The organism is Citrobacter sp. Cb080, from assembly GCF_030334745.1.
In the GTDB taxonomy this organism is placed as follows: Bacteria; Pseudomonadota; Gammaproteobacteria; order Enterobacterales; family Enterobacteriaceae; genus Citrobacter; species Citrobacter braakii.
This window is the reverse complement of the sequence record NZ_JAOWDG010000030.1, coordinates 1-57,671: the sequence shown is the minus strand read 5'-3', so window position 1 is coordinate 57,671 and position 57,671 is coordinate 1. Positions and strand designations below refer to the sequence as shown.

Annotated in this window: 46 protein-coding genes, 2 tRNA genes and 1 pseudogene (1 of these 49 running past the window's edge); 21 read left to right on the top strand and 28 right to left on the bottom strand. The window is 51.1% G+C overall.

Translation table 11 applies throughout. The features are described 5' to 3' along the window. The 3 genes from OGV38_RS05340 to OGV38_RS05330 all read left to right on the top strand — a co-directional run. Positions 1–306: the final stretch of a hypothetical protein gene (locus tag OGV38_RS05340; protein ID WP_003028196.1), read on the top strand. 573 nt of this gene lie to the left of the window's left edge; only the last 306 of its 879 coding nucleotides appear in the window; its start codon lies off the left edge, out of view; its stop codon occupies positions 304–306. A gap of 108 nt (positions 307–414) precedes the next feature. Further along, a complete protein-coding gene (locus OGV38_RS05335; RefSeq protein ID WP_003028198.1) occupies positions 415–615 on the top strand; it encodes a helix-turn-helix transcriptional regulator in 201 nt (66 codons plus the stop codon). A 116-nt stretch (positions 616–731) separates the two neighbouring features. Beyond that, positions 732–3,491: a TOPRIM and DUF927 domain-containing protein gene (locus tag OGV38_RS05330; RefSeq protein ID WP_003028200.1), complete on the top strand. Its 2,760-nt coding sequence runs from the start codon at positions 732–734 to the stop codon at positions 3,489–3,491. Between the two features lie 405 nt (positions 3,492–3,896). On the opposite strand, the gene OGV38_RS05325 is transcribed toward OGV38_RS05330, so the two are convergent. From OGV38_RS05325 to OGV38_RS05290, 8 genes are all read right to left on the bottom strand, one after another. Then, positions 3,897–4,352, bottom strand: a complete 456-nt coding sequence (locus OGV38_RS05325) for a hypothetical protein (protein WP_003028202.1) — start codon at positions 4,350–4,352, stop codon at positions 3,897–3,899. Positions 4,353–4,462: 110 nt separating this feature from the next. Further along, complete coding sequence (locus tag OGV38_RS05320; protein WP_003028204.1) at positions 4,463–5,425, bottom strand: ankyrin repeat domain-containing protein; 963 nt, start codon at positions 5,423–5,425, stop codon at positions 4,463–4,465. 11 nt (positions 5,426–5,436) lie between these two features. After that, positions 5,437–6,540 (bottom strand): DUF8606 domain-containing protein, encoded by a 1,104-nt coding sequence (locus OGV38_RS05315; protein ID WP_003028207.1) that lies wholly within the window; start codon positions 6,538–6,540, stop codon positions 5,437–5,439. A gap of 156 nt (positions 6,541–6,696) precedes the next feature. Further along, complete coding sequence (locus OGV38_RS05310) at positions 6,697–8,487, bottom strand: restriction endonuclease subunit S (RefSeq protein WP_003028209.1); 1,791 nt, start codon at positions 8,485–8,487, stop codon at positions 6,697–6,699. Then, on the bottom strand, positions 8,487–9,959 hold the full coding sequence (locus OGV38_RS05305; RefSeq protein ID WP_286473019.1) for an N-6 DNA methylase: 1,473 nt from the start codon (positions 9,957–9,959) through the stop codon (positions 8,487–8,489). The genes OGV38_RS05310 and OGV38_RS05305 overlap by 1 nt, the downstream gene beginning before the upstream one ends. Positions 9,960–10,032: 73 nt before the next feature. Beyond that, complete coding sequence (gene hsdR, locus OGV38_RS05300) at positions 10,033–12,468, bottom strand: EcoAI/FtnUII family type I restriction enzme subunit R (protein ID WP_104651195.1); 2,436 nt, start codon at positions 12,466–12,468, stop codon at positions 10,033–10,035. Positions 12,469–12,569: 101 nt separating this feature from the next. Continuing rightward, the gene (locus tag OGV38_RS05295) at positions 12,570–13,739 is read right to left on the bottom strand and encodes a PDDEXK-like family protein (protein ID WP_286473018.1); all 1,170 of its coding nucleotides are present in this window, start codon (positions 13,737–13,739) and stop codon (positions 12,570–12,572) included. 342 nt (positions 13,740–14,081) lie between these two features. Further along, on the bottom strand, positions 14,082–14,714 hold the full coding sequence (locus tag OGV38_RS05290; protein ID WP_019077318.1) for an ECs1377 family protein: 633 nt from the start codon (positions 14,712–14,714) through the stop codon (positions 14,082–14,084). A gap of 316 nt (positions 14,715–15,030) precedes the next feature. Here OGV38_RS05290 and OGV38_RS05285 point away from each other — a divergent pair, with 316 nt between their 5' ends. Beyond that, on the top strand, positions 15,031–16,062 hold the full coding sequence (locus OGV38_RS05285) for an isoaspartyl peptidase/L-asparaginase family protein (protein ID WP_019077319.1): 1,032 nt from the start codon (positions 15,031–15,033) through the stop codon (positions 16,060–16,062). 66 nt (positions 16,063–16,128) lie between these two features. Here OGV38_RS05285 and OGV38_RS05280 read toward each other — a convergent pair. Beyond that, positions 16,129–18,027 (bottom strand): annotated as a pseudogene (locus OGV38_RS05280) (methyl-accepting chemotaxis protein). A 374-nt stretch (positions 18,028–18,401) separates the two neighbouring features. Here OGV38_RS05280 and OGV38_RS05275 point away from each other — a divergent pair. After that, a complete protein-coding gene (locus OGV38_RS05275; RefSeq protein ID WP_181635302.1) occupies positions 18,402–18,941 on the top strand; it encodes a DUF2058 domain-containing protein in 540 nt (179 codons plus the stop codon). 104 nt (positions 18,942–19,045) lie between these two features. Here the strand turns inward: OGV38_RS05275 and pgtA are convergent, their stop codons facing one another. The 3 genes from pgtA to pgtC are packed head-to-tail and all read right to left on the bottom strand — an operon-like array spanning position 19,046 to position 23,482. Further along, positions 19,046–20,293: a two-component system response regulator PgtA gene (gene pgtA / locus OGV38_RS05270; RefSeq protein WP_269517379.1), complete on the bottom strand. Its 1,248-nt coding sequence runs from the start codon at positions 20,291–20,293 to the stop codon at positions 19,046–19,048. Next, on the bottom strand, positions 20,283–22,277 hold the full coding sequence (gene pgtB, locus OGV38_RS05265) for a two-component system sensor histidine kinase PgtB (RefSeq protein ID WP_170973721.1): 1,995 nt from the start codon (positions 22,275–22,277) through the stop codon (positions 20,283–20,285). Before pgtB ends, pgtA begins: the two co-directional genes overlap by 11 nt. A gap of 11 nt (positions 22,278–22,288) precedes the next feature. After that, on the bottom strand, positions 22,289–23,482 hold the full coding sequence (gene pgtC, locus OGV38_RS05260) for a phosphoglycerate transport regulator PgtC (protein ID WP_369707203.1): 1,194 nt from the start codon (positions 23,480–23,482) through the stop codon (positions 22,289–22,291). A 421-nt stretch (positions 23,483–23,903) separates the two neighbouring features. Between pgtC and pgtP the strand changes: the two genes are divergently transcribed. After that, positions 23,904–25,295 (top strand): phosphoglycerate transporter PgtP, encoded by a 1,392-nt coding sequence (pgtP, locus tag OGV38_RS05255; RefSeq protein ID WP_286473017.1) that lies wholly within the window; start codon positions 23,904–23,906, stop codon positions 25,293–25,295. An 83-nt stretch (positions 25,296–25,378) separates the two neighbouring features. On the opposite strand, the gene OGV38_RS05250 is transcribed toward pgtP, so the two are convergent. Further along, positions 25,379–25,621, bottom strand: coding sequence for a DUF2545 family protein (locus OGV38_RS05250; protein ID WP_016153891.1), 243 nt, complete (start codon positions 25,619–25,621; stop codon positions 25,379–25,381). A 442-nt stretch (positions 25,622–26,063) separates the two neighbouring features. On the opposite strand from OGV38_RS05250, the gene lpxP reads away from it, so the two are divergent. Continuing rightward, positions 26,064–26,984: a kdo(2)-lipid IV(A) palmitoleoyltransferase gene (gene lpxP, locus OGV38_RS05245; protein WP_286473015.1), complete on the top strand. Its 921-nt coding sequence runs from the start codon at positions 26,064–26,066 to the stop codon at positions 26,982–26,984. A 41-nt stretch (positions 26,985–27,025) separates the two neighbouring features. Here lpxP and OGV38_RS05240 read toward each other — a convergent pair whose 3' ends face one another. Continuing rightward, positions 27,026–27,640 carry a lysozyme inhibitor LprI family protein gene (locus OGV38_RS05240; RefSeq protein ID WP_046275544.1) on the bottom strand — a complete coding sequence of 205 codons (615 nt, stop codon included), beginning with the start codon at positions 27,638–27,640 and terminating at the stop codon, positions 27,026–27,028. A 343-nt stretch (positions 27,641–27,983) separates the two neighbouring features. Between OGV38_RS05240 and ypdK the strand changes: the two genes are divergently transcribed. Continuing rightward, on the top strand, positions 27,984–28,055 hold the full coding sequence (gene ypdK / locus OGV38_RS05235; protein ID WP_010723117.1) for a membrane protein YpdK: 72 nt from the start codon (positions 27,984–27,986) through the stop codon (positions 28,053–28,055). Between the two features lie 66 nt (positions 28,056–28,121). Here ypdK and alaC read toward each other — a convergent pair whose 3' ends face one another. Continuing rightward, positions 28,122–29,360 carry an alanine transaminase gene (gene alaC, locus OGV38_RS05230; protein ID WP_016153894.1) on the bottom strand — a complete coding sequence of 413 codons (1,239 nt, stop codon included), beginning with the start codon at positions 29,358–29,360 and terminating at the stop codon, positions 28,122–28,124. Between the two features lie 387 nt (positions 29,361–29,747). Here alaC and OGV38_RS05225 point away from each other — a divergent pair, with 387 nt between their 5' ends. The 4 genes from OGV38_RS05225 to OGV38_RS05210 all read left to right on the top strand — a co-directional run bounded on the left by OGV38_RS05225 (position 29,748) and on the right by OGV38_RS05210 (position 33,361). Then, entirely contained in the window at positions 29,748–31,445 is a 1,698-nt protein-coding gene (locus OGV38_RS05225) for a sensor histidine kinase (RefSeq protein WP_029139619.1), read from the top strand. A gap of 14 nt (positions 31,446–31,459) precedes the next feature. Beyond that, positions 31,460–32,194 (top strand): two-component system response regulator YpdB, encoded by a 735-nt coding sequence (gene ypdB, locus OGV38_RS05220; protein ID WP_016153896.1) that lies wholly within the window; start codon positions 31,460–31,462, stop codon positions 32,192–32,194. Positions 32,195–32,209: 15 nt separating this feature from the next. After that, on the top strand, positions 32,210–33,073 hold the full coding sequence (locus tag OGV38_RS05215) for an AraC family transcriptional regulator (protein WP_016157073.1): 864 nt from the start codon (positions 32,210–32,212) through the stop codon (positions 33,071–33,073). 99 nt (positions 33,074–33,172) lie between these two features. Continuing rightward, on the top strand, positions 33,173–33,361 hold the full coding sequence (locus OGV38_RS05210) for a hypothetical protein (protein WP_032931709.1): 189 nt from the start codon (positions 33,173–33,175) through the stop codon (positions 33,359–33,361). Between the two features lie 77 nt (positions 33,362–33,438). On the opposite strand, the gene ptsP is transcribed toward OGV38_RS05210, so the two are convergent. The 6 genes from ptsP to glk form a co-directional block, all read right to left on the bottom strand. Further along, positions 33,439–35,934, bottom strand: a complete 2,496-nt coding sequence (gene ptsP / locus OGV38_RS05205) for a phosphoenolpyruvate--protein phosphotransferase (protein ID WP_080859863.1) — start codon at positions 35,932–35,934, stop codon at positions 33,439–33,441. 23 nt (positions 35,935–35,957) lie between these two features. Then, positions 35,958–36,998 carry an aminopeptidase gene (gene ypdE, locus OGV38_RS05200; RefSeq protein WP_047499807.1) on the bottom strand — a complete coding sequence of 347 codons (1,041 nt, stop codon included), beginning with the start codon at positions 36,996–36,998 and terminating at the stop codon, positions 35,958–35,960. Continuing rightward, positions 36,998–38,083 carry an aminopeptidase gene (gene ypdF / locus OGV38_RS05195; RefSeq protein ID WP_286473014.1) on the bottom strand — a complete coding sequence of 362 codons (1,086 nt, stop codon included), beginning with the start codon at positions 38,081–38,083 and terminating at the stop codon, positions 36,998–37,000. Before ypdF ends, ypdE begins: the two co-directional genes overlap by 1 nt. Positions 38,084–38,100: 17 nt before the next feature. Further along, positions 38,101–39,348 carry a PTS fructose transporter subunit IIC gene (locus OGV38_RS05190; RefSeq protein ID WP_016157076.1) on the bottom strand — a complete coding sequence of 416 codons (1,248 nt, stop codon included), beginning with the start codon at positions 39,346–39,348 and terminating at the stop codon, positions 38,101–38,103. Positions 39,349–39,368: 20 nt separating this feature from the next. Then, positions 39,369–39,695, bottom strand: a complete 327-nt coding sequence (locus tag OGV38_RS05185; RefSeq protein WP_003028254.1) for a PTS fructose transporter subunit IIB — start codon at positions 39,693–39,695, stop codon at positions 39,369–39,371. A 221-nt stretch (positions 39,696–39,916) separates the two neighbouring features. Next, positions 39,917–40,882, bottom strand: a complete 966-nt coding sequence (glk, locus tag OGV38_RS05180) for a glucokinase (RefSeq protein WP_016153902.1) — start codon at positions 40,880–40,882, stop codon at positions 39,917–39,919. A 204-nt stretch (positions 40,883–41,086) separates the two neighbouring features. Between glk and OGV38_RS05175 the strand changes: the two genes are divergently transcribed. After that, complete coding sequence (locus OGV38_RS05175) at positions 41,087–42,322, top strand: ion channel protein (protein WP_259687135.1); 1,236 nt, start codon at positions 41,087–41,089, stop codon at positions 42,320–42,322. On the opposite strand, the gene OGV38_RS05170 is transcribed toward OGV38_RS05175, so the two are convergent. Continuing rightward, a complete protein-coding gene (locus OGV38_RS05170; protein WP_286473012.1) occupies positions 42,323–43,975 on the bottom strand; it encodes an alpha-keto acid decarboxylase family protein in 1,653 nt (550 codons plus the stop codon). Between the two features lie 182 nt (positions 43,976–44,157). Here OGV38_RS05170 and mgrA point away from each other — a divergent pair, with 182 nt between their 5' ends. From mgrA to OGV38_RS05145, 5 genes are all read left to right on the top strand, one after another. Further along, complete coding sequence (mgrA, locus tag OGV38_RS05165; RefSeq protein ID WP_286473011.1) at positions 44,158–45,156, top strand: L-glyceraldehyde 3-phosphate reductase; 999 nt, start codon at positions 44,158–44,160, stop codon at positions 45,154–45,156. Between the two features lie 128 nt (positions 45,157–45,284). Next, the gene (ypeC, locus tag OGV38_RS05160) at positions 45,285–45,614 is read left to right on the top strand and encodes a DUF2502 domain-containing protein YpeC (protein ID WP_016153906.1); all 330 of its coding nucleotides are present in this window, start codon (positions 45,285–45,287) and stop codon (positions 45,612–45,614) included. 402 nt (positions 45,615–46,016) lie between these two features. Then, on the top strand, positions 46,017–47,576 hold the full coding sequence (locus tag OGV38_RS05155; protein ID WP_016153907.1) for a PTS transporter subunit EIIC: 1,560 nt from the start codon (positions 46,017–46,019) through the stop codon (positions 47,574–47,576). A gap of 16 nt (positions 47,577–47,592) precedes the next feature. Continuing rightward, on the top strand, positions 47,593–48,945 hold the full coding sequence (locus OGV38_RS05150; RefSeq protein ID WP_269517381.1) for a class-II fumarase/aspartase family protein: 1,353 nt from the start codon (positions 47,593–47,595) through the stop codon (positions 48,943–48,945). After that, the gene (locus OGV38_RS05145; RefSeq protein ID WP_103284091.1) at positions 48,938–50,149 is read left to right on the top strand and encodes an N-acetylglucosamine-6-phosphate deacetylase; all 1,212 of its coding nucleotides are present in this window, start codon (positions 48,938–48,940) and stop codon (positions 50,147–50,149) included. Before OGV38_RS05150 ends, OGV38_RS05145 begins: the two co-directional genes overlap by 8 nt. Here OGV38_RS05145 and OGV38_RS05140 read toward each other — a convergent pair. The 3 genes from OGV38_RS05140 to OGV38_RS25060 form a co-directional block, all read right to left on the bottom strand. After that, the gene (locus OGV38_RS05140) at positions 50,142–51,689 is read right to left on the bottom strand and encodes a BglG family transcription antiterminator (RefSeq protein ID WP_286473009.1); all 1,548 of its coding nucleotides are present in this window, start codon (positions 51,687–51,689) and stop codon (positions 50,142–50,144) included. The genes OGV38_RS05145 and OGV38_RS05140 overlap by 8 nt on opposite strands. A gap of 83 nt (positions 51,690–51,772) precedes the next feature. Then, entirely contained in the window at positions 51,773–53,011 is a 1,239-nt protein-coding gene (locus OGV38_RS05135; protein WP_016153911.1) for an Nramp family divalent metal transporter, read from the bottom strand. Then, positions 53,008–53,082 carry a hypothetical protein gene (locus OGV38_RS25060; protein WP_418135078.1) on the bottom strand — a complete coding sequence of 25 codons (75 nt, stop codon included), beginning with the start codon at positions 53,080–53,082 and terminating at the stop codon, positions 53,008–53,010. The genes OGV38_RS05135 and OGV38_RS25060 overlap by 4 nt, the downstream gene beginning before the upstream one ends. A 273-nt stretch (positions 53,083–53,355) precedes the next feature. Between OGV38_RS25060 and nupC the strand changes: the two genes are divergently transcribed. Further along, the gene (nupC, locus tag OGV38_RS05130) at positions 53,356–54,558 is read left to right on the top strand and encodes a nucleoside permease NupC (protein WP_016153912.1); all 1,203 of its coding nucleotides are present in this window, start codon (positions 53,356–53,358) and stop codon (positions 54,556–54,558) included. A gap of 153 nt (positions 54,559–54,711) precedes the next feature. Here nupC and OGV38_RS05125 read toward each other — a convergent pair. Together OGV38_RS05125 and OGV38_RS05120 are read right to left on the bottom strand one after the other, a co-directional pair. Beyond that, a tRNA-Ala gene (locus OGV38_RS05125) sits at positions 54,712–54,787 on the bottom strand. Positions 54,788–54,829: 42 nt separating this feature from the next. After that, positions 54,830–54,905 (bottom strand) — tRNA-Ala (locus OGV38_RS05120). A 221-nt stretch (positions 54,906–55,126) separates the two neighbouring features. On the opposite strand from OGV38_RS05120, the gene OGV38_RS05115 reads away from it, so the two are divergent. Next, the gene (locus tag OGV38_RS05115; RefSeq protein ID WP_286473008.1) at positions 55,127–55,489 is read left to right on the top strand and encodes a YfeC-like transcriptional regulator; all 363 of its coding nucleotides are present in this window, start codon (positions 55,127–55,129) and stop codon (positions 55,487–55,489) included. Position 55,490: 1 nt separating this feature from the next. After that, positions 55,491–55,883, top strand: coding sequence for a MerR family transcriptional regulator (locus tag OGV38_RS05110; RefSeq protein ID WP_200102569.1), 393 nt, complete (start codon positions 55,491–55,493; stop codon positions 55,881–55,883). A gap of 56 nt (positions 55,884–55,939) precedes the next feature. Here OGV38_RS05110 and gltX read toward each other — a convergent pair whose 3' ends face one another. Further along, positions 55,940–57,355, bottom strand: coding sequence for a glutamate--tRNA ligase (gltX, locus tag OGV38_RS05105; protein WP_137380939.1), 1,416 nt, complete (start codon positions 57,353–57,355; stop codon positions 55,940–55,942). Between the last annotated feature and the right edge of the window lie 316 nt (positions 57,356–57,671).

The window sequence follows — 57,671 nt, the reverse complement described above, 5'->3', positions numbered from 1 at the left end:
GATAGCTATTTCACGGGTAAACCTCGAGAAGATAAACCTATTATTCCAAATGCTGTATCGCTAACACAAAGTGCAAGGCATGATAAAAATAGGCAGAGACTCGAATCTGCGGCTAAAAAGGTACTTGCCAATCACCGGAGTGAATGTGTCGACAAAGGTGGTAAATTGGTTTTTACAAAATGGGCTTCAGCCACATTGAAATATAGAAATGATTATGGAGGCTTTATTCATTCGAGCCAAAGAGGAATAAGTAAAATACTCAAGGAAATGCAGGAAGAGGAAATTGCTCAACATAATGCAGAGTAAACTTACCCTGCTACTGCGTAAGCTTACCCTGTATTTAAATCGTTCTACGCACCTCCTAACATTTGTCGTGATGATTACACTAACGACATAACATGGCAGGTGAAACCTATGATTACACAACCCTACCCTCACACCGGGCATGCCCGACCACGAGCTACTGCTGATTTTCTCAAAGTCAGCACTGTCACTCTTTGGCGCTGGGAAACAAGCAAACCCGATTTCCCGAAGTCCATTCGTCTTTCTGAACGCGTCACTGTCTACGACGCTGCAGAGATCCGATCCTGGCTGGATTCGAAGAAGCACAGCTAACCCTGGAGTAAAAACTATGAAATTAGAAAAATCTGGCTTAACTGCCAGTGGCCAAACTCACGCTGAAAAAAGTGAACCGCTAATTATCATTAGCAAACATTTGAGCGGTGAATCCGATGCGTAATATCGACTTTATACGCGAAGTGACTCATACCGCTGCCGGGCAATGGCATTCCGTTTTGTCTGACCTCAGTATCGCAGTTTCTGATTCACCGCTCAGGCATACCCCCTGCCCGGCGTGCGGAGGAACAGATCGCTTTCGGTTCGACGACAACGAGCGCGGGGCTCATATCTGCAATCAGTGTGGCGCTGGCGACGGCCTCGATCTGATTAAGAAGGTGAATGGCTGCGACACGACAGAGGCCGCGCAGCTGGTAGCGGAAGTGCTGGGTATTGATTTTCGGGTATCGCAAACGAATCTAAGCGCTGTCATTGAGCGCCGGAAATTACTTAAGACAGAGCGCCTGCAGCGTGAGCAAATGCGACAGGAGCAGGCCGCACAGGACACAGAGCACCGTCGCCTAGCCTTTTCTCGCCGCTATGCAGCGATGTGCCAGAATGTCACACAGGGCGAATCTGACTATCTGAAATCAAAGGGGCTGAACGGCCTCACCTATCCCCTTCTCACTAATGGCGCGATCCTGCTGCCGCTGGTGGACAACACTGGTGCGGTCACTGCCGCACAAACCATTACCTCGAGCGGGGAAAAACGTCTTGTAGTGGATTCAGCCAAACGCGGAGCATTCCACGCTATCAACGCTACAGAGCAACCGCAGGAGGTGATCCTTGCCGAAGGACTGGCAACGGCCTTATCAGTTCACTTAATGCGACCGGATGCACTGACCATCTGTGCAGTCGATGCCGGTAACCTGTTACACGTCGCCATCCAGATGCGTCAGCAGTACCCACAAGCAAAAATAATTATTGCCGCTGATAACGACCACCACAACAACCAGCCAAACACCGGGAAAGCGGTCGCAGATAAAGCGGCGCTTTTGGTAGCTGGATGGGTGGCTCTTCCACCGGGTGAGAATAAAGCCGACTGGAACGACATCCACCAGCAATACGGGGTAGCTGAGAGCATCTGCATGTTTACCGATTCGATGTACCAAGCACAGGGAGAAAGCATGAAACCAGAGTTGCAGGCCATTGAGGGAGGTAAATCTAGCCCTCCAGAAATAGACCCGTTAAAACCGCGTATCGAGAGCCGGGAGGATGGTGTGTACTGGATTGTGCCAAAGGTGGACAAAGAAAGCGGCAATATTATCAATAACGAAAACTGGCTGGCGTCAGCAATGGACGTGATCGGCTCCGGACGCGACGATAAAGACCAGTATCTGATATTACGCTGGCTGGCCTTTGGCTCAGACGTACCGACGACCGCTGCCATTCCCCTAGCGGATATTGGAGAGCGAGAAGGCTGGCGCGCTTTGAAAGCAGGCGGGGTTAAAGTCACTGCTAAAAGCAATATGAGGGCAATTTTGGCCGACTGGTTACAGCGCAACAGCTCACGTGAGCTATGGCGTGTTACCTATGCCACTGGCTGGCAGTGCGGGGCATATATCATGCCCGACGGAGAAATCATCGGCACACCTGCCAGGCCTGTTTTATTCAGCGGTCGCAGCTCCGCAAGTGCAGGTTATGCCGTACAGGGCACAACTGAGAGTTGGCGTGGCAGTGTGGCGCGTCTGGCATACGGCAACTATGCAATGATGACCGGCGTCGCTGCCGCCCTGGCAGCGCCATTAATCGGCCTGACGGGCGCGGATGGGTTCGGCATTCACTTTTATGAGCAGTCGAGTGCAGGCAAAACCACCACCGCGAATGTGGCGAGCAGCTTATACGGCAATCCGGATTTATTACGCCTGACGTGGTACGGAACGGCATTGGGGCTGGCAAACGAAGCCGCCGCTCACAATGACGGATTAATGCCACTGGATGAAGTCGGACAGGGAGCTGACCCGGTGAGCGTGTCGCAGTCTGCCTATGCGCTATTTAACGGTGTAGGAAAATTGCAGGGCGCGAAGGAAGGCGGCAACCGCGATTTAAAACGCTGGCGAACCGTGGCTATCAGTACAGGTGAAATGGATTTAGAAACATTCATAGCCAGTGCGGGGCGCAAAACCAAAGCGGGACAACTCGTGCGCCTACTGAATATACCGCTCAGTAAAGCTGTGCGCTTTCATGAATACGCGAACGGCAAGCAACATGCCGACGCACTCAAAGAAGCATACCAGCACCATCACGGTTCCGCTGGAAGGTCGTGGATAAAATGGCTGGCAGACCACTCGCAACAGGCGATTGATACCGTGCGTAAGTGTGAAGCACACTGGCGCAATCTTATTCCTGCCGACTATGGCGAGCAGGTACATCGTGTGGCCGCACGATTTGCCATTCTGGAGGCTGCGTTACAGTTGAGTGAAGCGGTCACGGGATGGGATGCACAGACCTGCCGTGATGCAATACAGCACAGTTACAACGCGTGGCTACGCGAGTTCGGCACCGGCAACAAAGAACACCAGCAAATAATTGAACAGTGCGAGGCGTTTTTGAATTCCTATGGATTCAGCCGGTTTGCACCGTTCCCCTATAGCTCAGCCGATATGCCGATTAAGGATCTGGCGGGGTATCGTCAGAAAGGGAAGCACGAAAACGATCCGACAATCTACTACACCTTTCGAAGCACATTTGAAAAAGAGATCGCCCAGAACTTTAACCCGAAGCAATTCGCTGAAGTTCTGAAAAATTCAGGGATGTTGACCCCTCCTACGAGCGGGCGAGGTTACCAGCGCAAATCACCTCGCATCGACGGAAGGCAGATTAACGTTTACGTCCTGACCTTCCAGACAGAGGACTACGCCGCATCTGAGGAATAGCATTTTTCACATACGTAAAAAGGGTGTTGGTTCAGTTAGCTCAGTCGGTTCAATATAAAATGCTCATTGTTTTATAAGGATTTTAATTCGCATATTGAACCAGCGCTGAACCAACAAATATCCGTTTTGAATCAATAATTAGTAATACTGACATTCCCTCTGGCAGGCAGTAAACCAACAGAAAGTCCCGCTGAACCAGCTCAGCATCACCAATGTTGGTTCAGCAAAACCCGGTGTTGGCAAGGCCTGCCGGGCATTGAACCGACTAAACCAACAGAACCAACACTACTGTGCTTACTATCAGTAAAAATCAGGTGAGGTATGACGGCTTTGAAAAATGGCCACACAGATTTCAGCGTACGAGTGGCTGATAGCTGCTTAACGTAACCTTTCAGGTGATGCCAGTTATGCAGAATTATTTGCAGACTCACTCAAGCCCATTTCTCCCCAAGCATTTTTCCAGCCAGCAATGCGTTTTACCGAAATAGAATGATGCGTCGACTCATCATTCTGCGCACGGTGCCCACCATGCTTATCCAGATACGCCAAATGAGCCTCATAAATATCATTCCTGATCCACGACAGCGGCGTAATATAGAAAGTATTCGGCTCTCGTCCGAGATCAACAAACACCCAAAACGCATTATCTTTTTTATCAAGAGTACACTGGGCAGCATAGTTGGTTGTGGTTTGCCATGTTCCTGCTTTTTTCGATCGGGTCGTCACTTTGCACGTTTTACCGTTGGGTGCCTCAAATAAGATGAATGACTTGTTGCCTTCCTTTTGAACGACAATATTTCTGGCCCCAAGGCTGGTTAATTTGTGCAATACCGCTAACTGCCCTAATTCTGCTGTGTTCATAATTTCCTCTCGAACGATTCAAAAAAACCAGCAAGTGCCGCAAATTTGCAGCGATGAGGTAAAAGCCTAAAACAACAAAAGCAACTTTCAGCACCTAATAAAAAAAAGCACTACGCCTCATGTGGTGATATCAACCACACCACCTGCATCCAGGACAGTCTTTTTTGCAACTGTGGGATAACGTTATTCAGCCAGTACAGGGAGGAAACATAGCCTGAAGATCCGCCGCCACGGCTAAACCGTTTTACAAAAAACTCATCTTCCCCTACCCGATGAATTAATGATCTTCCAGTCAATGCCTGGAATGCCGCCGCGATGATATTTGCCAACTCGTCTTCATCTTCCGGGATACTCACCTGACACAAAGCCTTGCGCATTTCCAACCATAAGAAGAGACTCCCGCGCGATCCCCACTGGGTTGGCGCAGGATCAAACAAGTCAGATACAACAGCCCATTCACGTTCCGGAAAGCTAATCTTTTTTGCCGCAACCTTATGTACCAATGGGAAAAATATCTGCCTGAAAAAATCAGCCTCTACCATGAATGTAAAACCTTCAGCCACATCAAAGTGAATGGCTTCAGTCGTTGATATCGCTTTACCCGTCAACGCAAAAAAGAGGTGATTTAGCCTGGTATCCAGTTCGCTAAGGTCATCAGGACATGGCTCAACACCTGAAGCCGAAATCATTTTATCGACCAAAATTTGGTTGCCATCATAATCAGTGAACAATTGCCGTTCAGTGGCAACGACTTTTCTGATGATTTGCGCGAGAGTCTCTTTTTGTGGGAAAAGAAGATACTCCAGTTCGGGTCTGTTGTGCTTTTCGACCACGATGTCATAAGCCGTCTGCCGCTTAGTGTTCGTTGTCGCACTTCGCTCGGCCCCAAGAGATAACAATTCCCCTATCACCGACAAATTAGCCCCATGCCATGCCGCCTGATGCAACGGGGTGTAGCCTTTAGGTTCACTGGGAAGATTGACCAGATGAGGATAATCACCAAGAATGGGCAAAAGCATTTCCCATTCTCCCTGGAAAGCGAGTTTTAATACTTTATCGTTAACAGACCTCATTCCAGCCTCTCTTACTCTGCCCGTTCAGCATCCCAACGTAAAAAAATACGTTTTAGCTTATCCACCGTATGACGCCATTTCGGCGTGGTAGGCTTGCAGACCGTGTTCTGATTGCCGAAGAATCCGACCTCGTTCACCGCGTCACTTTCTGCACGGGTTTCCAGCCATTTCACGGGAACAAAATATTCTGATTTGTCAGGGTCGTCGGCGTTTTCACGATATCCGTCACCAAATTTGAGGACATCCATCGCCAACTTCTCGCCGTGTTCCGTGTTAATGGTGAAGCTGCTGGCGGGTTCAACGGCGCTCTGCACGATGCCGACACCAACGTAGCCCGTTGCCGGGATTTTTACCCACACACGATTGCCAGGCTGCAGCTGCTTTAACGTTTGGCTGTACCAGCTTCCACCACCTGCGCTGATAAATCCGTAACGACGCGCTTCTTCCCAGACGCGGCTTTTCGGGTCACCAAACGATACGTAAAACTCGCCGTTCCAGGGTTCTTTTGCACTGGCGCTGGTGGCAGTGGCCTGCGCGGCATTGGTTTGCGTTTCGCTTGGGTCAATAAGCCAGGCGCGGCTTAAAAACTGTTCGTCACCGTGCTGGAACACCTTGAAGAACAGGACGTTAATTGAGATTCCGTATTTACTCAGATAATCGACGATGCGTTCAGTTGAAGGGTCCAACTCTGCTGCGACAATAATTATCTGGTGTGACTTGTTGATGGCGTCGTCTTCGAGTTCAACGTTAAAACGTTGTCTGAATGCGTCGCCAAGATTGCCGCCGGAAAAATTTTCGTAGATCTGCGAAAGACGCTCCGGGGATAAGTCATCCACCCAGGAGGCGTAATCCAGCGCCTGCGCGACCACTTCTCGCGGAGTGCGATCGCGCTTCAGTTCAATCAGGATGAGCGAGGCATCCGGCGCAATCGCCAGCAGATCGATACGCCCTTTATCGAGCGTATTTTCCTGATGGCCGATGATCATCCACTGATCGGAGAGGATGGTGGGATCAGTTAAAATCATCCTCTCCAGCAGTTGCTCACTGGCGAGTTTGCTGATGATCAGCGGCTGAGGATTCTCCCCTACCCGCCAGATAGCATGATGAACCGGCATCGTCTCTTCCTTAACGCCTGATCCAGCTGGCGTTATTGTTGAAGCCAGTTTGGACTAGGACAGCGTGGAAGAACCGGAGCGTACACGTAGTACGTGAGGATTCTGAGCACTGCCCAGGGCCAAAATGGCGAATAAAATAGCCTGGTGGACAGGCGCTTAGTTTAATGCTGCCTCTGTGAGCGCATCCGCCAGGTGAAGCTGGGTTTGTTGGGCGGCTTGCAGACGGGACTTAAGTTGGTCACATACTTTGAAAAAGTCTTCAATAGTGGATATCACCTTCAATTGGATTGCTGTAGGAGGAAGAGCTACCGGTGCTGACCTCAAATTTTCTTGAGATATATTCATTTGGCTCTCAGCCATACCAGACTTCGATGCTTCCAAATAATCAGCTGTCACCCCACAGTTAAGGCATAATGAAATATATTTCGCTGATATCTCATCAGAAATTAAATGAAACCTGATGATTTTGTCCGATATCATTAACTTGGATCGTGTTTTTTCAACTAAACACGAAACACCAACTCTGTTCTTTGGTCCTGCTCTTGTAACTAAGATATCACCATCATGAACCTCATATTGAGGTCGGGGCAGTTTACTACTTGGCAAAGTTTTATTTTCCTGTTCTCTATATTCCAAACTTTGCACTGCAGTAGTTTTTAATACTCCCCAAATATTTTCATTTGGCGATGGTTCAGGAGAACACGAGGGACTCCAACCAGCATCCATATTTACAATGATTTCACCAATACGACACCATTCCCATCCCTGCGGTAATTCAAACGGTTTCTCATCATCACTAATTGACGGAAAAGGTTTTTGTTTTTTTATTTTCCCTTCTTTTACCAGTTGTGCTTTTTCCTGTTCAATACGTTTAAGCAGTTCAGAAGCTGGTTCGTCGTTAGGATCTTGCGGCACCAGCTTACCCATTACCGCCAGTTGCAGAATAGTTTGCTTAAGCGCATCGATACTCGCTTCAGTGGTAAACAGCGTGTCGAAATGCTGGCTAATTCGCGCCCAGTTTTCGGCAAGTTCTTCGGCATTCTGGCTGTCGGTCAGCGTTGCCAGCAGGGTTTCCACCAGTTGCTGATGCGCGTCCAGACTGGTCAGAGATTGCTGCTCCAGTTGGTCGCAAAGGGACAGAAGTTCATAGACTCTTGCAACAAGTCGATTTTGCTCATTGAACGGGGATACTGGAATAAGTAAAGATTTGAGATGACCAGTTGCAATTCTAAAACGAGTAGCACCTTTACCGAATGACTCTACCTGCTCTCTAAAAACATTGCTATTTATAGCGTTAACTAAATATTCAGTTTTATAATTTATTGAAGGGCGCAATATAGCAACATCAACAACGGTAATTGCAGGCTGATTTAGTCCGGGATAAATACAAGCCCGACCAATTGGGCTAGGAAGACGTGCAATAAGAATGTCCCCCATAGATAACTGATTACAATTGAGCCTAGAGAAAGTTTCGGCGTTAATATATCTCTCCGACTTATCTTTAAACTCACCAACTCCAATGTCGGCTAATTGAATTAAGCGATAGTTACCTTGAGGGTCTTGGTCTTTGCTCTCAATCCAATCGCCATCAAATAGCGACATTGGAGCAAGATCATTCAGCCTCACCCATTCCCACCCCTCCGGCAATTCAAAAGGCTTCTCATCCTCGCTAATTTCCGGCAGGGGCTTCTGCTTTTTAATTTTACCCTGCTTCACTAGCTCTGCTTTCTCTGCGGCGATACGCTTTAACAGCTCTGACGCTGGTTCATCATTCGGGTCCTGCGGCACCAGTTTGCCGCGTACCGCCAGTTCCAGAATCAGCTCACGCAGTTTCTTGATGCCATAGAGGTCAATTTTTCCATTACTGCCGCGCCCGGCAGTGGAGCGGGTTTGCAGCGCAGAAGACCAGATATCGATATGGTCGGTGATTAAATTCTCAACGGTCATCAGTTCGCCTCCTTGTTGCCCGCCAGTGTGGCACCGAGGATATCGCGAAGCTGGTTGCGCAGCTCGCTGATTTCCGACTGCTGCGTCTGGAACTTCGCCAGCAACTCGTCCGGGTCGTGGCTGATGGTTTCACCCTGATAGGGGTTCTTGATATCAAGATTGAAGTTGCGGGAGATGATGTCGTCGATACTGACTTTCCACGCCTGGTTGTTCTCCTCGCGGCTGGCAAAACCGTCAGCTTCATTGCCCCACCAGTCGATTTCGGTCTGGAACTCTTCAAACTTCATCGGTTTGGTTTTGCTGTAGTTCTTCACGCCCGCCGGGTACGGGTGCTCGTAGAACCAGACGTCTTTGGTTGGCTGGCCCTTGGTGAAGAACAGTATGTTGGTTTTGATGCCGGTGTACGGGTTAAACACGCCGTTTGGCAACCGCACGATGGTGTGCAGATTGCACTCTTCGGTAAGCAGCTTTTTGATTTTGGTTTTCACACCTTCGCCAAACAGCGTGCCGTCCGGCAATACCACCGCCGCACGGCCTTTGTCTGCCAACACTTCGATAATCAGTTGCAGGAACAGATCGGCGGTTTCACGGGTCTGCATCTCTGCCGGAAAGTTTTTCTCAATGCCGTCTTCTTCGGTGCCACCAAACGGCGGGTTGGTGATAATCACGTCTAGCTGTTCGTCCCATGAGGAGAGCGGTTTGTTGAGCGTGTTGTCGTGCCGGATTTGCACCGGTACTTCAATGCCGTGCAACAGCATGTTGGTGGTACACAACAGGTGCGGAAGTTGTTTTTTCTCCACGCCGTGGATCTGCTGTTGCAGGGTTTTGTGGTCTTCGGTGGTGTTGACGTAATGCTCTTTCACATGATCGAACGCACAAGCAAGAAAGCCGCCCGTTCCACAGGCCGGGTCCATAATTGACTCACCCAGTTTCGGGTCGATACGGTTGACCATAAAGCGCGTCACGGCACGCGGGGTATAGAATTCACCCGCATTCCCGGCGCTTTGCAGGTCTCGCAGGATCTGTTCGTAGATGTCGCCAAACAGATGACGTTCCTGGCTGCTGCTAAAGTCGATTTCGTTGAGCTTGTTGATCACCTGACGCAGCAGCGTGCCGTTTTTCATGTAGTTGTAGGCGTCACTGAATGCTTGTTTCACTACAAAGCCGCGCGGGTTGGTATCCATCGGCGCGGTCATGTTTTTTAGTTTTGGGAACAGATCATCGTTGACGAATTCCAGTAATGCATCGCCGGTAATGCCTTCGCTGTCTGCCGCCCAGGTGCGCCACAAATAACGTTCCGGGATCGGCAGACGGTAGTCATCCTGCTCCAGTTCCAGCTCTTCTTCCTGGGTATCAAAAATCTTCAGGAACAGCAGCCAGGAAAGCTGTCCCAGACGCTGGGCATCGCCGTCCACGCCTGCGTCTTTGCGCATGATGTCCTGCAGGGATTTAATGACTGAGCTAATCGACATATTTTCTTTCCATTCTTTAAAAAGGATGCCACCGGGAGCCGTCAGCGCCAGGTGGCAGAATAAGGGTTGGTTATCAGGCAGTGCGTGGTGGCAACTGGTAGATTTCACTTTCCAGTTCGTTCACGGCATCTTCGTAAGCCTGTTTGCTACCAAAGCTGCTTTTGATAATTTCCAGCGGGCGACCGAGCGAATCGAATGGTTTCAGCTTCAACACCTGGATGTCCTCAATCTCCTGCACACCTTCATCGGCGTACTTATCCAGCAGCGTATTCAATACGTTCTGCGCAGGCCCGGAGTATTTGGTGAAGTAGTTCCGCTTGCGCACGTTGTCGGCGCGCTCTTTGCGCGTCAACGGTTGCTGGCCGTAAACCACGTGGCACAGCAAATCGAACGGGTCGAGATCTTTCCCCACCTCTTCGGCCAGCACATCCCAAAGCACTCCGAGCTGCTCAAGCTCATTGATGATGAGCTGTTTGCGGTCCGCAGAGTGCCACTTACGGATGAAGTCATCAAGCGATGCGTAGTCTTTATCTTTGAGCAGCGTTTTGCGGGTGTAGTCCTGGAAGGATTCGGTCACCAGTTTGCCATCCGCGTCGTAATACTGAACGCGTTTTGCCAGCACTTTTACAGTGACGCCGTTGACGTGGAACTTACGGATTTTGTTTTCGTCGTCTTCTTCAAAAACCCCACTGCCGTTACCTGATGTTGGGTCATAGATGGCAGGTGTTTCATCGACGCCATTTATCAAATCAGGTAATTCGTGCTCTGGCGTTTCGTCTTCAAGCTGGTCGTCGAAATCAGATTCAGGATCGGTAATATCCTGCGGCGTGGTACGGATCACTTTCTCTGGTACGCCGTCGAAGCGTTCGTCCGCAAATAGCTCGGTCGCTTTTTTGAAATCGAGAATGGTGAACCACAGCTTGCCGAATTTTTCGTTGATACGCGTGCCGCGCCCGATGATCTGCTTAAATTTGGTCATCGACTGAATGTTCTGGTCCAGAACCACCAGTTTGCAGGTCTGCGCATCCACACCGGTACTCATCAATTCTGAGGTGGTGGCGATAACCGGGTAGGCTTTCTTCGGGTTGATGAAGTTATCCAGTTGCCCTTTGCCGATATCGTCGTCGCCAGTGATTTTCATCACGTACTTTTCGTTCTTTGCCACCTGCTCCGGATTCAGGTTGACCAGCGCCCGGCGCATACGATCGGCGTGATCGATGTCGTTACAGAAAACGATGGTTTTATCCATCGGGTTGGTGCGTTTCAGATAGTCAGTGATGGTTTGTGCCACCAGCCAGGTGCGCTCATCAATGACCATCGTGCGGTCAAAATCTTTCTGGTTATAAATACGGTCTTCAATCAGTTCACCGTGTTTATCAACCTGCCCTTTGGTTGGCCGCCAACCCTGTAAGTCGACATCAATATCCACACGCACCACTTTGTAAGGGGCAAGGAAACCATCTTCGATGCCTTCTTTGAGCGAATAGGTGTAAACCGGCTCACCAAAGTAGTCGGTGCTGGAGACTTCTTCGGTTTCTTTCGGCGTGGCGGTCAGGCCAATTTGCGTAGCGCTGCTGAAGTATTCGAGGATTTCACGCCAGGCGCTGTCTTCCGACGCGCTGCCGCGATGGCATTCGTCAATCACAATCAGGTCAAAGAAATCAGGGGCAACCTGTTTAAACGCTTTCTGATGCTCTTCGGGGCCGGTGATAGCCTGGTAGAGTGCCAGTTGAATTTCATAGGCCGGGTCGATGGTGCGCCCGGTGATTTTTGTCATCGCGCTTTCAAAAGGTTGGAAGTCATTAATTTTAGTCTGATCGACCAGGATATTGCGGTCAGCAAGGAACAGAATGCGTTTCTTATTTTTTGCTTTCCATAAACGCCATATAATTTGAAAGGCTGTATACGTTTTCCCGGTTCCAGTGGCCATCACCAGTAATACCCGTTTTTGCCCGGCAGATACGGCCTCTACTGTTTTATTGATTGCCTGGAGCTGGTAGTAACGCGGGGACTTGCCTGATTTGCCTTCGTGGTAATCCTGACTGATCACCGGCAATTGCTCAGCGGTGAAACCTTTCCAGACGCAGTATTTATTCCACAGCTGTTCCGGCGTTGGGAAATCGTTGAGCGTGATTTCTGATTCAAGCTGGGTGGGATTCGTTTTATCGTGGAAGATAAAACCATCGCCATTAGAGGCAAAAACAAAAGGCACGTCGAGCAAGCGAGCGTAATCCAGCCCTTGCTGCATCCCTTTGCCAATCTCATGCTTATTGGCTTTAGCCTCTATGACGGCAAGCGGTAATCCCAGCTTATGGTAAAGCACAATGTCCGCTGATTTTACGGTTAGACGCGCGGCCAGCTTGCCGCGCACCACCACTTTACCATCGCGGAGCTTCACTTCCTGGCGGATCTGCGACATCACATCCCAGCCCGCGTCTTTAATCGCGGGCAGGATGAATTTGGTAATGACGTCCGTTTCGGTCAGATGAGTTTTGTTTACGCCAGCCATAGCAGAGCACTCCACGATATTGGGTTAGCTCTGATTTTACACAGATTAGTGCATGACGTAATGACCTGAAACGATGTTTTGGGCTGTCAGTTGAAAAGACCTTACATGTTAAAAGAACTTCCGCTGCTAACCGACTCATGCAGCCGAATAAACAAATCGACACAGCGTCTCGAAAACTCACCATTGTTCATATCAAGCCAGGCACGATTACTTGTGAGCCAATCCCTGTATTCAGTGGGATCAAGGTCATGCGGCAGATACCCATTAAAGCTTCGCCACCAAGGCCACCAGGCACTAGATTTTGCCCCTGTAGGGAAATCTATTTTGAGTTGTTGCGCAGCCAGCAAAGCGGATTCAGTAGGGTTCGACGCGCTATCAAGCTTAATACCGTAACTCCAATCCTGGTAACTCCCTTTGGCAGGCTCGATGCAGTAGTGCCAGCCAATGGCCTCTGGCGGCCGTAATCCGATCCCGTAATCTGGATATAATTTTCGACACACTTCCCAGCCTGCCGGTGGTATCAAATCCGCAGTCGCTTTTTTAGTCAGGGTTTGATAAATGCTATTTTGCAGGCTCAATAAGCTTAACGTTGTATCCAGCGTTGAATCGTCGTTAAAGATTTTGTCTAACAACACATCCACAACCTTCCCCTCCCTACAATTCAGCACATTCGCCGAAATAAAACGCTGTAAATCGAATAAAAAGACTCGCACACGATAAGGTACCGCATCGTTTTTGCATAACCCATCCAGCCACGCAACAATGCTTTGATAAGACAGGAGGACAAGTTCACCAGACTGAAGAGCGGCATCACATTGGTACTCATCAATACTAATCAGGCTTGGCCTGCTCCCTTCAGGAGTTAGGTAAATGAGCAAAGTCTCGTTTAGTATGCTGCGGCGCTTCCTTAACTCGTGGAGATAGTCCAAAACCTGGTTAGGTTGATCGGCTGCACTGGGTTTGTTCTCTATCCCTAAAGTCCATCGCTCCCCCTGTACGACGATATCAATTCGACGTTTAGTGCCCAGGGCATCGGTTTGCTGCTCACACTGTACAAATCTGCAAGATGTTGCATCCCATGACCCTCTTCCAATCAATTCCAGAAAGCTACTTAGAAAGAGGGCTTGCTGACCATGGACATCGTTCACGTTTAGCAAATCCGCAATGATGCGTGAAAGACCATTTTCGTCAGCAGTGATATACCGAAAGACGTTAAACTCAATAGCATCTTTTTTGTTGAGGTCTTCATGTTTCTTTCGGGCTTCTTTCAAGCATTCTGTCATTTGGTCCAGCCAATGATGACTCACCATATTCCCTCTGCCATCTTCCGTTGTTCGACATGGCTATAGTAACAGTTCACAAACCGAACCGATGGGATGACCCGCTCATAAAAAGGTAGGGAGTAAATTCAATGCAGGTCACTTTCCCAGGTTCTATTCTCGAGATACCCAGAATTGGAGTTGTCACAATCACCTGATGGTATCTGTGATGGTATTCAACAAAAATTAAGTTTATAAACACCAAAATATCAATCAATTAAACCTTCATTCGATTCCTGCAGGGACACTTTTAATTTAATGCATCCGGCTAAATCCTTTCATTTACCTGTCAGTTCATCCCTGAGCCAGGCGATAAAACGGCACATTCCTCACCGTTGCAGTAAGATTGTCGGACACCATTGTCTGCTCAGTAGCTATCCGCATCCCTGATTTTCTCAGCCTCAGTACGTCAGCAGCAATACGTTGGCTGCCAAACCAGAAAAGCCCGTCCAAAGCAGTGACATCAAGGCCTGATTCCAGTGCCAGCTTCAGACGCTCACGCGGTGCTTTCACCGTTTTAGCAATTTGCTGATATGGCGCTTCGCTTGAACCTGCACGATTAATGCGTCGAATACGATGCGACAGGCGGTACTGAAATTCATCCGGTATCCCGCCGAGACTCGCTTTCAGGCTGTAAACACAACCAAAGCGTTTGCCGTTAAAGATTACGTTTTTCTGACTAAGCTGCAGCTCTTCACGAACGCTGGCAATCAGTTGCGGGGTACGGAGTAATAACAAGCGGAAAGGCAGCTCAAAGCTGGTCACATAGTCCACATTCAATAACGCAATACGCAGACGCTCTTGCGGACCCGCCTTCATTTCCCGACATTCAGCAATAACATCAGCCCACTGGCCAGCCAGACGGGAACTTTCAGTCGCCTCAGTAAAGCTGTATTTTTCAGTCTGATAATCAATACGTTCGGTCACTCGGAATTCCCTTCTGGCCACATCTCGGTATTGGTTGCTCACTTTACCAGCGACAGACTGCAACCGGAAGCCTGCGAGTATGGTCAGTGGAATGATAGAAACTTCTGCGGAAACGCTTCATTTTTGATAAATCAATCATTAAAAATATATTTTGACTAAAATCAATTAACCAAAATTATGATTATTGAAGTATAGCCATGATTAATCTTTAGCCAGTTTGTCAGGAATAAGTTCTCCATAAACAGGCTGATTAATACCGGTAATGAGAAACATTATCGGAAATGATTCATCACTCAGAAAAAAGGAATTTATTCATATGATCAGAATCAAGACCAGTATCGCTACTTTGACCCTTTGTACCTTACTGACAGCTCCCGCATGGGGAGACGCGCAATCGCCGATAAGGCTGGTGATCCATGGTGGTGCCGGTACCATTACAAAAGATACCATCACACCAGAACAGGAAAAGCAGTATACAGAAAAACTCACTGAAGCTCTGAATGCAGGTTATGCGGTTCTGAATAAAGGCGGTAGCAGCCTGGAAGCCGTTCAGAAAGCGATTAATGTGATGGAAGATTCCCCTCTCTTCAATGCAGGTAAAGGTGCCGTGTTTACCCACGATGGCCGCAATGAACTGGATGCGTCCATTATGGATGGGAAAACCCGAAAAGCCGGTGCCGTTGCCGGTGTAACCACGGTTAAAAACCCAATTAATGCGGCGTATGCCGTTATGACTCAAAGCCCGCACGTTCTCATGGTCTCGACAGGCGCGGATACCTTTGCAAAAGAACAGGGACTCGCAACCGTTGATCCTGCTTATTTCAAAACAGATTTTCGCTGGCAGCAATTACAGAATGCAATCAAAAAAGAAAAAGTGCTCCTTGATCACGATGGAAAGAGCGCAGCCCTGTTCGCTGACCCGATGATGTATGACTATAAATATGGCACTGTCGGCGCTGTTGCTCTGGATAAAGACGGTAATCTCGCTGCCGGAACGTCTACAGGCGGAATGACCAACAAACGTTACGGACGTGTGGGGGATTCACCTATCATTGGCGCAGGAAATTATGCCGACAATGAAACCGTGGCGGTATCCGCAACCGGCTCAGGAGAAATGTTTATCCGCACGCTGACCGCGTATAACATTGCAGCCCAGGTGAAATACCGCAATACCCCTTTAAAAGACGCAGCGCAGAATGCTCTGGATGAAGTTAAGGCGCTGAATGGCAGCGGTGGAGTAATTGTGCTTGATAAAGCCGGTAATTACACCATGTCCTTCAACTCTGAAGGTATGTACCGGGGAACCATAGGCGATGACGGAAAACCCGTTGTAGCCATTTATCGTTAATACTATTTCCCCGCCAGGGGATGAACCGACCCGGTATATTGTCCGGGTCGGTTAAACGGCGTCAGGTCAGACAACAAAACGATTGACCAGATCCTTCATGGTGACTGACAGATTGTCCAGGCGCTGGCTGTCGCTCGCGGCCTGAGAAACCAACGCCGCGTTTTGCTGCGTAACCTGCTCCATAGGTCGCAGTGCCAGGTTAATCTGAGTTACCCCTTGCGATTGTTCCGTCGCTACACGAGCGATATCCGCAATATATTGCTTCATGCTGGTGGTATTGTCCGCCGCGGCTTCTAGCGCGGTAGCGGACGCCGTAACCCGCTCAACACCCTCACTAATTTTTACCATATTCTGCGCGACCAGCTCGCGGATCTGATTAGCTTCTTTGGCACAACGCTGCGAAAGATTCCGCACTTCACTGGCGACAACCGCAAACCCCCTGCCCATCTCTCCTGCCCGTGCAGCTTCCACTGCCGCATTCAGCGCCAGCAAGTTAGTCTGAAACGAAATATCGTCAATCGAGGTCACAATATTCGAGATTTTCTCACTGGAAGAGCGAATATCCCCCATGCTTTGATTTGCCGCACTGGCGACGTTACTGGCCTGGCGGACCTCTTTTTCCAGCCTTATTGTCAGATGCTCCGCTTCGCGGGCATTGTCCGCCGTTTGCGTAATCGTCGTGGAGAGCTGTTCCATACTGGCCACCGCTTGTACTATTGATGCTGCCTGTGCATCCGTGCGTTGGGCCAGGTCCTGATTACCCGCCGTAATACTGCTGCTGGCATCGGATAAAACCACGGAGCCTTGTTTAATCTCCTGGACGATATGCTGAATACTTTCCAGCATCGTGTTATAGGCGCGATTAAGTGAGGAAAGCTCATCTTTCCCCGGGGTCGCCAGTCGTTGAGTCAGATCGCCGTTCATACCCGCAATCTTGCGGAGCGTGTCACTAAATTGACGATGCATATTGATAGCGATTGCCCCCGCGAACGCCAATGATGCCAGGAGCGCTAACAAGCTGACAATCATATATATTTGCCAGTTTTTTCGTGCATCCTGCGCGAGTTTTTCCGCATTCGCTAACAGAAGATTCGCCGTCACATCTTCTATCTGCCGCATCACTTCAATACGCTGGGTTTGAACCTTGAACCAGACAGTAGGATCGACATCAAATCCACCGTTCGCGGCATGACTAAACGCGGTTTCGCGAAATGAGAGGGCTTTTGACGCTTCTGTGGACTGTAAGCGGCTTTCCAGCATGGCCGCCTGTTCCGGTGGGCTCAGACGCAACGATTGTGCCAGCCAGACGTTCTGTTTACTGACGACATCACTGAGTTGATGTAACTGCCCCTCGGCGAAATGACCGGAGGAAAAGATATTTGACAGCAGCGCGCGTTCAATACCTGCCTGTTCTTTCAAATTCAGCAAGTTGTAGTAGGCGGCGAATGCGTTCGCCATCTCGCCTGAATCCGTCAACTGTCCCAACCTGCCCACAAAACTCAGCACATCAGCAATGACATTAGTATAAAACTTAACGACATCTGAGGCCGGAAGCCCCAATCGCGTGACGTTTTCCCGGATGGTGGCAAGCGACAGAATGTTATTCTTAAACGTGGTGACAGAATTGGCGGCATCCCCTTCTGGCAATGCAGTATCGGACAGTGAACGCACAAAGACCTCGATCTCGCGATCGGTTAAAGCCCGCTGTGCGGTTAACTCATCTTAGAACGTCTTCCCTTCAGCCCCCAGAAATCCGACGCTCATTCCCCGTTCTTTTTGCAGCTCATGCACCACATTTCCGGCACTACGCGCGAGCGCTGTCAGTTGAGCAATATTCTCCATCTGCCGTTCTGTCTCAATGCGCGTCAATATTCCTGAACCAGCAAACCAACATAACGCCAATAATAGTGGTTGTAGCGCGATTATTAACTTCATTTTCATCGGCATTCGATAAACCCACCACATGCCACTTCCCTCCATTGTCCATATTTTCATTATGGTTATCGGCGCAATGAGGCTGCACTTTAAATTTGATCAAGAGACAACTGATTGTTTTTTAGATTAAATACCTGCCAAAATAACTCTATTTGATTATGACAATCAGGATAAATCACTGGAATATTTATATTTATGATATCTATTCTCAAGTTAGTTAAATCATTCAGCATATTACTTCTTATTAAAAAACGGGTTAACTATCAACACGATTCGGAAAGGGAGTAAGACACAGAACAGTGACGCCTACTGGAGATAACCGTCGTGACACGGCCATTTTCTGGCATCCCGCCGAACGTTAAGGTTATAATCCTGACAACGATTTTATTGGATTAGAAGCGACGATGACAAAACTTACCCTACAAGAACAGATGCTTAAGGCAGGTCTGGTCAGCAGCAAAAAAGTGGCCAAAGTGCAAAGAACGGCGAAGAAATCGCGCGTTCAGGCTCGCGAAGCCAGAGAAGCGGTTGAAGAGAATAAAAAAGCGCAAATTGAGCGCGACAAGCAGCTCAGCGAACAGCAGAAACAGGCCGCGCTGTCTAAAGAATATAAAGCCCAGATCAAGCAACTGATTGAAATGAATAAAATCACCATTACCCGTGGCGATATTGGTTACAACTTTACTGATAATAACCTGATCAAAAAAGTCTATGTTGATAAGGTGACTCAGTCTCAGCTGATCAAGGGCCGTTTGGCCATTGTCCGACTCACGGCTGAAAGCGGCAACGATAGCGAATACGCCATTATCCCGGCTGTCGTCGCCGACAAGATTGCGCAGCGCGATGCAAGTTATATTGTTTTAAATTGCGAGCTGAGCCAGGAAGCGAAGGACGAAGACGATCCGTATGCTGATTTTGTCATCCCTGATGATTTGATGTGGTAAGAAAAACAACCAGATAATCACCCGGACTTCCGTTGCCTATTTCGGTGAACGCCAACGCCGCCACCGAAATACTCTCGACGTCCCTTCTCCCCCAATCCTGTCGACTAAAACTTATAGTGTTCTTTGCTCAGCCCGTATTTTCTCATGCGTAAATACAATTTTTTACGCGGGATTTGTAAATACTCCGCCACTTCATTAATGCGCCCCTGATGAATATTTAGCGCTTCAGTAATGATCTGTCGCTCGTACTCTTCAACCCGCCGATCGAGCGGTGTTGGTTCAGGCAGATGCAGCTGCGGATTCGCGGTTTCAGCCAGCGGGAGTAGCCCAACGGCAAAAAGCTCGGCGGCATTCGCCAGTTCTCGAACATTACTTAACCACACGCGACGCCGCATGCCTTTCAGTAACTCCCCTTCAACCTCGGGCACGGGATGGTTCAGGCGCAGACAGGCTTTCTGCAGGTAATGACGAAACAGCGGCTCAATATCATCCGGACGCTGTGACAGCGGCTGACAACCGATTTGCGTCATCGCAAAACAGTAGTAGAGTTCGGCCACAATCTGGTTGGTTGCCGCCAGTTCCACTAACGATGTGTCACCAATGCCTATCAGACGAAACGGACGCCGCTCCTGGCTTTGCAGATGCACCAGATGGTGCTGCTGTTCACGTGTCAGGCACTCAAGATGGCTCAGGACCAGCGTTCCTCCTTGCGCCTGTGCAATAAGGTCATTGAGTAGTCCCGCGTTCCCGGGCGTTAGTTCACCGCGGATAAACGGCCCATCAGCGCTGCGCCCAAGCTGATGCAAATACCGGGCTCCGGTCATACGTCCCGTTCCCGGCTCGCCATAAAACCAGACGGCAATATCCGTTTCCGCCAGGTGTTGCAGACGTTGACGATACTGATTGACCCAGTCACTGTAGCCGAGCAGTTCAACCTGAAGCTTTTGCTGGCAATAATGGCGACGGGCAATCACGGATTTTCTCTGACGCAGCGCATCCTCTACCAGCGACAGCAGTTTGCCGGGGTCGACCGGTTTTTGCAGAAAGTCCCATGCGCCTTTCTTTACTGCCTCCACCGCCATCGGGACATCGCCATGCCCGGTGATAAGCAGGATTGGCAACTGATTATCATCCTGATGAAACAACGTCATCAGGTCTATTCCATTGCAGCCAGGCATACACACGTCGCTCAGAACAATCCCCGACCAGTCGGCCTGCAGCCAGTTTCGGGCATCAAAAGGGTTATTGCATGCGTAAACACGGTACCCCTCTTGTTCAAGCAACAGAGTGTAAGCGTCAAGAACATCGGCATCATCATCAATCAGCAGAATAGAATAGTCATCACACAACATCGTTTACATCCGTCAGATTAAATTGCAGAACGACGCAGGCATTACGCCCCGGTGTCGACGCCAGGCGCAGCTCGCCGTTCATTTGCCCCATTAACGATACACAAATCGATAAGCCAATACCGAGCCCCACATCCTTACTGGTGGTAAACGGCTTTAATAGTGATGGCAATAACGCCTCCGGCCAGCCGGGGCCGTTATCGCAGACAAAGACGCACAATCGGCTGCCCTCAGCCTGCCAGTGAACCTCTATTTGCGCGCCAGTCGGACTGGCATCCAGCGCATTTGCCAGTACGTTTACCAGCACCTGCTGAATACGCACTTCATCACCTGTCACCCATACACTCTGGGCTGGAAGCGTCAGCGTACCCTGCTGAGGCTTATGCCGCATGGCCAACAGTTCCCAGGCGGCGCTGAATGTTTGTCGCAGATCGACCGGATGCAAAGGCGCGCCCGGCTCGGCCCGACGTGCAAACTGACGCAGCGAACGGATAATGGCATCAATACGGGTAATCAGCCCCTCCGCTTTGGTTAACGTACTTCTGGCCTGAGCGGATTGTCCTTGTTCAATTGCCCTTCCCGCCGTAAACAGGTACATCGACAGCGCATTCAGCGGTTGGTTAATCTCGTGCGCCAGCGTGGTCATGGTCTGTCCAACCACTGCCAGTTTTGCCGTCTGGATCAGTTCATCCTGCGTTGCCCGGAGATCGGACTCAATCTCCTTGCGCTCTGTCACTTCCTGCTCCAGCTGATTTTTTTGCGCACTCAACTGGCCCAGAGTATGGCGCAGCAATCCTGCGATGCGCCCGAGCTCATCGCGCCCATAAACCGGGATGGTGGCATCCGTTCTGCCAAGACCAATTTGCACCACGGCCTGGTTGAGTGCGGTAAAACGCTTCACCAGACGCGAACGAATAAAGTAATGGTTGAGCCCCCAGGCGAGAAGTAGCGCCAGCAGCGTCGCCAGCAGAATAAGTCCACCGCTGACGCGAACAATTTGTTCCAGCCGCTGGTTAAACATCTGCATTTGCTGATGGCTACTCCCCAACTGCGCCTCAAGCAGTGTTCGAAAGCGCCCGAGCGTTGCCTCTCTGGCATGGTTAGCATCAACGAGCGCTTTTTGCGCGGCGACATAATCGCGCATGGTATCGGGCATTTTATTTTTCATCATCCCGATTTCCAGTAACTCATCAATGGTTTGCCGCAGGGTGATAGTACTGGGCCAGTCATCGAGGGTACGGATATTTTCATCCGCCGTTTTCTTCAGGTTCTCCAGATAGCGGATATGATTCTCCACCAGCATTCCGTCGTCGCTACCCGACTTCAGTTCATTGAGCCTGTCGCGTAAATCATCCACGATCTGATTTTCAATTCTTGCCAGGGTGTAAACCTGCTGCTGCTCGTTTTGTACCTCTCTGGCACGTTTGAGATACTGCGCTGCATCGCCGTTTTTGGCCTCAATTTGATCCAGCAACGTCCCCTGCTGCCAGGTAAAATCCTGCACCAGCGAATTCAGCTCAGTAGTAAAATCATCATGTAGCCAGTCGATGCGCGCGGAGAGTTCACTCACCTTTTCGCGCACGAGGAACATGTTGTAGAGCACCCGGTCCAGCTCCGCCATCAGCGCCCGACTGTCTTGCAAAATCACCGCCAACTGCTGTTGTTCTGCCGATTGTAATCCCCGGCTCAGCACCTCAATTTTGTCCAGATGAGAAATAATTTGATTGCGCAGTTGCAGCCTTACCGTGGTGTTGGGGGCCAACAGGAATTCATTAAGCTGATCCACAACCAGGTTGAGATTTCCTTCTATCAAAAAAGCGGAATGTACGCGCGGGAAGTAATCATCAAGTGAATAGCGTATCTGCGAGCTCTGCTCATGCCAGGAGTACAAACTGACGCAGCTTACGCTCAACGTCAGTAATGCGCCCGTCAGAAACGCTCCCCGCAGGCTGCTGCTGATGCTGAGCTGGCGCAGGCGTTGCAGTATCGAACCACCTTTCATTTTAACTCTTCCAGTTTGGATATCGCCTGACGCTGATTTTTAAGAAACCAGAGCTGCCACTCCATCATCTGCTGTTCGGCTACGCTTTTATTCTCAAATTGCGCAAGCCAGGCCTCATCTTCACTACTTCTGGCGTCTATCGGGACGCTGGTCAGTAATGCTCTGATTTCGGGTAGCGGGCGTTTCAGGCGCGCTTCCGCACTGTATAGCGCCCGCCAGGCATCTTTCAGCTGCGCGAGTCGAAAACTGATGGCGGTATCAAACATCCGCTGCACCAACTGTTGCCGCTTAAGGATCAGCCGATAATTAAGCGCGGGCTGGCTCATCAAAATAGCCTGCTGAGCGGCGCGTGGGTTATCAGGCGCGAGCTGCGTGACCGGATATTTCCCCGTGTTCGCATCCGCAAGGATCCGCTGTCCTTCCGGGCTTAACAGATAGCGGATAAAGCGACGCGCTTCGTTGGGGTGCTGGCTATTCTTGAGTACGGCAACATAGGTGGGTGACACCGCCGAGCGAGGGAAATAGGTAAAAGTAAGGTGCGGATCGTTAAGCAACAGGTTGGCATAGTTATCAATAACCGGCCCCGCCACGCCCAGACCGCTCTTAATTTTGTCGGCCACGCCAAAACTGCGTGATGAAATCGTTACCAGATTACCGGCGCTGGCCAACAGCGTCGCCCAGCCCTCTTCCCACCCTTTCTGTTGCAGCAGCGACTCAACCATCAGGTGGTTGGTATCGGAACGCGACGGGCTACTCATCAACAGCGCGTTCTGATATTTAGGCTGCGTTAAATCCCCCCAGTCGGCAGGCGGCGGAAGATGCCGCGCCGCCAGCGCAGAACGATTAATCAACAGGCCAAACCCTGATATCGCCACAGCCACGGAGGTCGAGCGAATCGAGTCTGGCACCAGACGCTGGCTTTCAGGCAGCGCATTATCGAAAGGTGCCAGCTTCTGGTGCTCCTGAAGATGCTGCAACAGCATGGGTGATGAGGTCAAAATCAGATCGACGTTTTCCGCATTCGCAGTATCCAGCAACTGTTCCAGCGAACCGCTGGTCCGGTTTAACGTGCGAATCATCACTGACCCTGGCTCTGTCTGCCAGCGCTGGATAATCCAGGCCGTGGCCCCTGGGGAAAAGGTGGTCGCCATCACCAGCTCTTTACCCAGGACCTGGCAGCTCGCCGACAGCGACATAAAACAGAGCAAGAATGCCCAAAAACGCCCCTGGCCCAACAGTCTGTTTGTGATCCCGTTCATAAATACCAACATGTACAAAAAATAATATTGAGACAAAACTTACCCGTTTATCACCGCTGGGGGGAAGAATAAGGTTATTCGTAGAATAACCAAACGGAAAGTGACGACATCAGTAAAGAATACCCGAAAATGCAGCCTGAATTTGTTAATACCCGCACACGCCGATGATAAAAATGCCCGTGAAAGAATAGAATTGAAAATCCATTATTAAAAAAGAGTCAAAATCTGCCACGCCGCCCGCAAATTGAGTCAATAGTGACACATTTCATTAACTTGAGTTTCTTTGCCGTCTATTTCACTCTTCACTGCGAAAAATCCTGATATTCACATCAATAAAAAATTAGGTGATGATATGTTATCAATATTTAAGGCAGGACCAGCGGCGAATAAAGTCCCGGCGGAGAAAGTCCAGGCAACTTATGGCCGATACCGCATTCAGGCATTACTCAGCGTATTTCTTGGCTATCTTGCGTACTATATTGTGCGCAATAACTTCACGCTCTCGACTCCATACCTGAAGGAGCACCTGGATCTCAGCGCTACGCAGATTGGTTTACTTAGCAGCTGCATGCTTATTGCCTATGGGATCAGTAAAGGCATTATGAGCAGTCTGGCAGACAAGGCCAGCCCGAAAGTCTTCATGGCATGCGGCCTGATCCTGTGCGCTATCGTCAACGTAGGCCTGGGGTTCAGTACCGGATTCTGGATATTTGCCGCGCTGGTCGTTTTCAACGGTTTGTTTCAGGGGATGGGCGTTGGCCCTTCATTTATTACCATCGCTAACTGGTTTCCACGTAAAGAACGTGGACGCGTTGGCGCATTCTGGAATATCTCACACAACGTTGGCGGTGGTATTGTCGCCCCGATTGTTGGCGCCGCTTTTGCCATTTTGGGGAGCGAACACTGGCAAAGCGCCAGCTATATTGTTCCGGCCTGTGTTGCCGTACTGTTTGCTTTTATTGTGCTGATGCTGGGGAAAGGTTCACCGCGTCAGGAGGGCTTACCGGCTCTGGAACAAATGATGCCGGAAGAAAAAGTCGTATTAAATTCCCGACACGCTGTCCAGGCGCCAGAAAATATGAGTGCCTTCCAAATCTTCTGCACCTATGTATTGCGTAATAAGAATGCCTGGTATGTTTCACTGGTAGACGTCTTTGTCTATATGGTGCGTTTTGGTATGATTAGCTGGCTGCCAATTTATTTATTAACCGAAAAACATTTCTCGAAAGAGCAAATGAGCATAGCTTTTCTGCTTTTCGAATGGGCGGCAATTCCTTCCACATTACTGGCGGGTTGGCTCACCGATAAACTGTTTAAAGGCCGTCGCATGCCGCTGGCCATGATCTGTATGGCGCTGATTTTCGTCTGCCTGATCGGTTACTGGAAAAGTGAATCGCTGCTGATGGTCACTATTTTTGCCGCCATCGTGGGTTGCCTGATTTATGTTCCGCAGTTCCTGGCCTCCGTTCAGACCATGGAAATCGTCCCCAGCTTCGCAGTAGGTTCTGCTGTAGGGTTACGCGGATTCATGAGCTACATTTTTGGCGCATCGCTGGGAACCAGCCTGTTTGGCGTGATGGTCGATAAAATGGGATGGCATGGCGGCTTCTATCTGTTGATGGGCGGGATTGTCTGCTGCATCCTGTTCTGCTACCTCTCCCATCGCGGCGCGCTGGAACTCGAACAACAACGGAAAAACGCTCAGCAAGAGGAAGCGTCACTCCAGTTGGCTGATGCCCGGTAGCCGATTTCAGTCTCGCAAAAAGTGCCAGCGACGCTGGCACTTCAATACATTCAGATAAAGAATAAATAGCTCAACGTGATAATTTATTGCTTACCGTAACCCACCATAAAGCGGATGATCAAACCGCATGCTGGGGCAAGAAAAAGGAATAATCCGGTAACCATCTCGTTACCATTGGTCAACTGCATAGTAAAAACGTAAATTAATGCCGTGAGTATGGCCATGCCGATAAAAGCACTTATTGACGCCGCAGCCCCCATAACCTGCCAGATATAGCAACTGACGCTCAGAATGCTCAACGCGAGAAAGATCCAAAAATAGAACATAGCGATACCTCCTGTTTGCCGTAAAAATTTACGTAAGTCCTTACACTCCCTTGAATTTATATTCTAAGACAATTCCCAATAGTTCGCAATTTAAGCAACATTTTCGTTACAAAAATCACTCAATCGCTGACTAATAATTTATTCGACTGCCGTTTATTTAATCGTCATAAAAACAACGCATTATATATCGACTCATTTTTGACCTTAATCGCCGTAAAAACATTTACGCATCTTGAGTAATTATTTCTGGCTGACATTAATATTCGGGTGTACATTGAGCGTCCGATCATTCATGCCCCTTCCTGGTTTTGTCCTGACTCAGTTTTACACTCTTTACAGGAACCAATGTCGTTCATGGCGGCCTAACGATCAGTACAGACTGTAAAGCGGCAGACTAAAGAATCTTCGCGATACACCTATTTCGTATCAACAACAGGTGATTATGTTCCCCCAATGTAAATTTTCACGCGCGTTTTTGCATCCGCGCTACTGGCTCACATGGTTTGGCGTCGGTGTGCTCTGGTTACTGGTACAACTTCCCTATCCGGTATTGTGTTTTCTTGGTACCCGTACAGGAACGCTGGCTCGTCCATTTTTAAAGCGCCGTGAATCTATTGCTCATAAAAATCTCGAACTCTGTTTCCCAAATCTGTCGCAAGAAGAAAGAGACAAACTGGTCGATGAGAACTTCCGTTCACTCGGCATGGCGCTGCTTGAAACGGGTATGGCCTGGTTCTGGCCGGATCGCCGGGTACGCAAATGGTTTGATGTAGAAGGGCTGGACAACCTGAAACGCGCACAGATGCAAAACCGTGGCGTGATGGTGGTAGGCGTACACTTTATGTCACTCGAATTGGGTGGTCGCGTAATGGGACTTTGCCAACCGATGATGGCAACCTATCGCCCGCACAACAATAAGTTGATGGAGTGGATCCAAACCCGCGGTCGTATGCGCTCCAACAAGGCCATGATCGGCAGAAATAATCTGCGCGGTATTGTCGGCGCCCTGAAAAAAGGGGAAGCGGTATGGTTTGCCCCCGATCAGGACTACGGTCGTAAAGGGAGTTCATTCGCCCCCTTCTTCGCAGTCAAAAACGTCGCGACCACCAACGGTACTTACGTGCTGTCACGGTTATCGGGCGCAGCGATGCTGACCGTAACCATGGTAAGAAAAGCAGATAACTCCGGTTACCGCCTGTTCATCACGCCAGAAATGGAAGGTTATCCAACAGATCAAAGCCAGGCAGCGGCGTATATGAACAAAATTATTGAAAAAGAGATCATGCGCGCGCCCGAGCAGTATCTCTGGATCCACCGTCGCTTCAAAACTCGCCCGATGGGTGAAGCCTCGTTATATATCTAAAAAGAAAGGCCGAAAGGCCTTTCTTTTTTTCTGCGCCTGAATTACTTCACGCCCCACTTGTTCTGTAATTCAGCCATTCGCTCATTGTAGTTACGGGCTATACACGCTGGCTTATCCTGCTCTTTCCAGCATTCGTTACGCCCTTTCACCCAGCCACGTTGCTCTGCTTTGAGCGTCGGGTTATTACTCGATTTCACCAGCGCCTGCCTGTAGGCCCCGTTCAATGCCAAATCCATGGCTGAGAGCGAAGGACTTTGACAGATAACCTCTTCGATACTGCCCTTTGCTACCGCAGAACAGGAAAAAGAAGGCCCGTTGCTGGTCGATTTCTTTGCCCCTGAAAAGTCGATATTGTCTTCAGGCAGGCAAATCCCGTGCTTACGATTAGGCCCGGTCCAGGAAACGTCCGGATTCCCGTCATCTTTACGGGAGATAGACACGGTATTGTTACCGCTTTTTGCTTCCCAGTAATTTTCATTGAAGGCCTTTACCGTCGCCTTAGTGCCATCAATCCAGATATTGCCTTTACCATCACTATTCACACCACCAATACTTGCGCAGCTGAAATTGAATGCCATCGGCGAGGCCGCCATCGACGTCACTGGCGTAAGAACGAGTGCTAACATCATTAATCTGGTCATTTTTAACCTTTTCATAATCTCATTCCGCGAAAAATTAACCGCATTAACATCATGGAGATATGAGAATTTTCCGAGTAAACATTTCGTCGCTCAATAGCAATTTATTACCGACAGAAATTAAACTGTCGCCGAATCACGACACTTGTAAGTTATTAAAATTAAATAAAAAAATGCCTCTTGTCTCACCTCATTTTTAGGCGTACATTAGCGCCGTCTGGAGCATAAAAGCTCAGAATTCTGAGGTGATGCAAACAAGCAAACGAAGGGAATTCTCCATTTCGTTTACGCGTGCATCAGCTCTCTGTCAGGTTAGCATATGTTCATTTAGACGTACCTCAGGTACGCGGAGAGATGAAAAGTGAAATATTTCTTTATGGGCATTTCTTTTATGGTCATCGTTTGGGCCGGTACTTTCGCCCTGATGATCTAAATTAAAAGACGCAGCAAAAAAAACAGGAGCCTGATGGCTCCTGTTTGCTTTTGGGGAAACGTGTTGTTAGTCGGTACTTTCAGTGGCCGATTTTGCACTGGCAGGCAGTAAGCCATCGGCGCGGAACATTGCTTTGATGCCACGGATCGCCTGGCGGGTACGGTCGCGGTTTTCAATTAACGCAAAGCGCACGTGCGTATCACCATAATCACCAAAACCAATCCCCGGCGAAACGCATACCTTCGCCTCGTTCAGCAGTTTCTTGGCAAATTCAAGTGAGCCCATCGCGGCGTATTGCTCTGGGATTTTCGCCCAAACGTACATCGAGGCCTTGGGCATCTCGACCATCCACCCGGCTTCATGCAGCCCCTTAACCAGCACATCTCGACGACGTTTATATTGCTCAGCAATATCCCGCACGCACTGCTGATCGCCTTCCAGCGCGGCGATTGCTGCAACCTGCAACGGAGTAAAGGTTCCGTAATCGTGATAGCTCTTAATTCGAGCCAGCGCGTTCACCAGCGTTTTGTTACCTACCATAAAACCGATACGCCAGCCCGCCATGTTGTAGCTTTTCGATAGGGTGAAAAACTCCACCGCGACATCACGAGCGCCCGGTACCTCCATAATCGACGGCGCTTTCCAGCCATCGTAGACGATATCGGCATAGGCCAGGTCATGAACCACCAGCACGTCATAGCGTTTAGCCAGGGCCACAACTTTTTCGAAGAACTCCAGCTCGACGCACTGCGCAGTCGGGTTGGAAGGAAAACCTAAGATCATCATCTTCGGTTTCGGGTAGCTTTCGCGAATCGCGCGCTCCAGCTCATTAAAGAAATCGACGCCTTCGACCAGCGGCACTGAGCGTACCTGCGCGCCGGCAATCACCGCGCCATAAATATGGATCGGATAACTCGGGTTCGGTACGAGGACCGTATCGCCGTGATCCAGCGTGGCCAGCATCAGGTGCGCCAATCCTTCTTTCGAGCCAATCGTCACAATCGCTTCGGATTCCGGATCGATCTCAACGTCATAGCGTTCCTGGTACCAACGGGAAATCGCCCGACGCAGACGCGGAATGCCGCGCGAGGTGGAGTAACCGTGCGTATCCGGGCGCTGCGCCACGGTACAGAGTTTTTCGACAATGTGAGGAGGCGTGGCCCCATCCGGGTTCCCCATGCTGAAATCGATAATATCTTCGCCGCGCCGACGCGCAGCCATCTTCAGTTCAGCAGTAATGTTAAAAACGTAAGGGGGAAGACGATCAATACGCGTAAAGCGACGTTCAGGGCGGGAGTCAGCCATAATATCCTCAGATTAACGTTAGCGCCCGGACCGTCCGAGCGACGCTGCCACGATGGTGGCACGTTTAGAAAATAGCCTGAATAATTTCCTTCTGTCGAGAGGCAAAACAAAATATTTTTTATTGAGATAAAAGAGGAAGTGCCAGAAAAAATGAGGAAATAAAATTTTTCACACTCCGCTTAAAATTACCACCATTTAACATTTTATTGTTAAACATATTACTTTTCGCGCTCCGTTGACAGGACAGGCATTGTAAATACAACAATCATGCAACAATCCCCTTTTAATATTAAGGTTTTTCCCCATTAGCCACAGGCTGCGCGGGTGCTGGTCATCCAGCCTCAGGTTACCTATCATAGAGGTTTAACCCTTGCGCAAGAGTCACCCGTGCACGAAATATTCAATATGCTGCTGGCGGTATTCGACCGGGCAGCGCTGATGCTGTTCTGTCTGTTTTTCCTGATTCGTATCCGCCTGTTTCGCGAACTGTTGCACAAGTCAGCCCACTCCCCGAAAGAGCTGCTCGCCGTTACCGCGATTTTCTCAATGTTTGCCCTGTTCAGTACCTGGTCCGGCGTACCGGTTGAAGGCTCACTGGTTAACGTACGTATTATCGCCGTCATGTCAGGGGGAATTCTGTTCGGTCCCTGGGTCGGTATCATTACAGGCCTGATCGCGGGCACCCACCGCTACCTGATCGACATCGGCGGCGTAACCGCCCTGCCCTGCTTTATCACCAGCATTCTGGCAGGCTGCATTGCCGGCTGGATCAACCGTAGGATCCCCAAAGCGCAGCACTGGCGTGCGGGTATTTTAGGCGGAATGCTGTGCGAATCTCTGACCATGATCCTCGTCGTCGCCTGGGCGCCCACCACCGAACTGGGGCTGGATATCGTCTCGAAGATCGGCATCCCAATGATTCTTGGTAGTGTCTGCATTGGTTTTATCGTCATGCTGGTGCAAAGCGTGGAAGGCGAGAAAGAAGCCAGCGCCGCGAAGCAGGCTAAGCTGGCTCTGGATATCGCCAACAAAACTCTGCCGCTTTTTCGCCAGGTCAATAGCGAATCGCTTCGCCAGGTGTGCGAAATTATTCGCCATGATATCCATGCTGATGCCGTCGCTATTACCAACACCCAGCACGTGCTGGCCTACGTTGGCGTGGGTGAACTTAACTACCGCGATAATGATGATTTCGTCAGTCCGACTACGCAACAGGCGATCAATTACGGAAAAATCATCATTAAAAACAATGATGAAGCGCACCGTACGCCGGAAATACACTCCATGCTGGTGATTCCGCTTTGGGAGAAAGGTGTTGTCACCGGTACGCTAAAAATCTACTACTGTCACGCCCATCAGATAACCTCCTCACTACAAGAAATGGCCATCGGCCTGTCGCAAATTATCTCGACTCAGCTGGAAGTCTCCCGGGCGGAGCAGCTACGCGAAATGGCAAATAAGGCAGAGCTACGTGCGCTACAAAGTAAAATAAATCCCCATTTCCTGTTTAACGCCCTGAACGCAATTTCATCGTCGGTGCGACTGAATCCAGACACAGCGCGCCAGCTGATTTTTAATTTATCGCGCTATCTTCGCTATAATATTGAATTAAAAGACGATGAGCAGATCGACATCAAAAAAGAGCTGTATCAAATCAAGGATTACATCGCCATCGAACAGGCCCGTTTTGGCGACAAGCTGACGGTTATTTATGATATCGATGAAGAGGTAAGCTGTTATATTCCCAGCCTGCTGATTCAGCCGCTGGTAGAGAACGCTATCGTCCATGGGATTCAGCCCTGCAAAGGAAAAGGGGTGGTCACCATCAGCGTTGCGGAGTGCGGTAATCGGGTACGGATTGCCGTGCGGGATACGGGCCACGGTATCGATCCAAAAGTGATTGAACGGGTCGAATCCAATGAAATGCCGGGCAATAAAATTGGTCTGTTAAATGTGCATCATCGCGTTAAGCTGCTCTACGGCGAGGGCCTCCATATCCGCCGTCTGGAGCCAGGCACTGAGATTGCCTTTTATGTGCCTAATCAGCACTCGCCCGCAGCCGCACCGGCCACATTGTTGCTTTAACCAGGAGTGAAGTCGTGAAAGTCATCATTGTTGAAGATGAATTCCTGGCCCAACAGGAACTTAGCTGGCTGATAAAAGAGCACAGCCAGATGGAGATTGTCGGCACATTTGACGACGGTCTGGACGTGCTGAAATACCTCCAGCACAACCGCGTTGACGCCATTTTTCTGGATATCAATATTCCCTCGCTGGATGGCGTCCTGTTGGCGCAAAACATCAGCCAGTTCGCGCACAAGCCCTTTATTGTCTTTATTACCGCGTGGAAAGAGCACGCTGTTGAAGCCTTTGAACTGGAGGCTTTTGACTACATCCTGAAGCCGTATCAGGAATCACGCATCGTCGGCATGCTGCAAAAGCTGGAAGCAGCCTGGCAGCAACAGCAAACGGGAACCTCGCCTGCCAGTCCGGTGACCCGCGAAAACGATACAATCAATCTGATCAAAGATGAGCGGATCATCGTGACCCCGATCAACGACATCTACTACGCAGAAGCCCATGAAAAGATGACGTTTGTTTACACCCGGCGCGAATCGTACGTGATGCCGATGAACATCACTGAATTTTGCAGCAAATTGCCTGCTTCGCATTTCTTCCGCTGCCACCGCTCGTTCTGTGTGAATCTGAATAAAATCCGCGAGATCGAACCCTGGTTTAACAACACCTACATTTTGCGCTTAAAAGATCTGGAATTTGAAATCCCGGTGAGTCGGAGTAAAGTGAAAGAGTTCAGGCAGTTAATGCACTTATAGCGCAGAGAAAGAGCGATGAAAGAGCCAGGCCTCCCCGCAGACCAACAGTTTTTCGCCGATCTGTTCAGCGGCCTGGTATTGAACCCGCAGCGTCTTGGCCGCGTGTGGTTCGCGTCCCAGCCCACCACGTTACCGTCCGGCAGTTTGTGTATTGACCTTCCGCGCCTCGATATCGTGCTGCGTGGCGAATACAGTAATCAACTGGAAAAACAGCAGCATAGCCTGCCTGAAGGCGACATGCTGTTTATCCCGGCGAAAGCGGCGAATTTGCCCGGTAGCGATAAACCCGTGATGCTACTGAGTCTGGTGTTTTCCCCGGCCTGGCTGGGGCTCTCTTTTTACGATAATCGAACGGCATCGCTGTTACGTCCGATCCGCCGTATTGAGTTACCACATCCGCAGCGCGGCGAAGGCGAGGCGATGCTCACCGCATTAACCCATTTAAGCCGCTCTCCTCAGGCCCAGGATATTATTCAGCCGCTGGTGCTTAGCCTGCTGCATCTGTGTCGTAGCGTGGTGAATACCCGCCCTGACACAGAGCGTCCGCGCGCTGAATTTCTCTATCACAGTATGTGTAACTGGGTGCAGGATAACTATGCCCAACCGCTGACCCGGGAAAGCGTAGCGCAGTTTTTTAATATCACGCCCAACCACCTGTCAAAAGTGTTTGCCCAGCACGGCACCATGGGGTTCGTCGAGTACCTGCGGTGGGTCAGAATGGCGAAGGCGCGCATCATCTTACAGAAATACCATCTGTCGATTAGCGAAGTCGCACAGCGGTGCGGGTATCAGGACAGTAATTATTTCTGCCGCCTGTTCCGGCGTCAGTTTGGCCTGACTCCGGGAGAGTACAGCGTACGTTTTCAGTCAGCACGTTAAGTGAGACAACGCCAACAGGTTAGTAATATCCGTTTGCATCGTTGTAAAATAACGGCATGTAGCTCCCCCTGCAGGCTTACTCAATAAAGTGAATATGCGATGAAAAACAGACGTGCACTCTCCCTGATGTGTTTTCAGATGCTGGAATCAGGTGCGGATCGTCAGACCGTGAAAAGAGCCCTTACCTCCCGCCGTGTTAAAGCTCGCCAGGCGGTGGTTCTGCTCTGTAAGCAAGAAATGACGCTCTTAAGAGCCGGGAAACTGCCGGTGCCAAACGCGCCGCATTGATGATGCCGCTTTCCGGTCGCGTTCACCCAGCCTGCAACCAGATCGTCGCAGGCTGGAGAGCACTCTTTCAATGAAGCTTAAAACGTCAGTTCCGCCTCCAGCAACGCGAGAATACTGTCGGCATTTTCAGCGGCAAACAACGACTGGCGGAACGGCTTGTTCACCAGCTTACGCGCCAGCTGCGAGAAGACCTTCACGTGGTTAATGCCTTCATCAGCCCCCAGCGTCAGCATGATAACCAGTTCCACTTCGCCCATCTCTGACTGCCAGTCAACGGGATGAGCAAGCCGGGCAATACTGATGCTGGAATGGCGGATCCACTGGGACTTAGTGTGCGGAATAGCCACACCAAAACCGACAGCAGTGGTGACTATCTCTTCGCGCTGCCAGATATCTTCCTCCAGCTCAAACGGATGTTCAGTTCGCCCATTAACACCCAGATTGCCGCACAGAAACTGAATCACCTGCTCTTTGTTACTCAGAGATTCACCAACAAAGATGTTCTCCCGCGCCAGTAGCGGACGCACGTCTTTCTGCGGTGCAAACTGGTTGAGCAGATCTTCTATCTCTTGAGCGCTACGGCACTCACAGGCCCGTATGGCAAGTTCACGGCATGCCTGGCCCTCCAGTTGACGAAGCTGACTTTTCACCGCCGGAATACGTGGACTGCTCATGCTCAGCTCGTCGAGTCCTAAGCCCAGTAGCAGCGGTAAATAGCGTCCTTCGCCCCCCAGTTCGCCGCAAATGCCCACCCATTTACCGCGTTCGTGCGCCACGCGGACAATCTGCTGCAACATTCGCAGGAACGACGGTGTAATCGGGTTGTACAACGGCGAAACGCGCGGGTTATTACGATCGACGGCGTACAGGTACTGGGTCATGTCGTTTGAACCAATACTGAAGAAATCCACCTCATCGCAGAAATGGTCGATGATGTAACACACCGACGGCACTTCAACCATAATCCCCAATGAAATTGTCGGAGCATGGCGTAAACCGTCGGCTTTCAGTGCCACCAGCGCTTTTTGCAGTTCGCTTTTTACCCACAAAATCTGGTCAAGGCTGTGCACCATTGGGATCATCAGTTGCGCATTGCCGAAGGTTGCCGCACGTAAGATGGCGCGCAGCTGCGTGCGAAACAGTCCGGCAAACTCTGGATAAATTCGCACCGCGCGGTAGCCCAGGAACGGATTATCTTCCTGCGGAATATTGAGGTAACGGATATTTTTATCCCCCCCAATATCCATGGTGCGAAAGATAACCGGCTTGTCGCCCGCGGCCAATAAGACCTGCTGGTAGGCTTCAAACTGTTCCTGCTCGTCGGGGGCGCTGTCGCGGTCCATAAACAGCATTTCAGTACGAAACAGCCCAATCCCTTCCGCGCCATTGGCAAACGCCCCCGGCGCTTCCAGCGCGGTACCGATATTCGCTGCAACGTCAATACGCTGATTATCTTTGGTCAGCGCGGGCTGGGCGGCATCCAGCGCCTGCCGCCGCTGGCATTCATCGGCCAGCTTCTGCGCAATCGCGTAATAACCGCGAACCGCATCGTCTGGATTGATGGCCAGTACCCCACAGCGGGCATCCAGTACCGCATGCTGGCCTGCATAGCGGCTAATGGCCTCCAGCGGCAAGCCGCTAAGCACCGGTATAGCCGACGCGCGAGCGAGGATCAGGGTATGCGATGTGCGCCCTGTTTTCTCCAGGATCATGCCTGACAGATGCTGCAAATTGAGGCTTAAAAACTGGCTGGGCGTCAAATCCTCAGCGACCAGAATCGTCGGCTTATTCAGCACCAGCGCATTGCGCGGACGTCTTTCAGGCCAGGTGATGTGCAGCAGTTGTTCGCTGATATCACGGATATCGCTAACGCGCTCGCGCAGGTAATCGCTACCGGAGGCCGACAGCTTGTCGCACACCTGCTCCATATTGGCGATAATCGCCGCCCCTAACCCCAGATGCTGCTCCAGCATTAAGCGACGAATATTCCCGGCAAACTCGTCGTCCTGAATCAGAGACAGATGGGCGCTGAGGATGGTTTTACTCTCACCCTCACGCTCGCGCAGTTGCTGATTGAGCTGTTCGGCAAGCGTCGCCAGACTATGCTCCAGCCGGGTATTGTCTTCCGCACTCGGCGCAATCGCGCGATAGCTTTCCAGATTATCGCTCTGCCAAAGCGTGAGCGAACCTGCCCCCACGCCTCCTGCCAGCACGGTGCCATAAAGAAGGTCTGGGTTGAGGCGAATCAGCGAACGCGGCAACGGATGCGCCGCCAGTTCCGCCGGCGTCGGCTGAACGCTGTCGCTGTCAATAAACCGGTGCAGGAGGTACTCCTCTAGCGCTCGCCGGGCCTGTTCTTCATCGCGACCGGTGATGGTTAAGCTACAACTGTCATTAAACAGCGTCCCGGTGCCAATCAGCGCCAGCGAGCTTTTCGCATCTGCTCTGGCATTCTGGCGATGGTTAAGAAATATCACCTCACTTTGCCACTGGCTGCACTGCTCTTTCAGCTCCCACGCCGGACGCGCATGCAGGCCATTGGGTAACGGGCAAAGAAATTGAATCGTTAGCATAACAACTCCTGATTAGCGCGAAATCAGCACCTGAAATCCGTCAGATGAACCACGGTTTCGCACGTAAGATGTGAAAGAAGAGCCGACAACAACTGCTGCGTCTGGATGATGTCACGGCAGTCGGCAATCGACGCCGCGCAGTGTCCATGCCGCGTAGCTGGCCCCATGACAACCGTGGGGATCCCCGTACCGCTTACGTGCACCGCCCCGCCGTCAGTGCCGCCGTTACTGAACATGTCAAACTGCAGGGTAATGCCCGCATCGGTGGCCACGCTTTCAACCCACGCGGTCAGCTTTGGCGAGGCAATCAGCGATTTATCGCTTAACACCAGCATCGGGCCATTACCAATCTGCCGATGGTTGGCCGCACCATGATCAAAGTTTTTGGCCCAGCAGGCGGTATCCAGCACGATCGCCACATCCGGGGCGACCGCACGTGCTGCCGTTTGTCCTCCGCGCAGTCCCACTTCTTCACTGGAACTGGCCACCAGCCAGACCTCACATGGGAGAATGGCGTTATGCCATTCGCGCAGCAGCGCCACCAGCAAATAACATCCAAGTCGATCATCAAAGGCTTTGCCCATGACTCGCTGGTGCGGCAAAACCTGAAACGTCGTGTCAAAGGTGACGCGATCGCCAGGGCGTACGCCGGCCTGAAGTACCTCGTCATAAGACCGCGCGCCAATATCCACCTGCAGCGCACTGACGTCATTACCGCTGCGCTCTCCGTCGAGCAGACCGGGAATTTTGCTCTCTTCACGGGTAGTGATCCGCACTGGCTGCAATTGCCTGGCCGCCATACGCACATTTCCCACCGGTAATACATCGATCGCTCCTTCGCTGGAAATACTGCGCACGATAAATCCCACTTCATCCATATGCGCACAGATCATTACCTTCGGACCGGTTGATTCATTCAGACGGATCAGCACCGATCCCAGGCCGTCAAAGCGCACCTCTTTATGCAGACGATCCGCCTCTTCAAGCAGGATCTGCCGCACTTCTTGTTCTGAAGAGGCGATCGCGTCCGCCTCGCTCAGCGCCTTCAGTAGCGATAAGTCCATTACGCTTCTCCCGTGTGTAACAATGTCTTCGCCATGGTGTAGAGCACCTCGCCGCCGTCTGGCGTAACCAGCACCACATCCTCAATACGCACGCCTCCCTGCCCCGGCAGATAAATACCCGGCTCAACGGTGAGCAGCATGCCAACCGCCAGAGGCGTCGCGTCGGTGGGGGAAAAACGGGGATTTTCATGCACCTCAATGCCGATAGCGTGTCCGGTATTGTGACCAAACTCATCGCCATAGCCCGCCTGCGTAATGACCTGCCTGGCTGCGGCGTCAACCTCATGGCAACGCCGACCTGGTCGAATTGCCGCCACCGCCGCACGCTGCGCCGCCAGGACAATCTGATACACGGAAAACAGCGGGCTTTCTTCCACTGGCTGGTTTGCGTCTGGGATGCGAAAGGTTCTCGTCATATCCGAACAATAGCCCTGATACTGCGCGCCAAAATCCAGCGTGATGAACTCACCCGCCTCGACACGCTTGTCGCTGGCTTTACCGTGCGGCAGCGCGCCGCGCCAGCCGCTGGCGACAATGGTGTCAAAAGAGGGTTTGTCTGCACCGAGCGTACGCATGTACCACTCCAGTTCAGCGGCGATTTCGCGCTCACTGAGGCCAGGTTGAATAAAGCGGCGAATATGTTCAGCACTAAGGTCAGCTATCCGGCAGGCTTCGCGAATGCAGGCTATCTCCTGCGCCGTTTTTACCTGCCGGAGCACATCCGGCACGGCACTCACTAGTCGGGCACGCAGTTTGCCCGACCATCCATTCACCGTATTCCAACTTACCTGCTCGCCTTCAAATCCCACCGTCTGCAGCTTTTCGTCAGCAATAATGTGATTCACCCGTGAATACAGCGTCTGCGCGCCATCAAGTAGATGGATCTGATAGCCCTGAGTACGCGTGGCAACATCGGTGTAGTAACGGGCGTCGACCAGAATATGCGCGCTTTGATGGCTGATAAACACAAACCCTGAACCGCTGGAGATCCCCATATGCGGCTGTTTATTCTGCCGCGATGACAGCAGCATCGCATCGAGATGTTGCGCCGTTAGCCAGTCACGCAGCGAGGCAAGTAAGCTCATGGTCACAATCCTTCTAATCAGAGGCTTTCAATCAGCAATTTGCCTTTGCGGTACATCATGTTGCGCAGGAACACCACCATCAGCGCCGTAATCACCGCACCTAACAGGATCCCCGCCATATAGACGCCGAGGTTAGTGACCAGCGGCCATGCCCAGATAGCCGATTCCGGGAACCACTGCACCGCCCCCAGCCAGACGGCAGCCGTCGATCCGACAATAGCGCCAACCATATAGGATGGAATTGCCGTAATGGGGCTTTCCAGTGCAAACGGGATCGCCCCTTCGCTGATGCCCATAAACGCGAGGAACATTGCCGTTTTCCCTTGCGGGTAGAGCTGTGCGTTGAACAGGCGTTTGCCGGTTAAGCGCCGGTCGAGAAGCGTAGCCAACCCGAGGCCAATTGGAGGAATCACGATGGCAATAGAGCGTGCGGTTACCGGCAGAACGTGATCGGTAGTAAAGCTAAAGGCGACAAATCCTGCGGCTTTATTAATCGGACCGCCGAGGTCAATCGCCGTTGCCGCAGAAATCCCCATCGCGTACATCAGCGTGCCTTTCTCTCCAGCCGCCGTAAGCAGAGAACGAATTCCGCCGTTGATCCACCCGCCAAACGGCGTTATCACGTAATACATCGCCAACATGACGAAGATCGCGGAAAGAATGGGCAGTAAAAAGGTGGTTTTGAATGCCAGCAGGAAATCAGGCAACTGGATTTTTTGGTTCATCCACTTCACCAGATACCCGGCGACAATCGAGATAATCAGCGCGCCAATAAAGGTTGACGGGACGGGGGCACTGGTTGCCCATTGCAGCGTCGCTGGGTCAAAATTCAGTATCTGCGTGGGCTGAGTGGACATCAGTCCACCAATGAACCCCGCCGGAAACGCCAGCTTACCGCCGATAGAGTTGGCGACAAACGCGGCAAACATCGGAATAGCAAAACCAAACAGCACGCCGCCAAAAGATTGCGACAGCCAGGCAAACTTCAGTAATGAGAGATTAAAACCGCTGAATTTTCCGCTGTTCAGCGCATCCATGATGCCGGTGTCAGCAGGTATATCGAGCCAGCTATAGGCGATCAGTTGCGAGAAGGCGAGAATTACCCCGCCCATAATTAACGTCGGTACCATGCGCGAAATACCCGACATCACATGCTGCGGAAGTTCGCCCCAGAAGCTATTGTGGGAGGCCGGTGGATTTTTTATTGCCGCTGCCGCACCAGATGCGCCAGGCACAACGGTTGCACTGCGTTTTTTAATGGCCATACGTAATTCCCTGTCGATGATTATTGTTGTTCAGCGGCAACCATCTCTTCGATCTCTTTGATGATGCCGGCTGCATTTTTTATCGCGTCCTGTAACGTAATTTCGTAGACGTCACGCGACTCAAAACGCTCGTTATCTTCCGGAGTAACGGCAACAGAATGGATGATCAACGTTGCCTCTGCGATATCCTGCGCCGTCAGGCGATTTTGAATTCCGTCCGCACCCTGGGTTTCAATTTTCACTTCATAACCCGCTTCAACCGCGGCTTCTTCCAGCGCCTGAGCCGCCATAAAGGTATGGGCCAGCCCCATTGGGCACGCGCAAACGGCAATCAGTTTTTTGCTCATAATCATTTCCTCGTAATAGTTAACGAGTGAAATTATGGTCTGGGGAAAGTAACGACCGTTATCAGACAAATAATGCTTTTACTGGACAAATAATCCCGCCATTCGGAAATGTGACGAAGGTCGGAAAGGCGGGCGGCAGGCATAAAAAAACCGCGTAATAAACGCGGTTTTGCGGGATATATGTAAGCCGGATAAGCGCTGTGCACCGTCCGGCGTTGGTCTTACAAAATATGGCCCAGCGTCTGGCGCAGATGCGCACCGGAACCAAGCAGGCCCGGGTTATCATGCACGATCAGATATACCGGAATATCCTGTACGTAGGCTTTAAAACGCCCCTTATCTTCAAAACCACCACGGAAACCCGAAGCTTTAAAGAAGTCGAGGAAGCGCGGTACGATGCCGCCAGCGATGTACACACCGCCAAACGTGCCCAGCGTTAACGCCAGATCGCCGCCAAAACGCCCCATGATGACGCAGAACAGCGACAGCGCGCGACGACAGTCGATACAGGAATCAGCCAGCGCACGCCCGGTGATATCCTTCGGCTGCAGATTTTCCGGCAGGCGCCCGTCTGATTTGACGATGGCGCGATACAGATTAACCAGCCCCGGACCTGACAGTACGCGCTCTGCGGAAACGTGACCAATTTCCGCACGCAGGACCTCAAGGATAATCCCTTCTTCTTCGCTGTTAGGTGCAAAATCCACGTGACCGCCTTCACCAGGCAAGCTCACCCAGCGTTTATCTACATGCACCAAATGCGCCACGCCGAGTCCGGTACCTGCGCCATAGACAGCAATCGGCTTGCCTTCAACAGGTTCCGCACCGCCAAACTGGATCAAATGCTCTTTCTTCAGCATCGGGATCGCCATCGACACGGCGGTGAAATCATTGATGATTTCCAGATGACTGAAGCCCAGATTTTTTTTCATCTCAGCAATAGAGAATGCCCAGGTATGGTTGGTCATTGCCACCCAGTCACCGGTAATCGGACAGGCAATGGCAATACAACCATCCTCAACGCTGACGCTATGTTCATCCAGGTATACGCGTACTACCGCCTCGAGGCTTGGGTAATCCAGCCCGGAATAGGTTTTTGCCTGCGAAATCTCGCCGCTGGCAATGTCGCACAGAGCAAGACGCGCGTTGGTGCCGCCAACATCACCTACTAAAGCATATTTTGTCATTCTTCCACTGCTCCGCTAAAGTCAGAATAAATCTTTGCCACACTGTAAATTCATGGGGGCATAACAACAACGCCCTGAAGGCTGATGCCCGTGGAAAATCGATCCAGATCACATAATTACTTTATCGTTTCAGCACCATTTGCAGCGATGCGGTTGCGCAGGCTGTGCAAACTATGTCTATGACTCTGTTTTAAGGAATAGAATATGCTTCATCCACGAGCCAGAACGATGCTCTTGCTATCAACTCCTGCGCTAATTATTGGTATTGCCTCCAGCCTGGTGTTGATCGTTGTGATGAAAGTGGCGTCCGTTTTACAGCAATTTTTGTGGGAACGCCTGCCCGTTAGCATCGGTATTGCCCAGGACTCTCCGCTGTGGATTATCGGCATGCTGACGCTCACGGGGATCATGGTCGGGTTAGTTATTCGCTACAGCCAGGGTCACGCGGGACCGGATCCTGCCTGTGAGCCGTTAATTGGAATGCCGGTCCCCACCTCAGCAATTCCGGGCCTGCTGGCAGCGCTCATCCTCGGCCTGGCGGGTGGCGTCAGTTTGGGTCCGGAACACCCGATCATGACCGTGAATATCGCACTGGCTGTGGCGCTCGGCAGCCGTATGTTTCCCCGCATTGCTAAGCTGGACTGGACCATCCTCGCCTCTGCCGGCACCATCGGCGCGCTATTTGGCACCCCCGTTGCCGCCGCGCTGGTCTTTTCACAAACGCTGAATAGCTCGGACAATGTTCCCTTATGGGATCGCCTGTTTGCACCGTTAATGGCCGCCGCCGCGGGCTCGCTGACCACCAGTCTGTTTTTTCACCCCCATTTTTCACTGCCCATCGCGCACTACACGCAGATGCATGTGATCGATATCCTCAGCGGTGCGGTCGTTGCCGCCATCGCCATTGCCGCCGGGATGGTGGCTGTCTGGTGTCTGCCACGTTTACACCATTTAATGCATCGATTGAAACACCCGGTCCTGATTCTTGGGGCTGGCGGCTTAATCCTCGGCATTTTAGGCGTTTTCGGCGGACCGCTTACCTTGTTTAAAGGACTGGACGAAATGCAGCAAATGGCATTTAGCCAGACGCTGGGAGCATCGGATTATTTCATGCTCGCCGTGATCAAATTGGCGGCATTAGTGGTTGCAGCTGCGAGTGGTTTTCGCGGCGGGCGAATTTTCCCGGCAGTATTCGTTGGGGTCGCGCTTGGCCTGATGCTGCACGCCCACGTTGAAGCGGTGCCAGCGGCCATTACCGTCTCCTGCGCGATTCTTGGACTGGTGCTGGTCGTCACCCGTGACGCCTGGCTGAGCCTGTTTATGGCAGCAGTGGTGGTGCCAGATTCCACCCTGCTGCCGCTGCTGTGCATCGTCATGCTGCCCGCCTGGCTGCTGCTGGCGGGCAAACCGATGATGATCGCCGAGCGTACCGATAAGTAGTTAGCCTCCGTTACGCGTTTCCAGCGCACGGGTCACCGTGCGCAATAGCTCAGGAAGATCGGCTTTCGGTAGCACCACCTCAATTAACGACAATCGTTGCGGATGGGACAAACGGGCCAGCACTTCTTCCAGTTGTACCGCCTGCTCCACACGCCAGCACTCCGCCTGACATTCACGACGAAACGCCTGCGGCACCTGCGTCCAGTTCCAGGCGGCGATATCGTTATAGCGCTGATTTGCGCCATGTATGGCCCGCTCCACGGTATAGCCGTCATTATTTAGCAGCAAAATAACGGGAGATTGCCCGTCTCTGAGCATAGAGCCCAGTTCCTGAATGGTGAGCTGCGCCGCACCATCGCCAATAATCAGGATCACCCGGCGGTCCGGGCAGGCGGTTTGCGCGCCAAATGCAGCCGGGAGCGCGTAGCCGATAGACCCCCACAGTGGCTGAACCAGCACCTCCGCTCCACCGGGTAGCGTGAGCGCAGCCGCACCAAATGCAGCGGTCCCTTGGTCGACGAGGATAATGTCATTGGGCGCCAGATACTGCTGCACCGTATGCCAGAAATTTTCCTGCGTCAAAGGTCCCTTCTCAACCTGAATACGTCTAACTGGCGGGCGTTCTGGCGGCAGTGAAAAGGACATCTCCAGACACAGCTCCCGCAAGGTGGTTACCGCCTGCTCCATTGGGACGTTAAACCAACGGTTTCCAATCCGTGAGGCATGTGGCTGCACCTCAATCGTGCGCTCCTGTGGTAGCTGTTGCGTAAACCCGGCGGTCAGAGTGTCAACAAATTGTGTGCCAACACATACTATCGTGTCGGCATCTTCTATCGCCTGACGTACATAGTCGCTGCTGGCTCCAGCGCTGTAGGTGCCGACAAACGCCGGATGACGCCCATCGAATAGCCCTTTGCCCATCAACAACGTGGCGTGGGCCATCGGCGTTTCCGCCATCCAGCGTTGCAATACCGGCTGCAGGCCAAAGCGTTGCGCGAGAACGTCTGCCAGAAGCGCTACGCGCGGGCTGTCCAGTAACCGCTCGCGGGCATGGTAGCGAAACGCTTCTGCCACGCTGCTTTCTGGCTCACTCAGAGGAACAATCAGGATGTCATTTGGCGGCGTGGTCCGCTGTTTTGCCACATCAGCAGGTAACATCAGATAGCCCGGCCTGCGTTCGATGAGCATTGTTCGCAGCACGCGGTCAATTTCATAACAGGCGTTTTGTTCATCCAGCACTGCGCTGGCCGTCGTCACCGCCTGCTGCATACGATAAAAATGCTGAAAATCACCGTCCCCAAGGGTGTGATGCATCAACTCCCCGCGACGTTGAGCACCGCGACAGGGCGCGCCAACAATATGCAAAACAGGAACATATTCCGCATAACTTCCCGCGATACCGTTAATCGCGCTTAACTCACCCACGCCAAACGTGGTGAGCAGCGCCCCCACCCCGGATACCCGGGCATAGCCATCCGCAGCATAAGCCGCATTCAACTCGTTCGCACACCCGACCCAACGTACGCTGGGATGTTCAATCACGTGGTCAAGAAACTGCAAATTATAATCGCCAGGCACACCAAAGAGATGGCCAACACCACAGCCTGCCAGCCTGTCCAGCAGATAATCAGCAACGGAATACGGGGTTTGCATGACAGCTTTCCTTCTGACGGTAACCTCATGTTGAGTATCGAAGAACTGTGATGACTGTCCAGGAAAGTCGCTGTGAAGGGGGTGGAAAGCAAGATGTACAGTTTTCATCCATAAATTTAATTGCAGCTGGCCTTGTGTAAACGTATACACTCAAAGTCACACCTTATCTGACAGGAGGCTATATGGCTTATCAGGCTGCTGAAAATCGTTATCAGACAATGGAGTACCGCCACTGCGGTCAGAGCGGCCTCAAGCTCCCGATTGTATCACTGGGGTTGTGGCACAATTTTGGTGATACCACGCAGGTCGAGAACAGTCGGGCGCTGTTACAGCGTGCATTCGATCTGGGGATCACCCATTTTGATCTGGCGAATAACTATGGTCCACCGCCGGGTTCAGCGGAGCGAAATTTTGGTCGCATCCTGCAGGAAGATTTTTTACCGTGGCGAGATGAGCTGATCATCTCCACCAAAGCAGGTTACACCATGTGGGAAGGCCCTTACGGGGACTGGGGCTCACGCAAATACCTGATTGCCAGCCTCGATCAAAGCCTGAAGCGTCTGGGGCTGGAGTATGTCGATATCTTCTACCACCATCGCCCCGCCCCTGAAACACCGCTCAGAGAAACCATGCGCGCGCTGGATCATATCGTCCGTCAGGGCAAAGCGCTGTACGTAGGCCTCTCTAACTATCCGGCTGAACTTGCCAGACAAGCGATTGAAATACTCGACGATTTAGGTACGCCATGCCTTATTCATCAGCCCAAATATTCTATGTTTGAGCGTTGGGTCGAAGAGAGCCTGCTGTCGCTTTTACAGGAAAAAGGCGTCGGTAGTATCGCCTTCTCACCGCTGGCTGGCGGGCAGTTAACCGACCGCTATCTGAACGGTATTCCTGCGGATTCTCGCGCCGCAGGCACCAGCCGTTTTCTGAATCCGGACCAGATCACCCCACAAAAACTGGAAAAAGTTCGAGCGCTGAACGCACTGGCAGAGAGACGGGGGCAAAAGCTGTCTCAGATGGCGCTCGCGTGGGTTCTTCGGGAAGACAAAGTTACGTCTGTGCTGATTGGCGCCAGTAAACCGGCGCAAATTGAAGATGCCGTCGGCATGCTGGCAAACCGTCACTTTACGCCTGAAGAGTGCGCGGAGATTGATGCCATTCTGAGTCGGTTGAAATAAAGACACATTTATTAACAAAAAGTGCTCTCACTTGCGATTTAAGAGTTGTGGCGATGAAACAGGGCTTTACTGCCCCGTAATATTACGTTAACAGGCCGGCTACGGCTCGATCGTGAAGGAGAGAAAACATGTTCAGGTCACTGATTCTGGCGGCAGTCTTAATGGCTTTTACACCGCTGGCCGCGAACGCTGGCGAAATCACCCTGCTGCCATCAATAAAATTGCAAATTGGCGATCGCGATAATTACGGTAACTACTGGGATGGCGGCCGCTGGCGCGACCGGGATTACTGGCACCATAACTATGAGTGGCGCAAAAATCGCTGGTGGCGTCATGACAACGGCTACCATCGTGGCTGGGATAAACGCAAAGCTTATGAACGCGGCTACCGAGAAGGCTGGAATGACCGTGACGACCATCGCGGTCGTGGGCGCGGCGGTCACGGGCATCGTCATTAAGAAAAGGAACCTGTGGTAACAGAGAATTTTTAACAATGGCAAAGGGTTCCGTTCACCGTATGTTCATTGTTTCTCTGAACCCCTCATTCCCATAACGGGCAAGGGAGGCTCACCGTCTCCCTTGCCACCCAGGCTTCCGGCAGGAAAAATCGTCACTTCGTGATCCATTCGCCTTATGTCGTCTTCCTTCGGATCGCTTCAGTACGCTGACTTTCAGGTCAATCCGTTTCGCTTTAATAAAAAATACCTTTGCAGCTAATCAATCCTTAAGTGACCAGCATTAACCTGCAGGCTGCTTTTTTATGGTCAAATCCTGCGCTTTTTATTTTTCACTATTTGCCCTTGAGCAAAAATCTCCTGAACGTATCTTATCCTCAAGAGAATTCACGTCAGGATTAACTTATGAATGCTAATTTTAAGAATGAAATTCAGACATTCGGTCGATCGCTATTATTACCGATCGCCGTACTGGCGCCTGTGGGGATGGTCATGGGAATTAGCGCTGCGTTAGGGCAGAGCTATATGATTGATAAACTCCCCTTTCTGGGCAATGAAATTTTCAGAGCGATTCTCTCTTCTCTGGGATTAATCAGCAGCGTCGTTTTTAATAATATTCCTTTACTGTTCGCGATGGGTGTCGCCTACGGTATGTCTAAAAAAGAAAAAGGGATTGCTGTATTTGCGTCCGTCGTGGCTTACCTGACTCTGCTTATCGCTATGCATGTGCATCTTAAGCTGGCGGGTACGCTGGCGAAAGAGGATATGGCTTTCGTCGGACAGGGAATGGTATTAGGTATTCAGACGCTGAAAATCGAAGCGCTGGGCGGCATTATTGCCGGGCTGCTGGCAGCTAAAATAACCGACCGTTTTTACCGGCTGCAATTACCTCTCGCTTTCGCCTTTTTCAGCGGTAAAAAATCCGTCGCGATCTTAGCCATTGCTTTTTCCATTCCCGTCGGCTTGATCATTCCTTTTATCTGGGATCTGTTTACCGCGGGTATGCGCGCCATATCAACAATAATGATGGCACCCAACATTGGTGCAGGTATCTATATGACGCTCAATCGCCTGCTGATCCCGTTTGGCCTGCACCACGTCCTCAGTTCCACCGTGCGTTTCACCGCAGCAGGCGGTACGTACCTGATTGACGGGCAGACCTATGTCGGTATTTTGCCCGCTATCAATAAAATCCTGTTTGAGCTTGGTCCCACCCATCCGGCCTGGAAGGAGTATATGCCGACGCTCACCAGCTATCTTGCCTCATCACAAATGCTCACGACGCTGTTCCGCGTTCCGGCGATTGGTCTGGCGATGTACCACATGGCCTATTTCAAGAATAAGAAATTTGCCAAAGGGATGATCCTGACCGTGGTGCTGACCGCCATGCTGGGGAATATTACCGAACCGCTGGAGTTCTCCTTCCTGTTTATCGCGCCAAAACTCTTTATTGTCTATGCGGTACTCTGTGGCTTATTGACCATTCCACTGCAATTACTGGAAGTCTCCATCGGCTATATTCGCGGCACCATTTTTGATTTTGGTATTTTCGGTTTGATGTATGAACACACCCAATGGATTAATTTAATTATCCTCGGCGTGATTAACTTTGTTGTCTTCTATTTCGTCTTCCGCTTCGCGATCGGTAAATTTGATATTAAGACCCCGGGCCGCGAGAGTGAAATCGCTGACAGCACCTTACTGAACAATAAAGAGTACGACAAAGTCGCCGAACTGGTGATTCAGGGGCTGGGCGGGACAGACAATATCAAGCGCGTTGAAAACTGCGTTTCACGGTTACGTATTGATTTGAAAGATCAGAAAAAAATGGACATGGCCATTCTTAAAGAATCTGGCTCGCTGGGAACCTTTATCCCCTCCAGCAACCATGTTCATGTGGTATTCGGCCCACACGTAGAATTTGTCCGTAACGCGGTAGACGACCGCCTCGTCGGTGCGAAATAAATTCAAGGAGATAGTAATGCGTGCACTGTATGATTCAAAAAGCAAAACGATCGACGATCGAGGAATGAAATCTCTGCTCGCACAGCCAGCGCGGGTACAGTCATGGCTCGATGTTGAAGCCGCCCTGGCTCAGGCACAGGCCGGACACGGCATGATCCCCGCCAGCGCCGCAGTCAATATTACCGCTAACTGCCACGTGGATAAGATTGACCTGACGGAAATGGAACGCCTGCTGCGCGAGATTGGTCACGGCTTCGTTCCGGTCATCAAAGTGCTGGTCAAAGCCTGTGACAGTGAAAGCGGAAAATACGTGCATTACGGCGTCACCACGCAGAATATTCAGCAAACAGCACAGCTTTATCTGGCAAAGCAGTTCGATACCATCATGCAGGGTTTTGTGGACGATATTCTGCGTAACCTGGCAAAGATGGCATCTGACCATAAAGCATCGATTATGGCCGGACGTACCCACGGTAAGCACGCGCTGCCCATCACCTGGGGCTATAAAGCCGCCGTGTGGATTGATGAGTTACTGAGCGCCCGGCAGCGCATGCGAGAAGCGGAAAAACGCGTCTTTACCGTGATGATGGGGGGAGCCGTGGGCGCCTTCCACGCGACCGGTGAAACCGGCCGCCGGGTTCAGGATAGCGTTGCCCAAAAGCTGGGAATGCATTCAATGGCGATTCCCTCCCGCAACTCGCGCATTTACCGCACTGAATACATCAGTAATTTGTGCCTGCTGGCGACGACGTTACACAAAATAGCCGAAGAGGTTTATCAGACCTCAAGCGAAGAGTTTGCCGAAGTTTCAGAAGCCTTCACTAAAGGCACCGTTGGCAGCAGCACCATGCCGCAAAAAGTGAATCCTAAACTGGCGAAGGGGATCATCGCCAACGCGCAGAAATTGTACTCAGTATTGACCTCCTGCCTGTATGTCAGCCCACGTCCCTTCGAAGCAGACAGCTCCGCTTACTTTATCTTTGACGGTAATATTCAGGAGAGTATGGAGTTAATGGCTGAGATTGTGATGCGAGCCGAAGAGTTGACGCGGACGCTGGTCATCAATCCTGGTCGTATGCGCCAGAATGTGCAGTTAACGCATGGTCTTATTAATAGCGAAAAAATCATGATGCAGCTGGTGGAAAGGCTGGGCAAAGATGCCGCACATGAACGCGTCTACCAACTGGCAATGCGCAGCACGCATGAAGGCATCCCCTACGCTGATGTGCTGCGTGATGACCCTCTTATTCGCCAGCACTTTAGCGACTCAGAAATTAATACGCTGCTGGATCCTGCTCACTACATCGGCCTTTGCGCAGAAATCGCCGAGGAAACGGCCGCTCGCGTATGGGAGAAAGACAATGGCTGATCCCCTGCTTTCTCTGGCAAGTGAACGCATTGTCACCCCGAATGGAATCGAAAGCGGCTATCTGCATATTGAAAGCGGACGTATTTCTGGCCTCGACAGTACGCCACGCGGAAAAATCGTCGATTATCGCCATGCCATCCTGATGCCCGGTTTTGTGGATATTCACGTTCACGGCTGGGGGAGAGGGTCGTTTGCCTGGAGAGGTGAACGCCGTTCTTTGCAGGCGATGAGCCGGGATCTGGTTAACGCCGGGGTTACCGCGTGGCTTGCAACATCAGCCACCCAGCCGGAAACGTTCTTGCTGGAGAGTCTTTCCACCGCCGCGGACTGGATTGCAGACGCAAAAGCGGAAGATGGTGCCGAAGCGGTGGGTATTCATATGGAAGGCCCCTTTATTAACCCTGCATACAGCGGAATGCAGAGCAAGGACGCAATCCAACCACCCGATATCGAAGGGTTCAAACGCTATCAGCACGCCGCGAGGGGAAATATCCGTCTGATGACGCTCGCACCCGAACTGCCGGGCGCCCTGGCGCTAATCCGCTATTTACGCCAGTCAGGCGTCACCGTGTCAGCCGGTCATACCGACGCCACCTTTGATGAAACCACTCTCGCTATTGAAGCCGGTTTAACCCACTTTACCCATGCATTTAGCGCCATGCGCGGGCTGCATCACCGGGAGCCTGGCGTGGTGGGGGCGCTGATGTACCATCAGAATACGTATGCCGAGGTGGCAAAGCAGAGTGGGATTACGTTGCGACCAGAAGTGTTCGACATTCTCTATCGGTTGAAAAAAGATCGCCGGTTGGTCATGGTCAGCGATTGTCTGGGATATGTGGATTTTCCCGAAGGATCTGAATTCCACCATTACCTGCGCCAGGAGACGTTTCGCATTCACAATCATTGTCTTGAAATCACCGACCACAGCGGAAAGACCCGAACGGTTTCACCCACGGAGTGGTCCGAAGTGTGCAAACTGGAGATGAGCTTTCTGGACTCCGTGAAAAATGTGGTCGACAGGCTGGAAAAAGGCTGGGTTTCAGCCGCGCAGATTGCCTGCCTTAATCCGGCAATCCTGGCGGGTGTTGACGCGAGAAAAGGCAGCCTGACGTCAGGAAAAGATGCCGATATTCTCGTGTTGGGTGCAGAGTTAAACCTGGAAGCCGTCTGGTGTCGCGGCGTTTCGCAACCTCTGGCTAAATAAAAATATCACTGTAATGCGTATCAAGAAAAATTTTTAACGCCTCCTGGCTCATTCCCTGAACCTGCTGAATAAAGTCCTCAGCAGGTATTTTTTTGCGCGCGGAGGGAAGTCCATTTTCGCGTAATAACAGGAGATCGTCCTGCGTGAGCCAGAAATTCACTTTGACATAATCCAGCCCGGCGTAGCGGAGATGACTCGATATCTTGTTTGTAAAGGTAATCAGCAGGTCGAATTCGAGCTGCTGAAGCCGCGCAATCTCATTGATGTTGATGCAGGCGGGGATTTCAATATGGAAGCGGGAGAAAAGCATCTCTTTAAAATAGCCGACCTTACTCTCTGACGAGTTCGTCACAATAATGACCCGCTTTTTCTTATCGCCAACAACCCGATTTTTGAGCGCATACTTTTTGATAATCAGCACCAGGGTTGCCAGGTGAATAGCAGAAAAGGTCGTTTGCCAGTGATGTTCAATCTCCTTCACCGCATACTGGACATGATCCCATAGCTCAGGATAGCGTCGCTGGACATCATGGAGCTTTTTATCATCGAACCAGAGATGAAATTTATTCTGGATGATGGCGGCATAGATAAAATTATAAATCTCCGCAAACCAGGCGTGCTGATTGTGAATGGTGTTCTCCAGACATCCGGCTAAAGCGTGACAGGTGCGCTTAACGTAAGAGACCAGCCGGGCGTCGTATAATGTGAAGGGGCGATGAGTAAACGTCAGTGAAGCAATCAGCAGATCCAGACAGATATTTTCATCCGCATCAGGCAATACGCCATAAGGAAAGGTTGTCAAAAACTCAGCCGCCGAACTCTCCGTAATTCTGTGTCCCCTGCGGATACGGTGCAGAGCAAGGCTAAGATAGACCAGTAAGTATTTTCTGCCGTTATATCCCAGGGCGATGACCGGACTGATTTTATCTTCGTAATAGTATGCCGCTTGGTTTATCTCTGCAGCACACTGATGAAGAAACTGTTCGGCAATTGAACGGCCTGTCGGCTCATTGGCCTGGTGGGCGATTAGTCGGTGATCCTCACCAATTTCGACCGTTTTTAGTATCGTCATGCACGCCGCCAGCCGCAGCTGGAACTCATCCCCCGCAAGCCGGGAGCCCTTACGCGGGATACTTTGCACAATCAGATCGCGTTCCTGCACCAGGCTCATCATGACGGGATTATCATTTTTTACCGTTCCCGCACTGACATAAAATTTTTTGTAATAATCATTTTTATTCACGACATCGTGCAAACAGAGCGCCACAAAGAGATCCTTCACCCTCTCTTCTGCCGTTGTGATATAGCGATTAAACTGGACGCGCGCTAAAAACTGTCGGTATTCGCTGTAGCCAATCCGGGTGGTAATAAACTGATTATCCTGATGTAGCTGGACATTTTCTGGCAGAAGTTCATTGAGCTCTTTCATTGTCCGTTTTAGCGTGGAGAGCGTTTTACCGAAACGCTCGACGGCCTCTTCAACGGGGAGCGGACTGTTGTCCTGGAGATATTTCAGGAAAGAGAGATCAAAGTGATTCATGAACGCCTGCCAGTTAATTATGCAGGGCACACAATAGAGGAAAAGCTCAATTAAAACCGTGACCCGTCGCGAGTCACGGTTGATTATAGCCCCATCGCCGTGCCGGCCAGTAGCCAGAGATTGAGCGCCACGACCAGTATCACAATGACCCAGCCAATCTGTTTAACGCAACGACGATTGACCAGATCCCCCATCAGCTTACTGTCGCTGGTGAAGATCAGCAGCGGCACCAGCGCCAGCGCGATACCAAAACTGAGCAACACCTGACTCATCACCAGAATACGGGTCGGATCCAATCCCATCAGAATCACAATAAATGATGGCATCATGGTGACGGTACGGCGTACCCATAGCGGAATGTGAAAACGGATAAACCCTTGCATCACCACCTGCCCCGCCAGCGTACCGACCACGGTAGAAGAGAGTCCCGCAGCCACCAGGCTTAAACCAAACACCGTCGCTGCAGCGTGACTCAACAACGGTTCAAGGGTCAGATACGCCTGATCGAGATCGGCAATACCGGTATGCCCGCTAAAATGAAATGCAGCGGCAGCCGTCGCCATCATCGCCAGATTGACAAATCCGGCAATCGTCATGGCGATAGCCACATCCCATTTAGTGGCCGCATAGCGTTGTTGGCGTGTTCCGCCGTGCAAATGCTGAGTTAAGGAAGAGTGCAGATAAATGACGTGCGGCATGATAGTCGCACCGAGCACCCCAGCGGCCAGGAACACCGCTTCGGAATTAGGCAGGCTTGGGATCACCATTCCCTTACTAAGCTGCGCGAAGTTCGGTTGGGAAAAAACCAGCTCCACAATGTAAGCCGCGGCCACAAACAGCAGCAGGCCGCCAATCACCTTTTCCAGCGGTTTTTGACCGCGACGCTGCAGCATCAGAATTAAGAACGTCGCGATACCGGTGAGTACGGCCCCTTGCAATAAGGAAACGCCGAGGATCAGTTTGAAGCCAATCGCAGCGCCAATAAATTCAGCAAGGTCTGTTGCCATAGCGATAATTTCTGCCTGCACCCAGTAGAACCACACCACCGGGCGAGGATAATGATCGCGAATTTGCTCCGCCAGGTTTTTACCCGTAGCAATGCCGAGTTTTGCCGACAGCACCTGAATCAGCATCGCCATCAGGTTTGCCCAGACCACCACCCACAGCAATTGATAACCAAAGCTGGCCCCTGCCTGGATATTGGTGGCGAAGTTACCCGGATCGATATAGCCGATCGCCGCGATGAACGCAGGTCCCATTAATGCGAGCTTCAACTTGCGCGCTGCCCGCCCACTGCTACTCTCAACGCGATCGTTAGTCATTTTAGTGCCTCAGAAACATAGCCTTTGCTATGTTTCAAGCTACGCCTACTGAGAATGATTATCAAATTCATTTTAATGGGTGACGTTGATTTCTCTGATAGCGTTTGTCTATGGATCGATAAGGATTCTGGAAATACTGGCGAGATGTTTAATTATTGTTATGAGAATAGCACAATGACATAACTTTTCACTTCCATACTAAACATAACGGAAGTGTATCACCGATCACTAATTTTGAATCTCGTCACAGGTCCTTATTATAGTGTGTGTTTGATCTCGTTTTCTTTATGGTTGTTACATAGAATGTGCACGAAAACTAAACCTGCCTCATATTTGGAGCAAATATGGACCGCGTTCTTCATTTTGTCCTGGCCCTTGCCGTGGTTGCGGTACTCGCACTGCTGGTAAGCAGTGACCGTAAAAAAATCCGCATTCGTTATGTTATTCAATTGCTTGTTATCGAAGTGTTACTGGCATGGTTCTTCCTGAACTCTGATGTCGGTCTGGGCTTCGTGAGAGGCTTCTCCGAGATGTTTGAGAAACTGCTCGGGTTTGCTAATGAAGGGACTAACTTTGTCTTCGGTAGCATGAACGATAAAGGCCTGGCATTCTTCTTCCTGAAAGTGCTTTGCCCGATCGTCTTCATCTCCGCCCTGATCGGTATTTTGCAGCATATCCGCGTACTGCCGGTAATCATCCGCGCGATTGGTTTCCTGTTATCCAAAGTAAACGGTATGGGCAAACTGGAATCCTTCAACGCCGTCAGCTCTCTGATCCTGGGTCAGTCTGAGAACTTTATCGCCTATAAAGATATTCTCGGCAAAATGTCTCGCAACCGTATGTACACCATGGCAGCAACGGCGATGTCGACCGTTTCCATGTCTATCGTCGGCGCGTACATGACCATGCTGGAACCGAAGTACGTGGTTGCGGCGCTGGTTCTGAACATGTTCAGCACCTTTATCGTGCTGTCGCTGATCAACCCTTACCGCGTTGATGCCAGCGAAGAAAATATCCAGATGTCTAACCTGCACGAAGGCCAGAGTTTCTTCGAAATGCTGGGTGAATACATTCTGGCTGGTTTCAAAGTGGCAATTATCGTTGCGGCGATGCTGATTGGTTTCATCGCACTGATCGCTGCCCTGAACGCCCTGTTCGCCACCGTGACCGGTTGGTTTGGCTACAGCATCTCCTTCCAGGGCATCCTGGGTTACATCTTCTACCCGGTTGCATGGGTAATGGGTGTGCCGTCCAGCGAAGCGCTGCAGGTGGGCAGTATCATGGCGACTAAACTGGTTTCCAACGAATTCGTTGCGATGATGGATCTGCAGAAAATCGCCGCTACGCTCTCCCCGCGCGCAGAAGGCATCCTGTCCGTGTTCCTGGTTTCCTTCGCTAACTTCTCTTCCATCGGTATTATCGCCGGTGCGATTAAAGGCCTGAACGAAGAGCAAGGTAACGTGGTTTCTCGCTTTGGTCTGAAGCTGGTGTACGGCTCTACGCTGGTGAGCGTACTGTCCGCATCTATCGCCGCACTGGTGCTGTAAGTGTAAGACAACGTCGCAGTGATAAGACCGGGGAGATTCATATTCTCCCCGGTTTTTTTATGCCTGCGATTCAGCAAACCAAAGAGATAAAGAGTAAGAACTGGCAGGATGCAGAAACAAAAAACCCCCGCTTTTCAGCGAGGGTTTAAATTTTGGTGGAGCTAAGCGGGATCGAACCGCTGACCTCTTGCATGCCATGCAAGCGCTCTCCCAGCTGAGCTATAGCCCCACGATGCTTTTACGTACGTACCAAATTCATTGGGATTAAATTTGGTGGAGCTAAGCGGGATCGAACCGCTGACCTCTTGCATGCCATGCAAGCGCTCTCCCAGCTGAGCTATAGCCCCATTACGTAAAGCTTGTCGAGTTGACGGGCGGCATCATATGAATTCCCTTCGCGTGTGTCAACGGCAAAATTAACTCATAGAATTCAATCGCTGAAAAAGCAGTCAAATGAAGAACATTGCGTAACAACTCGCATTCAGTAGTTAAACGCGTCACGGTTTCTACTAAAATGGTGCTATAAAATGAACCACTAATTAACCCCACGACTATTCAGGGAATCGTTATGTTCAAGGAACGGATGACGCCAGAAGAACTTGCTAATCTGACCGGATACAGCCGACAGACCATCAATAAATGGGTACACAAAGAAGGTTGGGCGACATCACCAAAACCAGGCGTTCAGGGCGGTAAAGCCCGGCTGGTTCACGTCACCGAACAAGTTCGTGAATACATTCGCAGCGCTGAGCGTTCAGCCGAAGGCTTATCAGATAACTTATCGTTATCCGGCGATACCTCTGTTGAAGCGCTGCTGATTAGGCTCGCCAAAGAAATGACGCCGACAGAACAGAAAATGTTTACCTCACTGATCCTGCGTGAAGGCATTACGGGTTTATTACAGCGTTTAGGGATCCGCGAAAACAAATAATATGAAAAAATTACGCAGCAAAATGACGACCGAAGAGCTGGCGGAATGTCTCGGGGTTGCCAAACAAACCGTCAATCGTTGGATCAGAGAACAAAACTGGACTACCGAAAAGTTTCCCGGCGTTAAAGGTGGTCGTGCCAGACTGATTCATATTGACTCCAGCGTCCGCGCGTTTCTGTTCAATATTCCCGCTTTTCGCAAAGTCCCTGAAGTTTATCAGGCTGAAGAACCGCTGGCAGAATACACCCATGTAGTACGCAGCCACGCGTGTCGCCAGATAATTAGCGCACTGGACAACATGTCCCCAACGGAACAAGAAAAGCTGGCGATGTATATTTCGCGCGAAGGTATTCGCACTTTTCTTACTCGTTTGGGTATTGATGAGTCTGAATAACAGGCAAAAAAAACGGCAGGATACGCTCCTGCCGTTGTTTCATCGGTCAATCAGTCTTATTGCTGGCTTTCACGCTCAGCAATAAACGCCAGCGCTTTATTAATACGCTCAATGCTGCGGGATTTACCAATCGCATGCACCGTAACGTCTAACGCCGGGGACTGACCCGCGCCGGTAACGGCTACGCGCAGCGGCATCCCGACTTTACCCATACCAACTTCCAGCTCATCAGCCGTTGCCTGAATCGCATGGTGCACGTTTTCTGCCGTCCACTCGCTAATCGCAGCCAGCTTGTCACGAACCACTTCCAGCGGCTGACGCGCAACCGGACGCAGGTGCTTCTTCGCTGCATCAGCGTCGAACTCGGCAAAGTCTTCGTAGAAGTAGCGGCAGCTCTGCGCCATCTCTTTCAGCGTTTTGCAGCGCTCACCGAGCAGTTTAACCAGCTCTGACAGCTGCGGGCCTATGCGGGTATCGATATTTTCCTGCTCAATATGCCACTGCAGATGGGTTGCTACATATTCCGGTGCCAGCGCATTAATATAGTGATGGTTCAGCCACTGCAGTTTTTCGGTGTTAAACGCACTCGCAGACTTGCTCACCGCACCGAGGGAGAACAGTTTGATCATCTCTTCACGGGTGAAAATTTCCTGATCGCCACTGGACCAGCCCAGACGCACCAGATAGTTCAGCAGCGCTTCCGGCAGGTAACCGTCGTCGCGGTATTGCATAACGCTGACCGCACCGTGACGTTTGGAGAGTTTTTTACCATCGTCACCGTTGATCATTGATACGTGTGCGTACACTGGCACCGGCGCGTTCAGCGCTTTCAGGATATTGATTTGACGCGGAGTGTTGTTGATATGGTCTTCACCACGAATAACGTGGGTGATTTCCATATCCCAGTCGTCGACAACAACGCAGAAGTTGTAGGTCGGGGAACCGTCGGTACGGCGAATGATCAAATCATCCAGCTCCTGGTTGCTGAATTCGATCGGCCCACGGATCTGGTCGTCAAAAATAACGGAACCGTCCTGCGGGTTGGCAAAACGTACCACGCAAGGTTCATCAGCGGCATGATGCTCGTGGCCGTGGCGGCAGCGGCCGTCGTAACGCGGCTTCTCACCGTTCGCCATCTGCTCTTCGCGCAGCGCGTCCAGACGCTCTTTAGAGCAGTAGCATTTATATGCGGTGCCTGCTTCCAGCATTTCATCAATCACCGCGTTGTAGCGATCAAAACGTTTGGTCTGGAAGTACGGGCCTTCATCCCATTCCAGATTCAGCCAGTTCATGCCATCCATAATGGCTTCAATAGCTTCCGGAGTGGAGCGTTCGAGATCGGTGTCTTCAATACGCAGCACAAACTCACCGCCATGGTTGCGTGCAAAAAGCCAGGAATAAAGAGCAGTACGCGCACCGCCGACGTGCAGGTAGCCTGTCGGGCTTGGCGCGAAGCGAGTTTTGATTTTCATGAAATGGCCTTACGTTTATAAAGATGCCGACAACCGGCAAATCCAGGGAATATTATCAGGCTCGTATTCTATCACCGTGGTCTGATTCCTCAATGTTGTTCAGGTTGGAACATTACGCTTTGCCATTTTCGTATACAAATCATGCCGCACGGACTGTTTTGCGATCGTTTTGTTTAAATTTACGACGAACGAACAATTTCTTTAGAAAATGCGTTGACTCATTTTCAACTCTCCCTATAATGCGACTCCACACAGCGGGGGTGATTAGCTCAGCTGGGAGAGCACCTCCCTTACAAGGAGGGGGTCGGCGGTTCGA

Coding starts and splice junctions, on each gene's coding strand:
- OGV38_RS05335 (WP_003028198.1), top strand. CDS start 415: ATGATTACACAACCCTACCCTCACACCGGGCATGCCCGACCACGAGCT.
- OGV38_RS05330 (WP_003028200.1), top strand. CDS start 732: ATGCGTAATATCGACTTTATACGCGAAGTGACTCATACCGCTGCCGGG.
- OGV38_RS05325 (WP_003028202.1), bottom strand. CDS start 4,352: ATGAACACAGCAGAATTAGGGCAGTTAGCGGTATTGCACAAATTAACC.
- OGV38_RS05320 (WP_003028204.1), bottom strand. CDS start 5,425: ATGAGGTCTGTTAACGATAAAGTATTAAAACTCGCTTTCCAGGGAGAA.
- OGV38_RS05315 (WP_003028207.1), bottom strand. CDS start 6,540: ATGCCGGTTCATCATGCTATCTGGCGGGTAGGGGAGAATCCTCAGCCG.
- OGV38_RS05310 (WP_003028209.1), bottom strand. CDS start 8,487: ATGACCGTTGAGAATTTAATCACCGACCATATCGATATCTGGTCTTCT.
- OGV38_RS05305 (WP_286473019.1), bottom strand. CDS start 9,959: ATGTCGATTAGCTCAGTCATTAAATCCCTGCAGGACATCATGCGCAAA.
- hsdR (WP_104651195.1), bottom strand. CDS start 12,468: ATGGCTGGCGTAAACAAAACTCATCTGACCGAAACGGACGTCATTACC.
- OGV38_RS05285 (WP_019077319.1), top strand. CDS start 15,031: ATGATCAGAATCAAGACCAGTATCGCTACTTTGACCCTTTGTACCTTA.
- OGV38_RS05275 (WP_181635302.1), top strand. CDS start 18,402: ATGACAAAACTTACCCTACAAGAACAGATGCTTAAGGCAGGTCTGGTC.
- pgtA (WP_269517379.1), bottom strand. CDS start 20,293: ATGTTGTGTGATGACTATTCTATTCTGCTGATTGATGATGATGCCGAT.
- pgtP (WP_286473017.1), top strand. CDS start 23,904: ATGTTATCAATATTTAAGGCAGGACCAGCGGCGAATAAAGTCCCGGCG.
- OGV38_RS05250 (WP_016153891.1), bottom strand. CDS start 25,621: ATGTTCTATTTTTGGATCTTTCTCGCGTTGAGCATTCTGAGCGTCAGT.
- lpxP (WP_286473015.1), top strand. CDS start 26,064: ATGTTCCCCCAATGTAAATTTTCACGCGCGTTTTTGCATCCGCGCTAC.
- OGV38_RS05240 (WP_046275544.1), bottom strand. CDS start 27,640: ATGAAAAGGTTAAAAATGACCAGATTAATGATGTTAGCACTCGTTCTT.
- alaC (WP_016153894.1), bottom strand. CDS start 29,360: ATGGCTGACTCCCGCCCTGAACGTCGCTTTACGCGTATTGATCGTCTT.
- OGV38_RS05215 (WP_016157073.1), top strand. CDS start 32,210: ATGAAAGAGCCAGGCCTCCCCGCAGACCAACAGTTTTTCGCCGATCTG.
- OGV38_RS05210 (WP_032931709.1), top strand. CDS start 33,173: ATGAAAAACAGACGTGCACTCTCCCTGATGTGTTTTCAGATGCTGGAA.
- ptsP (WP_080859863.1), bottom strand. CDS start 35,934: ATGCTAACGATTCAATTTCTTTGCCCGTTACCCAATGGCCTGCATGCG.
- ypdE (WP_047499807.1), bottom strand. CDS start 36,998: ATGGACTTATCGCTACTGAAGGCGCTGAGCGAGGCGGACGCGATCGCC.
- ypdF (WP_286473014.1), bottom strand. CDS start 38,083: ATGAGCTTACTTGCCTCGCTGCGTGACTGGCTAACGGCGCAACATCTC.
- OGV38_RS05190 (WP_016157076.1), bottom strand. CDS start 39,348: ATGGCCATTAAAAAACGCAGTGCAACCGTTGTGCCTGGCGCATCTGGT.
- OGV38_RS05185 (WP_003028254.1), bottom strand. CDS start 39,695: ATGAGCAAAAAACTGATTGCCGTTTGCGCGTGCCCAATGGGGCTGGCC.
- glk (WP_016153902.1), bottom strand. CDS start 40,882: ATGACAAAATATGCTTTAGTAGGTGATGTTGGCGGCACCAACGCGCGT.
- OGV38_RS05175 (WP_259687135.1), top strand. CDS start 41,087: ATGCTTCATCCACGAGCCAGAACGATGCTCTTGCTATCAACTCCTGCG.
- OGV38_RS05170 (WP_286473012.1), bottom strand. CDS start 43,975: ATGCAAACCCCGTATTCCGTTGCTGATTATCTGCTGGACAGGCTGGCA.
- mgrA (WP_286473011.1), top strand. CDS start 44,158: ATGGCTTATCAGGCTGCTGAAAATCGTTATCAGACAATGGAGTACCGC.
- ypeC (WP_016153906.1), top strand. CDS start 45,285: ATGTTCAGGTCACTGATTCTGGCGGCAGTCTTAATGGCTTTTACACCG.
- OGV38_RS05155 (WP_016153907.1), top strand. CDS start 46,017: ATGAATGCTAATTTTAAGAATGAAATTCAGACATTCGGTCGATCGCTA.
- OGV38_RS05150 (WP_269517381.1), top strand. CDS start 47,593: ATGCGTGCACTGTATGATTCAAAAAGCAAAACGATCGACGATCGAGGA.
- OGV38_RS05145 (WP_103284091.1), top strand. CDS start 48,938: ATGGCTGATCCCCTGCTTTCTCTGGCAAGTGAACGCATTGTCACCCCG.
- OGV38_RS05140 (WP_286473009.1), bottom strand. CDS start 51,689: ATGAATCACTTTGATCTCTCTTTCCTGAAATATCTCCAGGACAACAGT.
- OGV38_RS05135 (WP_016153911.1), bottom strand. CDS start 53,011: ATGACTAACGATCGCGTTGAGAGTAGCAGTGGGCGGGCAGCGCGCAAG.
- nupC (WP_016153912.1), top strand. CDS start 53,356: ATGGACCGCGTTCTTCATTTTGTCCTGGCCCTTGCCGTGGTTGCGGTA.
- OGV38_RS05115 (WP_286473008.1), top strand. CDS start 55,127: ATGTTCAAGGAACGGATGACGCCAGAAGAACTTGCTAATCTGACCGGA.
- OGV38_RS05110 (WP_200102569.1), top strand. CDS start 55,491: ATGAAAAAATTACGCAGCAAAATGACGACCGAAGAGCTGGCGGAATGT.
- gltX (WP_137380939.1), bottom strand. CDS start 57,355: ATGAAAATCAAAACTCGCTTCGCGCCAAGCCCGACAGGCTACCTGCAC.